This window comes from Rhizobium mayense (genome assembly GCF_030272705.1).
GTDB classification, from domain to species: Bacteria; Pseudomonadota; Alphaproteobacteria; order Rhizobiales; family Rhizobiaceae; genus Rhizobium; species Rhizobium mayense.
This window is the reverse complement of sequence record NZ_JARFYM010000042.1, coordinates 1-44,464: the sequence shown is the minus strand read 5'-3', so window position 1 is coordinate 44,464 and position 44,464 is coordinate 1. Positions and strand designations below refer to the sequence as shown.

Below are 44,464 nucleotides of genomic sequence, written 5' to 3'. Positions count from 1 at the left end.
CAATCCAGGAAACCTTAGAGCGAGAGACTTCGTCGCCAGCAGCGCCGCCGCCCTCGTCAGTGATCGGGCTTATAGACCCCCTCCCTCAGCATAGTCAACTGCCGATTTTGAAAAAAATCAAAAAACATATAAGTTATTGATTCTTATGATATATTTGTGAAGCTCTCCAAAATCGGACGGATCGGGCGCCAAAATCTGCCGATATCTCCATTCCCGCGTGCCGCCGGCTCCACCCTACACGCGGAAGGTCGCAAAATATGACAGGGACAAGCTATTGACCCCTCGTCCGCCGACACCAGATATCGCCGACCTCCGCTGGAAAAAGGGCACTTATAGCATTCAGACACCCCACAAGCGAAATGCGCAGGATTTGACTCCCCCGTCATAAATATGCACATCTTCGGCCCCAGCTACACGGCTCGCATGAAGGAACCGGATCTCGATTGGCATGATGACGGACAAAATGATGCTCCGATCGCTCGGCAACGAGCCGCCAATCCTGGCCGACGGCAGGCGAGCGCCGGACCGGCGCGAAGTTTCCTTGCGCTGGCTTTCGGGCACGTTCCTCACCGGTATCACCTCCAGCATATTGATGGGCGTCGCTCTGTTTGCCGCCCTCGACGGACGCCAACAGCTCGCTATTCCGGCCGAAGCCTATGCAACGGCCGACAGCGGCAGCCATGACAGCACGGAAAATCAGGTGACCCGCGGCGGCCGCCTCGTGCCCACGGCGATCGCATCCAAGCCATCCGACCGGAATATCCTGGAAGTCTCGACCGTGGTGCATGACGGCGACAAGGAAGTGGTGCGCCGCCAGCCCTTTGCACATGTAAAGATCGCGCTCGCCACCAACCGCGTCGCGACCGAGAGTTATCCCGCCTTCGATCCGCTTGCGATCTTTTCCGCCGACGACAACATCGCGCCGGCGGCCAACCGCACCGGCGCGATCTATGGTTCCGACGTGGAATCCGAGGTCAGTTTGAAGACCGTTCCCTTTCCGGCCAAGGATATGCCCTTCCCTCTCGCAGGCTCGATGTCCCTCGATGAGGTCGAGGCGAATGTGCGTTCCAACGGCTCTGTGCTGGTTGATGACAATACCCAGCTTTCCGCGCTCTATTACGTTGATCCCCGCCGTTTCGCGACCGACGATACCGATGTCGACCTGACGGCAGGGCTTGCCGCTCGCGTCGTCGAAGAGAACATGTCGGTGTCCTCTTCCGAAGCGGTCACGTCGCAGACCGAGGAATTCGCCGACGACATCATTCCTGTGCGCGAGGATACACCGATCGGGACGGCACTCGCCAATGCCGGCTACCTCAAAGCGGATGCTGACAACATTACGGCGAAAATCGAGCCGCTGTATGGCTCGTCCGAGCTTTCCGCCGGCGACGTGCTGCGCATCGGAATTCTACAGAAGGGTGAGCAGGCGAAGATCATACGCGCCAGCATCTATCGCGGCACCAAGCATGTCCTGACCGTCGCCGAAAATGATCACGGCGATTTCGTCGCCGGCAGCGAGCCGCCGATGCTCGACGCGATCGCGACGGCATTCGACAATGACGCGCCCGCGGTCGCCGCGGGCCGAGACTTGCCGAGCGTCTATGACGGCGTTTATCGTGCCGCCCTTTCCTATGGCATGACCAAGGAGATGGTGGCGCAGATCATCAAACTGCTCGCCAGCAACGTCGATTTCCAGGCGCAGTTGAAGCCGGCGGATTCGCTCGAAGCCTTCTTCTCCGTCGCCGACGAAAACGGCCAGGCAACCTCCGATTCCGAACTGCTCTACGTCAACGCCAAATTCGGCGACACAGTCACCCGATTCTATCGTTTCGAAGATCCGGACGATCGCTCGATCGATTATTTCGACGAAAACGGCAAGAGCATCCGCCAATTCCTGCTGCGCAACCCCGTCCCGACCGGTATCTTCAAATCCGGCTTCGGCATGCGCCGCCACCCGATCCTCGGATTTGCGCGCATGCATACCGGCGCCGATTGGGCCGCACCCCGCGGCACGCCGATCATCGCTGCCGGTAATGGCATCGTCGAAAAGGCCGGCTGGGATTCCGGCGGATTCGGCAACCAGACATTGATCCGCCACGCCAACGGATATGTCTCCTCCTACAACCACCAGAGCGCCATCGCCAAGGGTATCGTACCAGGCGCGAAGGTGGTGCAGGGCCAGGTCATTGGCTTCATCGGTTCGACCGGTCTCGCAACCGGGCCGCACCTGCATTACGAGCTGATCGTCAACGGCACCAAGGTCGATCCCCTGCGCGTCCGCCTGCCCGGCGGCAAGTCCTTGGACGGCGAAGCGCTCGCCAAATTCGAGGAGGAGCGCAAGCGTATTGACGCGCTCCTGAGCGACGAAAAATCAAATCAGGTCGCAAGCAAGGATTGAAGCCGCCCGGCCCTCCCACGGCTGCCGCCATGGCAACCGGGAATTTTAAGTGACGTCGCGCCCAGCAGAACATTCAGCTCGGCAACGCAGTCGTCCGCCGTATCACAGAAGCGGATCGCCGCGGCAAGGCCACTGCCACACAGGTCTCGGAAACGAAATGGCGGCCGGAGGGCCGCCGTCTCATGAGTTCATGCTCCGAAGTAGTCGCTTACGCCGCTTCGCTGACAGGCTGGCGCGCGCGGAACAGCAACCTGTCGGATCCGCTGGTGACCTTGACCACTGATCCATCCGGCACTTGACCGGAGAGGATCTGTTCGGCGAGAGGATCCTGAACATATTTCTGGATCACACGCTTCAGCGGCCTAGCACCATAGACCGGATCGTAACCCTTGTTGGCAAGCCAGTTGCGGGCATCGTCGTCAAGCTCGAGGGTGATCTTGCGCTCCGACAACAGCTTCAACAGCCGCTCCAGCTGGATCGTGACGATCGCCCCCATCTCCTCGCGCTTCAGGCGATGGAACAGGATGATCTCGTCGACGCGGTTCAGGAATTCCGGCCGGAAATGCGCACGCACCACATCCATCACCTGCTCGCGCACCAGATCGCTGTCATCCCCTTCCTTGAGTTGGGTCAGGTATTCGGCGCCGAGGTTCGAAGTCATGATGATCATGGTATTGCGGAAATCGACCGTGCGGCCCTGCCCGTCCGTCAAGCGCCCGTCGTCCAGAACCTGGAGCAGGACGTTGAAGACGTCGGGATGCGCCTTCTCGATCTCGTCGAACAGCACGACCTGATAGGGCCGGCGGCGGACGGATTCGGTCAGCGCGCCGCCTTCCTCATAGCCGACATAGCCGGGAGGAGCGCCGATCAGCCGGGCAACGGAGTGCTTCTCCATGTATTCCGACATGTCCATGCGCACCATGGCCGTCTCGTCATCGAAGAGGAAGCGGGCAAGCGCCTTGGTGAGCTCCGTCTTGCCGACGCCGGTCGGGCCGAGGAAGATAAACGAGCCGATCGGGCGGTTCGGATCCTGCAGGCCTGCGCGCGAGCGGCGAACGGCACGCGACACAGCCTGGACGGCATCGCCCTGACCGACCACCCACTTTGCCAGTTCGTCTTCCATCCTGAGCAGCTTGTCGCGTTCGCCTTCCAGCATCTTGTCCACCGGAATTCCGGTCCAACGGGAAACGACATGGGCGATGTTGTCTGCGGTGACGACTTCCTGCACCATGGAATCACGACCGCCGTCCTGCTCTTCGGCAGCCTGGAGATCCTTCTCCAGGTTCGGGATCACGCCATAGGCAAGTTCGCCGGCGCGCTGGAATTCACCTTTGCGCTGAGCGATCGCCAGTTCGTTGCGGGCTTCGTCGAGCTTTTTCTTCAGATCGGCAGCAAGGCCCAGCTTCTGCTTTTCGGCCTGCCAGCGTGCGGTCAGCGCATCGGCTTCCTCTTCCAGAGCGGTAAGATCGGTCTCCAACCGCTTCAGCCGGTCGGCCGAGGACTGGTCAGTTTCCTTCTTCAGCGCTTCGCGTTCGATCTTGAGCTGGATGATGCGGCGATCGAGTTCGTCGAGTTCTTCCGGCTTGGAGTCCACCTGCATGCGCAGACGCGCGGCGGCTTCGTCCATCAGATCGATGGCCTTATCCGGCAGGAAACGGTCGGTGATGTAGCGGTTCGACAAGGTCGCTGCAGCCACCAGGGCGGCATCGGCGATGCGGACCTTATGGTGCTGTTCGTATTTTTCCTTCAGGCCGCGCAGGATCGAGATCGTGTCCTCGACCGTCGGCTCGTCGACCATGACAGGCTGAAAACGACGGGCAAGCGCCGGATCCTTCTCGACATGCTTGCGGTATTCGTCGAGCGTGGTCGCGCCGACGCAATGCAGCTCGCCGCGGGCAAGCGCAGGCTTCAAGAGGTTCGAGGCATCCATCGCGCCATCGGCCTTGCCGGCGCCGACCAGAGTATGCATCTCGTCGATGAAGAGGATGATCTCGCCGTTTTCCGACTGCACTTCGTTGAGCACGGCCTTCAGCCGCTCTTCGAATTCGCCGCGGAATTTCGCGCCGGCAATCAAGGCGCCCATGTCGAGTGCCATGAGCTTCTTGTCCTTCAGCGATTCCGGCACGTCGCCATTGACGATACGCAGCGCCAGACCTTCGACGATCGCCGTCTTGCCGACGCCGGGCTCACCGATGAGGACGGGATTGTTCTTCGTGCGGCGGGACAGCACCTGGATGGTGCGGCGGATTTCGTCGTCGCGGCCGATCACCGGATCGAGCTTGCCTTCGCGGGCCTCGGCGGTGAGGTCGCGGGCATATTTCTTCAAGGAATCGAAGCCCTGTTCCGCATTGGCGGAATCAGCGGTACGGCCCTTGCGGATGTCGTTGATGACCTGATTGAGCCCGCCGGGCGTCACGCCGGCTTTCTTCAGCGTTGCTGATGTCGATGCCGAAGGCTCGATCGCGAGGGCCTGCAACAGGCGCTCGACGGTGACGAAGCTATCGCCGGCCTTCTTGGCGGCCTCTTCGGCCGTGGTAAATACCTTGGCGAGCGGCTGCGCGAGATAGACCTGGCCATCGCCGCCGGATACTTTCGGCAGTTTGGCAAGGGCGGCGTCATTGGCAAGACGCGCTGCCTTGGCATCGCCGCCCGTGCGCTCGATCAGCGACGCGGCCATGCCCTGGTCGTCGTCCAGAAGCACCTTCAGCACATGTTCGGGAGTGAATTGCTGGTGACCCTGCGCCAGCGCGTTGGTTTGCGCGGATTGCAAAAAGCCACGCACCCGCTCGGAGTATTTTTCAATATTCATTATCGGACCTCCATGAATCGCCCTGCCCTGACCGGCGCAGACCGATGACTGAGATTGAGCCCCCTGAAAAGGCAGGCCCCGCCCACCGCCTATTGAGATTTGCGGCGAAGCAACTGGGGAGAATATGGGAGGATATCTGAAGAGTTTAAAGGGCGGCGGAAACGAAAAACCCCGGCTCATACCGGGGTTTTTTGAAACATGCTGATGTTCCGCGTTTGCTGCGGCCACTTATTCAGCCAGGCAGCTCTTATTCCGAGCTAGCTTCGGCAAGCGCAGGAGCCGAGACGTCGGTCGGAGCCGCAGCTTCGTCCTGCGCTTCGCCATTGGCGCTGCGGCGTGGCTGGCGGCGGGGGCGGTTGCCGGCGTTGCGGCGGCGCGGCTGGCGCTCGGTCGCAGCAGCAGGCGTTTCTTCCTCAATCGCCACCTCGGCCGGGATACCTTCGATTACCGGCTGCGGGCCAGTACCATCGATGACCTCCGGCTCGGAAGTTGGAGCCGCGGCAACGGCCGGAGCTGGCTGCTGACGCGCCTGAGGCGGAGCCATCTGCGGCTGATCGTCCATATCGTTGGCATCGATGTCATCGATGTCACGATCGGCGTTGTCGCGATCATTGTAGTTATGATGCTCGTCGCGCTGATAGCGCTCCTGCATCTGCGCCTGAGCGCTGGCGATGATCCGATTGTAGTGTTCAGCGTGCTGCAGATAGTTTTCCGCCATCACGCGGTCGCCGGAGCTCTGTGCATCACGGGCGAGAGCCGAATATTTCTCGGCGATATGCTGTGCGGTTCCGCGGATTTTCACATCGGGACCGGAGCTGTCGTAAGTCCTGGTCAGCGGGTTAGAGCCCTTGCGGTTGAAATTGTTATTGTTATTTCCGCCGCCGCCGCCGTTGTTGTTACCACGCCCCCGACCGCGCTTGTTCTGCTGTCCTGGCCTCATAGATCCTTCACCTGAATTCTCTTAGTTGGGATGAAATTATGCGCGGCACCTGCCGCCATGGCCGGATAGCTCCGAGCCAGGGCCTGCGTGCCGCAAGCAAACCGCGCCTTAAGCGCCCGTCTGCCGCTCGACTACGTCAGATTAACTGATCACGCATTGGGTTATCTTCAACCTTTGACACTCTTACCAGAGCGGATCCCCGAGGCTGTCCAAGATAGGCGAATCTTCTCGCCTATTCCCAGCCGCCCAACGCGTGAGCGCAACCTATATCGCTTCCTCAGGAAATCCAAGCCTTTTCTTTGCGATAACAACGGGTCCCATGACCCTGCTGCAAATTGTCGCGTCAATCATGATGTTTAAACACGAGAACCCGGTCGTTGTAGCCGTAATCTCGAATTGCCTCGATTAGGAAAAATCCTGCTCCTTCAAAAACCGAAGTCACCGTTTTGCGCTGATTATAACCGATCTCCACCCCGACAATACCATCTCGGTGTAGAAACCGCGCCGCATCCTTTGCGATCGCCCTGTATGCATCCAGCCCATCAAGGCCGCCGTCGAGAGCTGCCGGAGGATCGAAATTCTTTACTTCTGGAGCGAGAGTGGAAATGACATTGGACTCAATATAGGGCGGATTTGAGACAATCACGTGAAATCGTCCGTGGATGGCTTCAAACCAACTTCCCTGCACGGTATCGAACCGCGCCGCCAAGCCATTGCGCGCTGCATTTGCCCGCGCCGTTTCCAAAGCTTCGCTGGAAATATCCGAACCGATACCCGTCGCCTGCGGGCATTCATTGAGTAACGCGAGACATATGGCCCCGGTTCCCGTTCCGATGTCGAGTATATGGATATTCCCAAACTCTAACGCAAGACGTCGCGCATGCGGAAGCACGGTATCGACCAGGATTTCCGTATCAGGCCGGGGCTCCAGCGTTGCCGGCGACAGCTTCAGCGGCAGGCCGTAGAACTCGCGTTCGCCCAGGATGCGATGCACCGGCTCGTGATTGAGCCGCCGCACCACCGCCGCGCGGGCCGCTCCCACGCGGTCCGATGCCACCATATCGGAGCCGCGTGTGACCAGCTCCGTCGAAGAGAGATCGAGAAGACCGCCGACGAGAATGCGCGCCTCGGTGGCGGGATCGTCCAGATCAGCCTCGATAAAGCGGGCACGCACCTCCTGGAAAAGTTCGGCGACGGTCGGCCCCTGCCCGTTGGTCATGCCTGTTCGCCAAGCTGTGCGAGCTGGCTCGCCTGATAGTCCGCCAAAAGCGCATCGACCACTTCGTCGATCTCGCCTTCCATCATCCGGTCGAGCTTATAGAGCGTCAGGTTGATGCGGTGGTCGGTGATCCGGCCCTGTGGGAAATTATAGGTGCGGATGCGCTCGGAGCGATCTCCGGAGCCGACCTGGCTCTTGCGGTCGGCAGACCGTTCGCTATCGGCGCGCTGGCGCTCCATGTCGAAGAGGCGCGATCGCAACACCTGCATCGCCTTGGCGCGGTTTTGATGCTGCGACTTTTCCGAACTCGTCACCACGATGCCCGAGGGAAGATGGGTAATGCGTACTGCCGAGTCGGTGGTGTTGACGTGCTGGCCGCCCGCGCCCGAAGAGCGCATGGTATCGATGCGGATATCCTCGGGGCGGATTTCGATATCGATTTCCTCGGCTTCCGGCAGCACGGCGACGGTCGCCGCCGAGGTGTGGATGCGCCCGCCTGCTTCGGTTTCCGGCACGCGCTGCACGCGATGCACGCCCGATTCGAATTTCAGCCGCGAGAACACGCCCTTGCCGCTGATCGTCGCGATGATTTCCTTGTAGCCGCCGGCTTCGCCTTCGCTGGCCGAGAGGATTTCGACTTTCCAACCGTTGTTTGCCGCGAAGCGCTCATACATGCGAAAGAGATCGCCCGCGAAAAGCGCGGCTTCGGAACCGCCGGTGCCGGCGCGAATTTCCAGGATCGCGCTCTTTTCGTCGGCAGCGTCCTTCGGCAGCAGCAGGATCTGGATGTCCTTTTCCAGCGTCTCGATCCGCTCCTTGACCTCCGGCAGTTCCATCTCGGCGAGATCGCGCATCTCGCGATCGACCGACTTGTCGGCGAGCATGGCTTCCAGGTCCGCAGCCTCGGCGATGGCCTTCTCATAGTCGCGAATCTTGGTGACGACCGGCTGCAATTCGGAATATTCGGAAGCAAGCTTCACATAGACGTCCGCCGACGGACCGGCCGACATACGCGCTTCGATCTCGCCGAAACGGCGCTCCAGTTCGCGCATTTTTTCAATGGGAAGATTCGCCACCCCACACTCCGATTCTTCTTATTCGTTCTGTTCTACAATGGAATATTGTGGCTCTCGGCGAAGCGGGCAAGGATGTCGCGCATCGAGGATTTCGGATGCGTGTCATTCAGCGCTTCTTCCATGACCTCGGACAATGCCCTGAGATCAAGCCCCAACAGCATCGCCTTGACCGGACCGATGGCGGCTGGCGACATCGAAACCGAGCGGAAGCCGACACCCATCAGCGCCATGGCCGAAATCGTCTTGCCGGCGAGTTCGCCGCAAAGCGTCACCGGCGTCTTGTTGCGTTCTCCGGCCCGGACGATATCCCGCAGGATGCGCAGGAATGGGCGCCCGAGCGGATCGAAACGGTCCGACACACGTGCATTGCCGCGATCCACCGCCATCGAAAACTGGAAGAGATCGTTGGAGCCGACCGAGACGAAATCGACCGCGGCCATCAACTCGTCCAACTGCCACAGCAGCGCCGGCACTTCCAGCATTGCGCCGAACTGCAGCTTGCGTGGCAGGCTATGGCCGAAGCGCGAAAGATGCTGCACTTCCTTCTGCACGAGTTCGCGCACCGCTTCGATCTCGGAGACCTCCGTGACCATCGGCACCATCATCTTCAATTCGCCATCCGCCGCTGCCTTCAGCATGGCGCGTAATTGGGTGCGCAGCAGGCCCGGCCGGTCGAGCGACAGGCGAATGGCGCGCCAACCGAGCGCCGGGTTCTCTTCCTCATGGGCGCGGAAATAGGGTACGACCTTGTCGCCGCCGATATCGAGCGTCCTGAAGGTGACGACGCGGCCGCCCGCCTGCTTCATGACATTGCGGTAGAAGGCTTCCTGCTCCTCCGCCTTCGGCATGTTCGACGCGATCATGAATTGCAGCTCGGTGCGGAACAGGCCAATGCCTTCCGCGCCGGATTCGGCAAGCTGCGGCAGATCGACCAACAGGCCGGCATTCATCAGCAGCGAAATCCGCTGCCCGTCCTTCGTGACCGGTTCGACCGAACGCAGTGCCCGGAACTGCTCCTGCCGGCGAGCGCGGAAGCGCACCTTTTCCTCGTAGGAACGCTGGTGATCGGCCATCGGCCGCAGGTGCACATGGCCACCATCGCCGTCGATGATCACGGGATCGCCGTTTTCGGCAAGTGCCACGACTCCGGCGGCCTGGCCGACCACCGGAATGCCCATGGCTCTGGCGACGATGACGACGTGGCTGGTGACCGCACCCTCTTCCAACACCAGGCCGCGAATATTGGTGCGGGGGTAATCGAGCAATTCGGCGGCGCCCATGGCGCGCGCAAAAATGATCGCATCGTTCGGGAAACCTTCGGCGGTCGTGCGTCCGGAATAGCCGATCAACTGCCTTAGCAGCCGGTTCGCCAGATCCTCGAAATCATGCATGCGCTCGCGCAGATATGGATCGGTCAGGCGCATCATCCGCGCCTTGGTGTCGCTCTGCACCTTCTCGACCGCAGCTTCCGCGGTCAGGCCGTTGCGGACAGCTTCTTCGAGCTTGCGCACCCAGCCCTGGTCGTGGGCGAACATGCGGTAGGTTTCAAGCACCTCGCGATGCTCGCCTTCCATGGAAACATCGCGGCGCGACAGCATATCGTCGATGGAGATGCGCAAAGAACCGAGCGCATCGGCCAGCCGGCGGATTTCCTTCTCGGTATCCTCGTTCAGGAGATTGGTGACCACGATGCGCGGCTCGTGCAGCACCACATAACCAAGGCCGATGCCTTCATTATAACTGTCGCCGTCGATGGTGACCGAGCGGGTGAGATCGAGTTCGAGGCCCGGCTTGGTGATCTTCTTCAGCTCGCCGGTAGCGATCATCTCGGCCAGCACCATCGCCGTCGTCTCGAGCGCCTCGAGCTCTTCCTCGCGATAGTTGCGGCTGGCCTTGTTCTGCACGACGAGAACGCCGAGCGAGCGGCCGGTGCGCAGGATCGGCACGCCGAGGAAGGAGTGGTAGACCTCTTCACCGGTTTCCGGCAGGTAGCGGAAAGCAGGGTGCGACTGCGCGTCGGAGAGATTGAGCGGCTGCGCGGAAGCGGCGATCGTACCGACGAGGCCCTGGCCCATCTTCAGTTGTGAGAGGTGGACGGCTTCTTTTTTCAGACCTTCGGTAGCGTAGAGCTCGAGGACGCCATCGGCGCGCAACACGTAGACCGAGCAGACTTCGGCGACCATATTACTGGCGATCTGGCGAACGATCCGGTCAAGACGCTCTTGCGGCTCCAGCGGCTCCGCCATGAGTTCGCGCAGCCGCTTGAGCAGAACGCGTGGACCGCCGGATAGGTCTCTCATTGCGTCTCTAGCTCCCGAAATCAAGATATTGTGCCAGTGTCGCCCAGTTCAGGGCCGGCCGAAACGCACCTCCGTCACGGTTCGTCGTCAGCAGTCCTGAATCAACTCTTATCCAGACCGTAGCAGGAATGCAAAGTCCTGACTGCCAGTTCTGCATAAGGACCGTCAATCAGGATGGAAATCTTGATTTCTGACGTCGTAATGGCCTTGATGTTGATGCCTTTTTCGGCAAGTGCCCGGAAAGCGGTCGCAGCAACGCCCGCGTGCGAACGCATGCCAATGCCGATGACCGAGACTTTGACGAGACCTGATTCGTTTTGGATGACGTCGTAGCCGATCTTTTCCTTGTTCTCGCCGAGAACGCGCAGCGCCTTTTCGACATCGCCCGAAGGAACCGTGAAGGTCATATCGGTCTTGGAACCGTCCTCGGAGATGTTCTGGACGATCATGTCGACGTTGATGTGGCTTTCGGCGAGCGGTCCGAAGATCGCGGCGGAGACGCCCGGCCGGTCGGCAAGACGGCGCAGCGAGATCTGGGCTTCATCCTTGGCATAGGCAATGCCGGTGACTACTTCCTGTTCCACGATTTCTTCCTCGTCACAAATCAGCGTTCCGGGCGGGTTCAACAGATCGCCCATGCCCGGAGCATCGGGATCTTCGAAAGAGGAGCGCACGAAAGTGCGGACCTTAAAGACCATGGCCAGTTCGACCGAGCGCACCTGCAACACCTTGGCGCCGAGCGAGGCCATTTCCAGCATTTCTTCGAAAGCGATCTTCTTCAAGCGCCGCGCCTTCGGCTCGATGCGCGGATCGGTCGTGTAGACACCGTCGACATCGGTATAGATATCGCAGCGATCGGCCTTCACCGCCGCGGCGATCGCCACTGCCGAGGTATCGGAACCGCCGCGACCGAGCGTCGACACCCGGTTGTCGGGGCCAAGGCCCTGGAAGCCGGCGATGACGGCGACCTGACCCTCTTGCATGCGGCGGATCATCTCGCTGCCGTCGATTTCGAGAATGCGCGCAGCGCCATGAGCATTGTCGGTTCTGATCGGGATCTGCCAGCCCTGCCATGAGCGGGCGTTGATGCCCATCGCCTGTAGCGCGATCGCCAACAGCCCCGAGGTCACCTGCTCGCCGGACGCGACGACGGCGTCATATTCGCGAGCATCATAAATCGAATGATCAGCGCCGGCGACCTTGGGCGTATTCTGCACCCAGCCGACCAGTTCGTTGGTCTTGCCGGACATGGCGGAAACGACGACTGCGACCTCATGGCCCGCGTCGACCTCGCGTTTCACATGGCGGGCGACATTCTTGATCCGGTCCAGATCCGCGACGGAGGTCCCGCCGAATTTCATCACGATGCGTGCCATGTGCCTCTACCAGTACCAGCGCCGGGCGGCCGAAACGCTATGAGCCCGGCATGCAAAATCGCCCTTCCGGCACAATACCCGGAAAAGCCTGATGTCAATGGGGGCGTCTCTTAGCGAGTTTGACTGGCAGGCGCAATAGCACTGAACCGGCTAAGCGTCAGGTGCGGAAGCCCCGAGCCGGTGGCGGCCGCAGGAGGACGGCCAGGTCCGTCCTAGTAATCCACCTTCAGGCTCGACCAGAGTTTGTCGAGGATCGCGCCTTCCTTGGCAACGTTTTCCTTGTTGATGAAAGTGGCGACGAGAACACCGCCGTCAGGACGGCCGATCGCGGCGATTTCATAATCCATGACATCGTTGGCCGTCGCTGTCTCCGCCCTGACGCCCCTAAGGACGTTGCCGCCAGCGAGCATCCGCTGCGTGGTTTCCTTCGTTATCTTCGCGCCGCCGTCGATGCTTTCCTGGACCATCTGCTGCAGGACGAAATCGGTGATGCTGGAGGGATTGAGACCCTTGTATTGCTGCACAATGACACCGGTGCCGATCGGCGTGATCAGGGCAAATTGCGTGACGCCGCTGTTCAGGTCGCTTTTTGCGACCGTGAACTGGCCGTCATGGTCGAAGGAAAATTTGTCGCCGGCGAAGGTGACCGTGTCGCTGCGCTGAAGTTCCACCGAAAACTTGCGTCCGTCCTTTGTGGTCACATCCAGCATGTCGCCAGGATTGATACCCACTTCGACGCCGTCGATCGTCAGACGGAATCCCTTGCCGTCGCCAGCAAGTGCGCCGCTGGCCGCGAGGCAAGATATGACAACGACAGCCGAACGAAACAATGATCGCATGGAGGCTCTCCCCGTGACTGGATGCGCCACAATAACCTTGGAGTTAAAAGCATATTTGACAACCATGATGATTTGATCGGCCGGGAACCGCCTTAATGCGCGCTTGCCATTTTAGAGCGCGTGCTCTATATCTCATTTTGGAGCACGCGCTCTACAATTGGCGCACATTCGACTTTGGGCAGGCTGAGCGAGACTTCCATGGCAAGACCCCGGCAATTCGATGAGGACAGCGTTTTGGAAGCGGCTGGCGAGATATTCTGGTCGAGAGGCTATGAAGCAACCTCTACCCGCGACCTGACCGACCGCATGGGGCTGACGCATGCGAGCCTCTACAATGCTTTCGGTGACAAGCGCGGCCTCTATCTGAAGGCGCTGAAGCACTATCTCGATCGGAACCTGCATTCCCGCATCGCGCGGATGGAGGCAACCTATTCGCCGGGCCTTACCATTGTCGGCTATTTCCACGAGGTCGTCGAACGTTCTCTCGCAGATGCGGAACATCGCGGCTGCTTGCTGGTCAACACCGCCTTGGAGGCGCGTTCCGAAGATCCGGAGATCCAGCGCGTCGTCGCGGATGAAACGGTCGAGATCGAAGCCTTTTTCCTTCGATCAGTCGCCGCCGCCCAGGCCAGCGGTGAAATTCCTGCAAACCAGCCGCCGGAAGACATCGCCAAATTGCTGCTCTCCGTACAATTCGGTTTGCGCGTCCTTGTCCGCGTCCGCCCGGAGCGCGAACTGATGAACGGCATCCTGCGGCCGGCAATGGCCATGCTGAACTTGCCTTGGCCCCTGCCTGAAAGCAGCCCGGACGGATAAGCCTCCGTCAGAAAACTTCTTTTCTTCCCGAAACACAGAACCGGAGGCGGCAAGCCCGCTCCGAACAGAGAAGCTTTGCGCCATGTCCGCCCCCTTACGCCATTCGAACTCCTCTCACGCCATTGCCGAGCCCGTGCCCCTCAGCGCTGCCGCCTGGTACGCCACCATCGCCGGTCTCTGCGGCAGCCTCGTCGCCATCGGCCTCGCCCGCTTTGCCTATACGCCATTGATCCCGCCGCTCATTGGCGCGCACTGGTTTTCGGCCGGCGATACGGTGACCTTGGGTGCTGCCAATTTTGCCGGATATCTCGCCGGTGCACTGCTCGGGCGGCCGCTGGCTGCCGGTCTCGGCAACCGTCAGGCGCTGCGCCTGCTGATGGTTGCCGCCACCGCCGCCTTCTTCGCCTGCGGCTTCCCGGTCTCGGTCACGTGGTTCTTTGTCTGGCGCTTCCTTTCCGGCCTTGCCGGCGGCGCCATCATGGTCTTGGTCGCCACCAGTATACTGCCGCACATCCCCGTCGCCCGCCGCGGCTTCGTTAGCGGCATGATTTTCCTCGGCCTCGGTCTCGGCATTGCGGCCTCCGGAACCCTGGTGCCGGCGCTTTTGCGCCTCGGTCTTCGTGAAACCTGGATCGGCCTTGGCATCCTGTCGCTCATCCTGACCGGCGTCAGCTGGTTTGGATGGCCGGCGACCAATCCGCCGCAGCCGGCGACGCACGCTGCGACCCAACACCATCCAGCCGCCAAGAGCGGATGGTCGCTGCGCATCCTCTATGGCCAATATGCCGCCAATGCCCTTGGCCTCGTCCCTGCCATGGTGCTGTTGGTCGACTACGTGGCCCGCGGTCTCGGCCGTGGTGCCGACATCGGTGCAGCCTTTTGGGTCGTTTATGGCGTTGCCGCCATCTCCGGTCCGGTTCTTACCGGCTACGCCGCCGATCGCATCGGTTTCGCATCCGCCTATCGCGGTGCGCTGCTGCTGCAGGCGGTCGCCGGCGCTATTCTGGCGGCATCCGGCAATCCCTGGATGGTCGGCTTTGCCACAGTGCTGCTCGGTATCTTTACGCCGGGCATCGTGCCGTTGGTCCTCGGCCGCATCCACGAAATCCTGCCGCACAGCCACGTCGACCAACGCGCAGCCTGGAGTCGGGCAACGACGGCTTTCGCCCTGTTCCAAGCGCTCGGTGGCTACGGCTACTCCTATCTCTTCATCCATACCGGCGAAAACTACAGCATCATCTTCCTTTGCGGTGCGGTGGCGCTTGTGCTTGCTCTGCTGGCCGATGTTTTGAACGGCGTAAAGCGCGGTCGCAAACATCGCGCGCAATGAAAAGCTGCGCCGGATGTTGGTTCCGGCGCACTGAGAACAACCGCCGCAGGCCATAGAGACAGCGAACCCTTGACATCGGCTTCCGATCGTCCGACTTCACATCTACCACGGCGTCACCTACACAATTGCCAGGCGGGTGACCCGGTGCAGACCAAGGAGCGAGACCATGACAGAAGCGGCGAAAAGCACGATCGACCAGAGCGAAGTGGATCGCTTTTCCGCAATGGCGGCGGAATGGTGGAGCCCGACCGGCAAGTTCAAACCACTGCACAAGTTCAATCCGGTACGCCTGACCTATATCCGAGACCATGCCTGCGAGAATTTCGGTCGCGACCCGAAGAGCGCCCGGCCACTGGAAGGCCTGCGCGTGCTCGATATCGGCTGCGGTGGCGGATTGCTGTCAGAGCCGGTGGCGCGCATGGGCGCCTCGGTCGTCGGCGCCGATCCTTCCGAAAAGAACATCGGCATCGCCTCGACGCACGCAAAGGCCTCCGGCGTTCCCGTCGACTATCGCGCCGCCACCGCCGAACAACTGGCCGAGGCCGGTGAGACTTTCGATATCGTGCTGAATATGGAGGTGGTCGAGCATGTTGCCGATGTCGAATTTTTCCTCTCGACCTGCGCCAAGATGGTGCGCCCCGGCGGCCTGATGTTCGTCGCCACCATCAATCGGACCATGAAGGCGGCCGCACTCGCCATCTTCGCCGCCGAAAACGTCTTGCGCTGGCTGCCGCGCGGCACGCATCAATATGAGAAGCTTGTGCGCCCGGAAGAGATCGAAAAGCCGCTCGCCGCAAACGGCCTGGCCATCATCGCCCGCACCGGCGTCTTCTATTCGCCGCTACAGGACCGATGGAATCTGTCGAAGGATATGGATGTGAACTACATGCTGCTGGCGAAGCGCGCAGGATGAAGTCGTCTTGTCGTCGGGGCTGCGGGTTCCGTTAAGCTTTCAGCGTCAAGACATGCGCCATCAAATCACCCTGGCGCTCGGCATTTTTCGCCGCGATCTCCTTCACCCTGTCGCGATTGATCGTCGCCGGCTGACCATCGGCAATATAGGGCCGTTTGAACGAAAAGGCGGCCGCACTCGGCCCTTCGTCGTGAAGCCTCTCCAGCCGCTCGACCCCATCCTTCCATTCCGGAATAACGTCAGCATCCACCCACCACAGAACCAGTGCCGGCCAACGCTGTTTCACGTTCCAACGCCGCGCATGCTTCAAGGAATCAGTATGGACACCGCTGTAAGTGAAAGCCATCAGGGATTCGATATCGGCCCAGAGCGATAGCGAAGATGGCGCCGTCGCAAAGCCGCTGCCTTCGATGAAGCGCGGGAAAACCTGCTTGCCCCAGCATGGCGGTCCTGGTTCGCCGTCGTAGCCGGAGCGCCCAACGAAGCCATGGGCGCGGGCGGCGGCCTCGAAATTTGCCGCCTCCCGCAGGCGAAATCCTTCGACCTCGGGGCTGTCATAGGGCGCAACATGCAGCCCGAAATTATACATTGCGAGATGTTTGCCGCGCGGCGGCATCAGTTGATGTCGTCCGGCAAAACCGGGATAGCAGCGATCTCGATGCCCTCTTCGACCAGCGCCTGAGCTTCGTCCGGCGTCGCCTTGCCGATGATGCCTCTTGCATCCGCCTCGCCATAGTGGATCTTGCGGGCCTCTTCCGGGAATTTCGTACCCACGTCCTCGGCATTCGCCTTGATAGCGTCGATCGCCTCCTTGAGCTTGTTCAGCGCCTCCTTGCGCGCAGTGTCCATGGCGAGCGTCTGCAGCTCCTCCTTCTTGCGCGCGGTGGAAACCGACGGCGCCATCAGGAGTTTGGAGATCGCACTCGAATTGCAGGCGGGACAGGTCAGGAAACCGCTCGCGACCTGCCGGTCGAAATCGGCGCTCTCCGAAAACCAGCCCTCGAACTCATGGGCGTTGTCACATCTCAGCGAATAACGGATCAAGCAGCGACGCCTCCAGCCGCCGGCGTCGCGATCTTCTCCAGCGAAAACTCGCGCGCATTCTTAAGATTGGGAATTTTGTCGTGAGCGGATTTGACTGCGGCAGTGTCGATCTCGGCGATCACAACCGCTTCGCCCGTGCCGCCAGCCGATGCCAGCACCTTGCCCCAGGGATCGATGATCATCGAATGGCCGAAGGTCTCGCGGCCATCCTCATGCAGCCCGGCCTGAGCGGCGGCAATGACGAACATGCCGTTTTCGATGGCCCGCGCCCTGAGCAGGATTTCCCAATGGGCCTCGCCCGTCTGCCTGGTGAAGGCGGCAGGCACCGTCATCACCTCGGCGCCGGCGACGGCCTGCGCGCGGAAGAGCTGCGGAAAGCGCACGTCGTAGCAAATGGAGAAACCGAACTCGGCGAAGGGCAGCGACACGATGCGTGCTTCCGACCCGGGCCGATAGACGGCGCTTTCGCGCCAGCTCTCGCCATTGTCGAGATCGACGTCGAACATATGGATCTTGTCGTAGCGGTTGATGAGCTTGCCGTCGGGACCAAAGAGGAAACCGCGATTGGCGATCTTGCCGTCGTCAAGCGCGATCGCCGTCGAGCCGACATGCACATGAATGCCAAGCTCCTGAGCGAGCTCCGCGGCCGTCTTGACGATGACGTCATTGGGCTCGTCGCGCAGCACGGCGCGCAGACCCGCGCGATCCTTCTGCACCGCGCCGGTCATTTCCGGCGTCTGCACATAGACGGCGCCTTTTGCCGCCGCCTCGCGGACCAGCCGCACCATATCGGCGGCATTCTTCACCGGATCGACACCGGAGCACATCTGAATGGCGGCGGCTTTAAAGGTCATTGTTCTCTCCCGTTTGATGCGGTTCAGGCAGCAAGCAGCGTATCCAGCTTGCCGGCCCGGTCGAGCGCATGAATGTCGTCACATCCGCCGACATGCTCGCCGTTGATGAAAATCTGCGGGAAGGTCGAACGACCCTTGGCCTTGGAAATCATCTCCTGGCGCAGCTCGGGCGAATAGGTGGCATTATGCTCGACATACTCGACGCCCTTGGAGTCGAGCAGCGATTTCGCCCGAGCGCAATAGCCACAGAATTCACGCGTATAGATAACAACGGATGCCATGATCCACTCCGAAAAAGACAGCTTTGCTGTCATATAAGATCATCGACAGCCCTTGCAAAGGTCAAAACCGTCACATCCGTCGCACCGGCTTTTTTCAAGACCCGAGTCGCTGCGACAACCGTCGCACCGGTCGTGTAGACGTCATCGATCAGCACGAAGCGACGGCCAAAGACATCGCCGGCGCGACCCTCGGCTACCGAAAATGCACCGCGCACATTGTCCTGGCGCGCCCTTGCGCCGAGACCGACCTGCTGGCTCGTCCGCTTCGTGCGCAAGAGGGTCGCGGCAAGCAGCTGCTTGCCGGAAAGTCGCGCCAGATGACGAGCAAGCTCTGCCGCCTGGTTATATTTGCGTGAGAACAGCCGCGCCCGATGCAGCGGCACCGGAATGATGGCATCGCAGCCCGCGATCGTGCCGTCGCTGGCGCGCAGCATCCAGCCTGCCATCATCGGCGCCAGATCAGTGCGGTCGCGATATTTCAATCCGAGCACGAGATCGCGGACGACGCCGTCATGAATGGCAGCCGAGCGCAGCCGGTCGAACACCGGCGGATCGGCGATCGCCTCCGCGCTCAAAATTCCCGTGCCGAGATCATGGGAAAATGGACTGCCCAGCACCTCGCAATAGGGCCGCTCGATGAAGCGGATGCCGGACCAGCAGGCGGGGCAAAGGCTGCGATGCGCGCCCGTCGAAACGCCGCAGCCGGCGCAAGCCGGCGGATAGATGAGATCGGCCAGCGCAGACCACGGCTTTATCAAGCCGGTCCGTAGCAGCGATAGCGTGATTTCGCGTCCCATCATCCCCATATCCTTGACACTAGCTTTTTCCTGGCGCCTTTGCGAAGGGAAAAACAGGCGCGCTACGGCACCGCCAAAGACAGTCATGATCGCAGGAAACCGCCATGGAAATCGTGTTCGACCAATCGCTGCTCGCCGCCCGCAGGCGCCGCGCCCTCGCACAAGGAGATCAGAAGGCTGCCTTCCTGCTGGAGATCGCCGGCCGCGAATTGGCCGAACGGCTTACCGTCATCGAGCGGCATTTCGACGAGGCGGTGGAACTGCATGGCGCAACCGGGATTGCCGCGCGTGAGGCCTTCGCGACCGGCAAGATCGGCCATATCAGGCGCATCGAAAGCGAGACCGGTTTTGCCGCCGTCGGCGAGGATCTGACCAAAGCTCCGTTAGAGGAGCTGCCGCTGGAACCGGAGTCGGTCAATCTCATCCTGTCGCCGCTCAGCCTGCATGTCACCAACGACACGCCAGGCGTCTTCATCCAGGTGCGCCGAGCGCTGAAGGCCGATGGCCTGTTTCTGGCCGCCATCCCCGGCTCCGGCACCCTGCAGGAACTGCGCGACGTGCTGCTCGCAACGGAGATCGAGCTCACCGGCGGCGCCAGCCCGCGCGTCATTCCCTTCGCCGATGTTCGCGACGTCGGCGGCCTGCTGCAGCGTGCCGGATTCACCCTGCCGGTAATCGACGCCGAGACCTATACGGTGCGCTACGACAATCTTTTTGCGCTGATGCGCGACCTGCGCGCCATGGGTATGACCAATCCGCTGGCCGACCGCAGCCGCAAGCCGCTGACCCGCGCCTTCTTCTTGCGCGCGGCCGAACTCTATGCCGAACGCTATTCCGATCCCGACGGGAGAATAAGGGCGACCTTCTCGATCATCTACGCATCCGGCTGGACTCCGCATCAAAGCCAGCAGCAACCGCTACGGCCAGGCTCGGCCAAGGCGCGGCTCGCCGATGCGCTGAAAGTCGAGGAATACAAGCTGAAGCAGTGAACGGCTGGGACCCGGCTGGCTCACCTGGGCGAGCCAAGTTATTTGGATGCCGGCGATTCAGTGACCGTGTTGGAGATGTGATTGAACATCGCCGACAGGCTGCCGCCGAAGGCACCGACCCCGCTGATGATCGCTACCGACATTAGCGCGGCGATCAGACCATATTCGATGACCGTGGCGCCGGTCTTGTCACGAAAAAAACGCCGTGCGGAACGCATACGCTTCAAGCTCCTAGAGCAAGTCCCGGAAAAAGGGCGAAGCGGTTTTCCGGGACTTGCGAAAACAAACAGAAAGAACGGTTCCGCAATTCCGTGGAAAGGTGAACCGCTGTAGCATTTGATGAGCGAATCCGGCGCGTATATGGCACCCGACAGGCTGTAGTCGTATGGCGGTCAGCAGCCGCTGTCGGCGCCGTAACCCTGGACGATGCAAACCGAGCCCGGCTCCTGCTGCAGCACGCTGCGGCGTATTGTGTAACGCTTGCCGTTTTCGATCTGTGGGATAGTGCCGGTGGTGATGTTGTCGAGATCGGGCGCGCTCGCAAGCACGCTGGACTTGGATTTGTCGGAAAGCATTGGCGTAAGGATAAGCGAAAGCGCAACCGCCGCTGTTCCAAACAGCAAGGCGATATTCAGCGCGCCCGTCTTGCGCGACGAGGAATAGGACTGCTCTTTTTCCTGAACAGCTTTCCAGAAATCGTCGTCCATAATGTCAAGCCTTCTTAAACGCACACACCAATCGCTTGATTGAGATTATTCAATGCCAGAAGGTCATAAACGATCCCTTAATATCCACATGTAAATTAGAGATGTGTCGATTCGTAGAACAGGACTTGACCAGCACTAACCGATTGATATCAGCCAATTAATTCAATTAACCATGTTCGATTGACGGAACCTCCGAAAGCGGAGGTTGCGGTAACGATGCCGTGACACGTGAGATAATGCACCGCTTGCCGCATAGCCGCACCTTCGGGCGCCTGCGCAGCGCTTTCGGTGCCTTAATTTGAGACAGAATTTTGCATCCGGTTTGCTACCGCCGAAACGCTTGGTGACATCGGTCGGGATGCTTAGAGCAGGTCCTGCAGGAACGGGATGAGCGGCTCGTCGGCCGGCGGCATGGGGTAGTCGCGCAGCGCCTGCGGCCGCACCCATTTGATCGCCTGGCCCTCGCGGCCATGGGCAATCCCCTCGTAGCGGCGGCATACATAGAGCGGCATCAACAAATGGAACGTCTCGTAGGTATGGCTGGCAAAAGTCAGCGGCGCGAGGCAGGGAATCTTTGTCTGGATTCCGAGCTCTTCCTGAAGCTCGCGCACCAAAGTCTCTTCCGGCGTCTCGCCGGGCTCGACCTTGCCGCCGGGAAACTCCCAGAGGCCGGCCAGCGATTTGCCTTCCGGCCGCTGCGCCAGAAGAATGCGGCCATCGGTATCGATGAGCGCACAGGCGGCGACGAGAATGATCTTACGGCCGCCTTCGCTCATGCCTCACCCGGGGAACGCCAGTAGCAGTAACGATAAGCTTCATGGAAACCGAAGCGGGCATAAAGCGCCAGCGCTGGTTCATTGAACGCGCCGACCTGAAGCCAGGCCGTTCTTGCGCTACGCATGCGCGCCCAGCGCAATGCCGAAGTCAGAATCTCTATCGCCAGCCCCTTGCGGCGGTGCTGCGCCGCAACCGAGACCGACATGATGCCGGCCAGATCGTTGTCCTGCACGCAGAGCGTCGTCGCCACCGGCCCGGCTTCGTCGTTTTCGATGACGAAAAGACCCGATGGCGGTTTGATGCCGCTCACGACTTCGGCGAGCGCCGGCTTCAGGATCGGATCGGCCCCGTCCACCAGTAAGCTGGCGTCGACATAGCGGCCGACATCGTGGCTCGGCAGGTGATCCAGCGCATCCGGCAATTCGAGATCGACGAGATCAGCGGTCATGACTATATTTTCGTCGAACCGTTCCCAGCCCTGACGTTGCAAAATATCGACCAGCATCGGCGAGGCCAGCGGCGTTTCGCGCACCACCATCGGCCGACCGTAGGCTTCGAACTTGCGCTGAGCCTTCTCCAACCGGATTTCCAGGTCGCGATGGTCGGAGGGGTCGAGCGGCACGACACAGTTCAACCGCTTCGACGGATGACCCGCCGTCAACCGCACCTGCCAACTGCCGTCATACTGCACGGACGAGGCAGGCCATGCTCGGAAGCCGACCGCTTCCAGCCTGCGGACCAAAGGCAGCTTATTCATCGTGGACTGCGCATGCATCGGAAGGATATCAGCTCCGGTAGTCGCCATTGATGGCAACATATTCCTTGGTGAGGTCGCAGGTCCAGACCGTTGCCCGGCCACTACCGAGCCCAAGGTCGACCTTCACAGGAATATCCTGCTGCTTCATCACGTTGGAGGCTGCTTCCTCGGAATAGGAGGCATCGCGTTCGCCATTGACGGCGACGCGGACATCGCCGAACCAGATGGCAAGCTTGTCGCGGTCGGCCAGTTCGCCGGCCTTGCCGACAGCCATGACGACGCGGCCCCAATTGGCGTCCTCGCCGGCAGCAGCGGTCTTGACCAGCGGCGAATTGGCGATCGAAAGCGCGATGCGCTTGGCGGCGGCGTCATTCTCGGCACCGGTGACGGTGATCTCAAGCATCTTGGTGGCGCCTTCGCCGTCGCGGGCCACCTGGATGGCGAGATCCTTCAGGAGCTCGTTCAAAGCCGTGCGGAAAGCGGCGAGCTTGGGGTCGTCTGCTTGCTCGATGCGAGCCTGGCCATCGGCAGCCGCGGCGCCAGTCGCAAACAGCATCAGCGTATCAGACGTCGACGTGTCGCTGTCGACCGTCATCGAATTGAAGCTCGGGCCGACACCTTCGGAGAGCAGCGCCTGCAGGGCAGCAGAAGAAATGTCCGCGTCGGTGACGACGAAAGAAAGCATGGTCGCCATGTCAGGCGCGATCATGCCGGCGCCCTTGGCAATGCCGTTGATCGTGACCTTGACCCCGCCGATCTCGGCGCTGCGGGTTGCGACCTTCGGATAGGTGTCCGTGGTCATGATCGCCTTGGCTGCTTCGAACCAGAAATCGCTGGTCGCATCCTTCGCCATGGTGTCGAGCACGCCGGCGAACTTGGTCGCGTCCAACGGCTCGCCGATAACGCCGGTCGAGGCGAGATAGACTTCATTCTCGCCGCAGCCGACGGCAACGGCGGCCGACTTGGCGGTGAGCTCGGTCGCCTGACGACCCTTGAGGCCGGTGAAGGCATTGGCATTGCCGGAATTGACGACGACGGCACGGGCGCTGCCATGCGGCAGGTTGGACCGGCAGAAATCAACGGGAGCCGATGGGCACTTCGAGCGGGTGAAGACACCTGCGACCGCAGCCGGCTTGTCGAAGACCATCAGCAGGACGTCCGTCCGGTTCATGTACTTGATACCGGCGGATGCCGTGGTCATGCGCACGCCGCGCAAAGCCGGCATGGAAACGAAGGATTTGGGAGCGAGCGGAGAGACGGAACCGGACATGAGGCCACCTGAACGAGCATGATGCCGAAAAGTGTAAGCGGTTTTCGGATCACATCATGCTCTGCTTCTTTGATTCTGGAGCGGATTCAGATTTTAGGTCGGATCGACCTAAAATCATCCGGCTCCAGTGAAAGGCCCGGAAAACCGGGCCCTGATGGTTTTGGCTGCTATGGCTTACTGCTGCGGCTGAGTCTCAGGCGCGATGGCGTCGTCGGCCGGTGCCTGATCCTGCTGCTTCTGCGCATCCTCATAGGCCTTGCTCAGCGCCGGGTCGTTGATGACGACCTTCGATTCCTGCTTGGCCTTGTTCAGGAGATCAAGATACTTGTCGCGCATGACGAGCTGACGAACCTGATCCTTCACCTGGTCGAACGGCGGCGGCGGAGCGTCGCGCTTGTCTTCAACCTTGATGACGTGCCAGCCGAAATCCGACTTCACAGGGGTCTTGGTGTAGGTACCGACCGGCAGCGCGAAAGCTGCGTCTTCGAATTCCTTGACCATGCGGCCGCGGGCGAAATAGCCGAGATCGCCACCGTCGGCCTTGTTCGGGTCGGTCGACTTTTCCTTGGCGAGTTCGGCAAAATCCTTGCCGGCGTCGAGTTGCTTGATGATGTCCTTGGCTTCATCCTCGGTCTTCACCAGGATGTGGCGGGCATGGACTTCTTCCTGCTTCGGCAGTGCTGCGACTTCCTTGTCGTAGCGCGCCTTGACTTCAGCATCGGTGATCGTATCCGCAACATGTGCCTTGAAATAGGCGTTGTGCAGCTCACGGTCGCGCAGATAGGCCATGTGCGACTGGAAGTCGGGCGTCTGGTCGAGCTTTTCGGCAGCCGCGCTCTTGGCGAGAAGCTTGACGTCGATCGAAGCCGAAAGTGCTGCCACCTTCTTCTGTTCGTCCGGGAGCTGGCCGAGCTGCGGGTCGAGGTTGGCGATCGCGAGATCAAGCTCGGACTGATGGATTTCGACATCGCCGACCTTGGCGACGACGGGGTCTTTGGCGTCAGCGGCAAAGACCGGCGCCTGCAAGGTGACGAATGTTGCGACCGCAATCGCAGCAAGTTTGTTGTAGCTCAACATAGAATAACCTTTCGGTGGTCTCGACCGGCTCAACAGCTGTGAATCCGGCAGGAAAAGCCTTCAGCAAGAGAATGTGGCCTTTGTGTATCGGCCAATTCCCGTTGACATCAATCGACCCCCCTCTTATCTGTCACGCAACCTCGCGTCTAGAACAGTTTCCGGGCGTTTTGTGCTAAACTCCCGATTTTTTCGGAGATGGATAAAGCAGAGACGACAGGATGAAATCTCAGAAAGGACCAGTCATATGGTCAGCCTAGGTGGAATTGCCCGAAAGTTGTTTGGCTCGTCCAACGACCGCCGCGTCAAGTCATTCCAGCCGAATGTCGTTGCGATCAACGCTCTCGAAGAGCAGATGCGCGCTTTGTCTGACGAAGCATTGGCCGCCAAGACGGTCGAATTCCGCCAGCAGCTCGCCGATGGCAAGACGCTAGACGATCTCCTTGTCCCCGCTTTCGCCGTGGTGCGCGAGGCCTCGCGGCGTGTACTCGGCATGCGACCTTTTGACGTACAGCTCATTGGCGGCATGATCCTGCATTCGAATGCCATCTCCGAAATGAAGACCGGCGAAGGCAAGACGCTGGTTGCAACCTTGCCCGTCTATCTGAACGCCCTTGCCGGCAAGGGCGTTCACGTCGTCACCGTCAACGACTACCTGGCGCAGCGCGACAGCGGCCATATGGGCCGCATCTACGGCTTCCTCGGCATGACCACCGGCGTCATCATCCACGGCCTGTCGGATGAAGAACGCCGCGAAGCCTACGCCTGCGACGTCACGTATGGCACCAATAACGAACTCGGCTTCGACTACCTACGCGACAATATGAAATACGACCACGGCCAGATGGTACAGCGCGGTCACAATTTCGCGATTGTCGACGAAGTGGACTCGATTCTTATCGACGAAGCGCGGACGCCGCTAATCATTTCCGGGCCGCTCGACGACCGCTCCGATCTTTATACCACGATCGATGCCTTCATTCCGCGCCTGTCGAAGGACGACTACGAGATCGACGAGAAGCAGCGCTCGGCCAACTTCTCCGAAGACGGCACCGAAAAGCTCGAAAAAATGCTGCGCGATGCCGGTCTGCTGAAGGGTGAATCGCTCTATGACATAGAAAACGTCGCGATCGTCCACCACATCAACAACGCTCTGAAGGCCCACAAGCTTTTCCAGCGCGACAAGGACTATATCGTCCGCAATGGCGAAGTCGTCATCATCGATGAGTTCACCGGCCGCATGATGCCGGGCCGCCGCTATTCGGACGGCCAGCATCAGGCTCTGGAAGCCAAGGAACACGTGCAGATCCAGCCGGAAAACCAGACGCTGGCGCAAATCACCTTCCAGAACTACTTCCGCATGTACGGCAAGCTCGCCGGCATGACCGGCACGGCGTCGACGGAAGCGGAAGAATTCGGCAATATCTACGGCCTCGACGTGGTTGAAGTGCCGACCAACCTGCCGATCCAGCGTATCGACGAGGACGACGAGGTCTACCGCACCCACGACGAGAAGTATAAGGCGATCATCGCCGAGATTCTGGACGCCCATAAGCGCGGCCAGCCGGTGCTTGTCGGCACGACCTCGATCGAAAAGTCGGAGTTTCTCGCCGACCGCATGCGCAAGCAGGGCTTCAGCAACTTCCAGGTTCTGAACGCACGCTATCACGAACAGGAAGCCTATATCGTCGCCCAGGCCGGTGTTCCCGGCGCCGTGACGATCGCCACCAACATGGCCGGCCGCGGCACGGACATCCAGCTCGGCGGCAACCTCGAAATGCGCGTCGAACGCGACCTGAACGAGATGGAGCCCGGCTCCGAGCGCGACGCGGCGATCGCGGGGATTGCCGAGGAGATCCAGAAGCTCAAGCAGCAGGCGCTTACCGCCGGCGGCCTCTACGTCATCGCCACGGAGCGGCATGAAAGCCGCCGCATCGACAACCAGCTGCGCGGCCGTTCGGGCCGTCAGGGCGACCCCGGGCGCTCGAAATTCTACCTGTCGCTCCAGGACGACCTGATGCGCATCTTCGGCTCCGATCGTATGGACGGCATGCTGCAGAAGCTCGGGCTCAAGGAAGGCGAAGCGATCGTCCATCCCTGGATCAACAAGGCGCTGGAACGCGCCCAGAAGAAGGTCGAAGCCCGCAACTTCGATATCCGCAAGAACGTTCTGAAGTACGACGACGTGCTGAACGATCAGCGCAAGGTCATTTTCGAACAGCGCGTCGAACTGATGGATGCAACGGATCTTTCCGAAACCGTCGGCGACATGCGCCACGAGGTCATCGAAGATCTGGTTTCCAAGCATATCCCCGAACGAGCTTATGCCGAGCAGTGGGATGCCGACGGCTTGAAGGCTGCCATCGCCAACTTCTTCGATTTGGACATGCCCGTGCATGACTGGGTCAAGGAAGAAGGTATCGCCGAAGACGATATCCGCTCCCGCCTGACGGAAGCCGCCGACAAGGCAGCCGCGGAAAAGGCCGAGCGCTTCGGCCCTGAAATCATGACCTATGTCGAGCGCTCCATCGTGCTGCAGACGCTGGATAATCTGTGGCGCGAGCATATCGTCAACCTCGACCATCTGCGCTCCGTCATCGGTTTCCGCGGTTATGCCCAGCGTGATCCGCTGCAGGAATACAAGGCCGAGGCCTTCGAGCTCTTCCAGTCGCTGTTGAACAATCTGCGCCAGGCCGTCACCGGTCAGTTGTCGCGCGTGGAACTGGTGCAGCAGCCAGCCGAGCCGCAGGCGCTGCCGATGCAGGCACGCCATATCGACGCCACCACTGGTGAAGACGAATTCGCACCGCTCAGCCTCGTCAACGAAAACGTCGTTGCCCCGGAAAACCGCGATCCGCAAAACCCGGCAACCTGGGGCCGCATCGGTCGCAACGAAGCCTGCCCCTGCGGTTCCGGCAAGAAATACAAGCATTGCCATGGGGCCTTCGAGAGCAGCGAAGTCGTTTGAGGCTTCGCCTCCATCAGCCATGAAATGCCGCCTTCGGGCGGCATTTTTGCGTTCGTATGCAGCACGACGGCTTTCCGCCCGAAGAGGACATCAAGGTCGGATCAATCAAAGGCCGCTGTGCGCCTCCATAATGGTCATCGAGCCACATGTCGCTGTTGCTGCAAAGCGGACATGACGCAGTGACAACGCGGGTCTCAGTTGCGCCAAAAGCCGCCATTCCGCCCCATGCGGGTGATTAGATCACGAATTCCTCCTCGTACGTCTGCGGCTCGGGAACGACCGTAACCTCTACCGGAACGATCCAATTGGCCGCGTAGCTCTCGCAGTCGGAACGCGGGAGGTCGGGCTGCACGCACCCCGCCCCATCGATCGCGCGACATCGCAGTATATATCGCCCCACTTCCTCAGGGGTCCACATGTACTCCCACAAGCGCCATGCAAAGGGACGTTCTGTTTCGAGGAGCCTTCCCTCGCGCCAGCCCCTGCCATCTCCGGTGCAGACCTGCACCTGCCGGATAACAGCCTCTCCGCTCCAGGCGGCTCCGAAAATCCGATACGGTTGGCCGGCGATGAGATGCGCCCCCTGCACGGGACGCGCGATCTGCGCTTTGACCTCCATCTCCGCAAGGGGGACCAGCCTGGGTTCTCCGAGGCTGCGCTCCCAACGGAAATAGTCGCGCGCCTGCCAGTAGCCAAGGAACGGCTGCTCCACAACCGTGATATGCGTAATCCACTTGACCCAAGCCATGCCGAACCAGCCACCCACGACCGCGCGTAGCGGGTAGCCGTGATCGCGCGTCAACGGCTCCTCATTCATCGAATAGGCAAGGATCGTGCTGTGAGCGATGGCCTTCTCAAGCGGTAAACTGCGCGCAAAAGCGATGGGGCCGGGAGAAGCCGTTTTCTTGTTCGTGTCGACGACGCCGCTGTCGGCGCCTGCAAGCAGAACCTCACGTGCGGTTCGCTTAACGCCCGCCATTTCCAAAATCTCGCGCAGAAGAACACCTGTCCACGCGGCATTGCCGACGGCTCCATTCTGCCACTGCAACCCCTCCTTCGGCGGCACATAGTAGACGCGCCCGTTCCCTGCGCACTCGACGACGGCGGTCAAAGTCGTGCTCCGCATCGCCTTGATGCTGTCGAGGTCAAGTTCGATCGGCCGCTCCACCGCCCCGCCAACGCGCAGTCTCCAGTCTCGTGCATCGAGGTCCGGCGACGGGAAATGGTTTCGCACGAAGAACAGCTCGGTTGGGATCAGCCAATCGGAGAGCGACGCAAACGGAAACTCGATGTTCGGTGGGGATTTCTGTCGAACTATTAGACTGGGTTGCTCTGGTGTCGGCATCGTCCTCGTCTCCCCTTCCAAGAGCACAACGTTGGCACACGGTCTCGCGAATTCCGGTTCGATCACACCGCCCCTCGCAGTGCGTCTGTCGCGTTCCGCCTTCGGCGGCATTCTAGCACACATCGCACGTTCCTCGGATCGACCTCGAACGGCAGCAAAGGGCCGATCTCAGACCTTGACGGCAAGAACTCTCATGTCCGCTTTTCGTTTTGGGTGTCTAGCAGCGGACAGTCGGCCCTCGGCCCCAAGCCGGTCATCCGTCGCAGCGGAGCCGAAGTCCGCTATCAGCGCAAAAGCGTCATAAAGGGGCGGCGGCGATTGGCGCCAAGTTGCTACCGAATTCGGCATTTTTGTCTGCACGACTATCGGACGGCGGAATGTGGGTCGTCGCTGTATGGGTAGATGGGATAGCCGGAACCGATCACCTCCCGCACACGATCGAACCAGGCCACGAGCGCTGGGTAATCGGTCAGAACGAAGCCGCAATCCTCTGCCCGGTGGCTATAGGCGTAGACCGCGATATCTGCGATCGAAAACTCTTCGCCGGCAAGAAACGGCGTATCGCTGAGGCTACGCTCCAGCGCCGCGAAAGCCCGGACCGCGGCCGCGCGCTTGCCTGCAACCATGGCCTGATTAAGCTCGAGCCGTCCTGTCAACGTCCAGAAACGCAGCGAACCGATCACCGGTTCAACATGGTATTGCTCGAAGAACAGCCACTGCATGACCTTTGCACGTTGATAGCGATCCGCCGGGAGGAACGGCGTGCCCTCGGCGAGATAGGTAAGAATCGCATTTGATTCAGCAATCGTCCGCCCATCTTCCAATTCGAGAACAGGAATGCTGCCCGCCGGATTGAGATCGAGAAACGCGTCCGTGCGGCTCTCTCCCTCGAAAATCGACACCAAGTGGCTTTCGTATGGAATATCCAGCAGTCCGAAAAGGACCCTGGCCTTCCAGCCGTTCTGCGATGGCAAATAGTCATGAAGCGTCAGCATTAACAGCCCTCCCGAATTGACCAGACAATTCTGCACGCTGGCCTGCCCCGCGCCACCCGATTCCCGCGGAGGACATCGACGCACCAGCTCTTATCTATGAGGCTTTCCCACGTCCGCGGGAACTGATTCTTAACCCGCCTCTGCCAAGACTAACGTAAGGTTACGATCATGTTTTAAGTATTGCGTATCGATCATGGCAGTTTTTCAAACAGCAGAGAAAATGCTGCCTTCCGGGCTGCGGACTGTGCTGTCGCCATACCTGCGCAAATTTCGCCCTCTTTTGACCGACAATGATGAGAAAGCTGTCTCGCAGCGCATGGCTCTGGTCGCTTTCGCCATCCGCATTGCCGGCGCAGGCCTTGCCTTCGTCTCTCAGATCGTTCTCGCCCGCATGATGGGCAGGTTCGAATATGGCGTCTTCGTCTTTGTATGGGTGCTGATGATCCTGTTCGGCAACCTCGCCTGCCTCGGCTTCCCGACCGCCATTATCCGTTTCCTGCCGCAATATGCCGCAAGCGGCAATCATGATGCCATCCGCGGTGTGACGACCACTGCCCGCCGCTTCGTTCTGGCGGTCGCCGGCGGGTTGGCGCTGATCGGCATGGCGGCGCTCTATGCCTTCAGCGGCATGGTCGAAAACTATTACGTCATGCCGATCTTTCTCGGCCTGATCGCCGTACCCATGATCGCGCTCGGCGACGTATTGGACGGCACGGCGCGCGCCAATCACTGGCCGGTCATGGCGCTGAGCCCCACCTTCCTCATCCGCCCGACGCTGATCCTGCTGTTCATGCTGGCCGCGATCCTTTTCGGCGCCGCCCACAGCGCGGTGACGGCAATGGCGGCCGCACTTGCAGCCGCCTTCGTCACGGTGCTTTGCCAATATCTCGCGGTAACCTTCCGCCTGCGCCGTCACTATCCCAACGGTTCGAAAACGATCGAGTTCAACGCCTGGTTTGCCGTCGCTTTCCCGGTTTTTCTGGCCGAGGGCGTCGGTTATCTCCTGACCAATTCCGATGTCGTCGTGGTTGGCATTTTCCTCGATCCCACCGAGGTCGCCGTCTATTTCGCCGCTGCCAAGATCATGGCACTGGTGCATTTCGTCTATTTCGCCGTCAAGGCGGCCATCGGACCGCGCTTTGCCGCCATCATCGCCGAGAACGATCGGGAAAAACTCGCGGCCTTCGCCACGGAAGCTGCGCGCTGGACCTTCTTCCCGGCCCTCGCCGTCGGTCTGACAGTGGCCGCGGCGGGGCAATTCCTGCTTTCGCTGTTCGGCACCGCCTTTACCGAAGGCGAGGCCGTCATCGCCATCCTGCTTGCCGGCATTCTCGCCAAGGCGCTCGTCGGTCCGGCCGAGGTACTGTTGATGATGGCGGACCGGCAGATGCTCTGCGTCTACCTCTATGCCGCCGCGCTGGTCGCCAATGTCGGTCTCAACATCATGCTCATACCGCATTTTGGTATCGAGGGCGCGGCCATTGCCGTCGCCAGCGCCATGGTGATCGAGGCCGTGCTGCTGCATATCGCGGTCCGCCGCGCATTCGGCATCATACTCTTCGCCCTTATCCGCCGACCGATGACACCAGCAACGAATGGGGCACTCTGATCATGGCGCGCCCTCCTTTTACCGAAAGCACCGACAGCCAAGTGAACGCCCTGACGCATACGCTCGCCGCGCTGCATTTCGAACCGCCCAAGGCCGAGGCGCGTGTCGAGGTCGGTCGGAGAGGCCGCGAGCTCAGCCTCTATCCCGGCAAATTCGGCTACGAATTGCAGGACGAATTGGACTTCCTTTCCAATCGCGCCATGGAGCCGAATGTCTTCTTCTCCGGTCGTTTCCTGGCGCCCGCCATGCCACGGCTGGAAGATCGGCAGATCCGCCTCGCGCTGATGCGCGACGACAATGGCACTCGCAGCCGCATGCGCCTGCTGATGCCGTTTACCGTCGACAAGCCCGGCTTTGCGCTCGGTCCCTCGATCATCCGCGTCTGGTCGAATTCCTTCGGTCCGCTCGGCACGCCCCTTGTCGATGCCGAGGAGGCCGGCGAGACGCTCGACAATCTCTTCGAGGCACTGACCCGGCGTGAACTGCAGCTGCCGACGACACTGGTTCTGCCGGATATTAGGTTGAACGGCCGTTTCGCCCAGATGGCAAAGGCTGTCGCTATTGGCCGCAACCTACCTCTCACCGTTGCCAATCCCTACCAGCGGCCGATGCTCCACAGCAGCGAGGATGCGCTCGCCTATCTCAGGCGGACGATCTCGAACGCGCATCTGCGCGAAATGCGCCGCCAATGGCGCCTGTTGGAGAGCCATGGCGACGTCGTCTATACCGTCGCCCGCCAGCCGCGCGACATTCACCTGCGCATGGAAGAATTCCTGGCTCTGGAGGCGAGCGGCTGGAAGGGCAAGAAGCGCAGCGCGCTGGTCACCGATCGCCACCATGCGGCCTTCGCCCGCGAAGCTGTCTCCAACCTCGCCGCCGTCGATGCCGTGCGCATTCACACCATCGACCTGAACGGCAAGGCAATCGCCTCGATGATCGTGCTGATGATGGGTGGCGAGGCCTATACCTGGAAGACTGCTTATAACGAGGATTACGCCCGCTATTCGCCGGGCAAGCTGCTGATGGGCGAGCTGACTGAGTGGCATCTCGACGACGCCAATATCGTCCGCTCCGATTCCTGCGCCATGCCGGATCATCCGATCATGAGCCGCTTCTGGCAGGAGCGCGAAGACATGGGCACGCTGGTGATCGGCCTGACTCAAAATGGCGACCGCGACGCCCGACAGGTGGCAACGCAACTGCATATGTACCGCAGCACCCGCAACATGGCGAAGCTGCTGCGCCAGAAAATACTGTCGCTTACGAAGCGCTAAAGCATTTCACGGAATTGCTTTGCTTTTTCGCGATTCCGGACGGAAAACCGCTTCGCACTTTTCCTGGAATTGCTTTAAAGCGCAGCGTGATCGTCACCCGTTGCACCAACAGTCAAGCTGGCAAACGCGATCTCACCATCGGTAATGTAGTGGTTAACCTTCCCCGTCATCAACCGTGAACCAGCCGGGTGCCACGCGACGTCCCTGATTACGCACTTTGCTTTTAGCTCATTGACTATGTAGTCGCGCTCGGCGTTCGTATCCGAATCGGTAGCATGTGTAACTTGGAACGTTAGCCAAGTCAGAGAAAGCCCGGTATCTCTCGTGCCCGCCCCAACCCATAATGCGCGCTCGCCGGGCGAGGGCCTGTCTGTGTTCAACCAGAAGCTCGCCGCGCTCATGTCGTCTTCGGAATGGGCGAGACCAAGGGCCCAGAAACGGATGTGATGGCGCTTGCGGGGGCTATCGTCAATGGGTTCTTGAAATCCTATGTCTTGCCGTCGCCCAAAAAGATAGAAAGTGCTGAAAGGCGCGGTGGGATAGGCAGAGTTCATCAGAAATGCTCGTATCATTCGCAACGAGCTTGCGATCCCCAAACGGTCAGACGTAGACCAGCCCGCCGTTGCAAAGGCCTCGCGGAGTTGTTGAAGAGTGCCGACGAGGACGAAATTTACAGGATCGCCGGGCAAACCATCGGCCGCGATCGTGTATCTAGGGATAAGCCCCCGATGAAGAACCTTAAGGGACAGTCGAACCACGTTCGGCAGAATGACGTAAGCAGCCAAGCCATATGTAAGGCACGCCGCAAGAATCCATGGAAGTCTGTGATCCGCAGTATCGAAAATAACGAAGACTATCAGCCAAACGCTAAGTATACCCAGACAAAAAACTAGGAACCTCTGGAAAAGGCGCGTCAGCAATCTCACAACACTTCCCCCGTCTAGCGTCTGATGAACTCGCCCTCGCTCTTCGTCACGGGGAATTTTACACCGAGAATATCCAAATGGCAGCGCCGTCGTCTTAGTTGTGGGCAATTTTTGCCGCGCAGTCGCGTAATGACTCACGAGACCTGCGGAGTCATGTGGCGCTTGCCCCATAATGCCGCACTTTCGCACGACATGCTTTGAGCCGCGCGTTCAAACGCCTATACAAGGCAAACCCTAGTCGTTCCGCCCCTGAGCCTCGGCGATCGCACGCTCGCGTAGCAGGCGGCGGATCACTTTGCCTGAAGTGGTCAGCGGCAGCTCGTCGACGAACTCGATCTCGCGCGGATATTCATGCATGGAAAGCCGCGTCTTCACCCAGTCGCGGATCTCGGCCTCCAGCGCATCGCTCGGCTCACGGTCGGGAACGAGAACCACATAGGCCTTGACGATTTCGGTGCGCACCGCATCCGGCTTGCCGACGGCCGCCGCCAGCTGCACGGCCGGATGGCCGCCGAGGCAGTCCTCGATCTCGCTCGGGCCGATGCGATAGCCTGAGGAGGTGATGACATCATCGTCACGGCCGATAAAGGAAATGTAGCCATCCGCATCCTGCCGCCCGAGATCGCCGGTCAGCAGCCAGTCGCCGGCAAATTTGGCCTCTGTCGCCTCCTCATTGCGCCAATAGCCGAGGAACATCACCGGATCGGGCCGCTGGATGGCGATTTGCCCGCTCTCGCCCACCGGCATCTCCCTGCCATCCGCATCGACGATCGCGACGCGATGGCCGGGTACCGGCTTGCCGGTCGCGCCGCCGCGGCTGACGCCGAAGGCTGCGCTGGAGGACAAAACGAAATTGCACTCGGTCTGCCCGAAAAACTCGTTGACGGTGATCCCTAGGGCGGAACGCGCCCATTCATAGGTCTCGCGCCCGAGCGCCTCACCCGCCGATCCGATGGTGCGCAGTTTGAGATCATAGAGCGATCGAGGATTGTCCACCGACTTCAACAGCCGGAGCGCCGTCGGCGGAATGAAGGCATTGCGCACGCCCATCTCGGCCATGATGCGGAAAGCCATATGCGCATCGAATTTTTGCGCCGGCGAGGAGACAACGGGCACGCCAAGCATCAGGCTCGGTAGCAAGGCGTTCAGAAGCCCGCCGGCCCAGGCCCAGTCCGATGGCGTCCAGAGCTTGTCGCTCGCCTGCGGAAAGCCCTCATGGGCGAACTGCATGCCCGGAATATGGCCAGGAAGTACGCGATGGCCATGCAGCGCGCCCTTCGGCGGCCCGGTCGTGCCCGAGGTGAAAATCATCAGCGCCGGATCGTCCGGCCCGGTATCGAGCGCTTCGAACAGCGGTGGATGGGCTGCCACGAGCTCGGCAAAGCCAGCCACGCCCTGCTCGCTGCCATCGATGCTGATCACATGCGCCAGTTCCTGCAGGCGATCGCGGATCGGGCGCAGCCGCCTGAGGCCGAATTGATTGGTGACGATCGCCGAGCTTCCCGAATTCGCCAGCCGGTACTCCAGTGCTTCAGCACCGAACAGCAGCGCCAGCGGCAGGGCGATCGCTCCCATCTTGTAGATGGCCACATGCGCGATGACGGTCTCGAAACTCTGCGGCAGAAGCAGCGCAACCCGATCGCCCGACCGCACACCAAGAGCCGTCAACGCGGTGGCGAAGGCTGCGGACCGATCGCGAAGCTCTCCATAGGTCATCCGCAGATGATCGCCGTCAGGACTGAAATGCTCGAGGCAGACCCGATCCGGCTCCCGTTCGGCCCAGTCATCGCATACAGCGCGCCCGATGTTGAATTTCGCCGGAATCTCCCAGCGAAAATCGCGGTAGAGGGCCTCATAAGTGTCGCGCGGGGGCAGTTTCATACCAAATTCCAGGAAAAATGCTGCGGCGCAGCTAACACCGGTGGCGCCACTGGTTCAAGGAAACAATAGCAGTATTCGCCTCCGCGCTGGCGGAAATCGCCATCTTTGTTTAGCGCCGCTTCAAAGCCTATTGCGAATTATTGAGCTAATCGGTGAAGCTGCGCTCCGCTACTCTATATTTGATCATGTACCTACTCTGCCTCCGATCCGGCGGCGGAGCGCTGCCGTGTCGGACCCCTAGAACAAGATGGAGACTATCGATGGAATACACCAAGCTTGGCAAAACCGGCCTTGAAGTGTCCCGCATCTGCCTGGGCTGCATGACCTATGGCGACCCCAACAAGGGCACGCATGCCTGGTCGCTGACGGAAGAAAACAGCCGCCCGCTGCTCAAGCAGGCGATCGAAGCCGGGATCAACTTCCTCGATACGGCGAACACCTATTCCAACGGCTCGTCTGAGGAAATCGTCGGCCGGGCCATCAAGGATTTCGCCCGCCGCGAGGACATCGTGCTCGCCACCAAGGTGTTCAACCGGATGCGTCCCGGCCCCAACGGCGCCGGCCTGTCGCGCAAGGCTATCTTCGATGAGATCGACAATAGCCTGCGCCGTCTCGGCACGGATTACGTCGATCTCTATCAGATCCACCGCTGGGACTACACGACGCCGATCGAGGAAACGCTGGAAGCGCTGCATGACATCGTCAAGGCCGGCAAGGCCCGCTACATCGGCGCCTCCTCGATGTATTCATGGCAATTCGCGAAGGCGATCTATATCTCGCGCCTCAACGGCTGGACCGAGTTCGTCAGCATGCAGAACCACCTGAACCTGCTCTATCGCGAAGAAGAACGCGAAATGCTGCCCTTCTGCGAAGACCAGAAGATCGCCGTCATTCCCTGGAGCCCACTTGCCCGCGGCCGCCTCACCCGCGACTGGGACGAGGCCACGGCGCGTTCGGAAACCGACGAGTTCGGCAAGACGCTATACACCCAGGCGATCGAAGCCGACCGCAAGGTCGTCGAAGCCGTCGGCACCATCGCCAAGGCTCGCGGTGTCGCCCGCGCCCAGGTTGCCACCGCCTGGATCCTGCAGAAGAGCGCCGTCACCGCACCGATCATTGGCGCCTCCAAGTCCGGCCACATCAAAGACGCCGTTGCCGCCCTGTCGGTCAAGCTGACGCCGGAAGAGATCGATGCATTGGAATCGCCCTATATCCCGCACGGGGTTGCCGGGTTTAAGTAAGTATCCCGGACGGATCGGGCGCGCATGCCGTTGCGCGCCTGACCCAGATAACCAGACTGGGAATGAGGTCGGCTCTATTGCGGCATCAAGCTTTCCAGTTCGTTGAGCCGCTTCATGGCTGCCTCCTGCCGTAGCATTCCGTAGTTGATCCCTCCCGCATTGAGGGAGCTGCCGGCTTGAGAGGGGAACTGATCGAAATCGGCGAAGAACTCCTTGATCTTCCCTTGAATCGGCACGAGCAACCAGATGTTTCGCGCCAGAAATTCGATCGCTCCGCCTCCCTCGTCGAGCCCTCGTTCGTAAGGGTCCATCCGCAGATTGGCGATAAGCGCCCAGGCAGGCGTCTCGCGTACGCCGGTTGCGATATTCCCGTGCGCCACCGCGAAACTCAGCTTCCAGTCATTCCACCTGATGGCGTTGAGATTTCCGCCCTGATCGAAATAGTAGACCGTATCCCTCGGCGTCTTCTCCGCATCGCCTTTCAGGAGGGACGTCAGATCGTAGCCGTCGAGATGAACCTTGAAGTTCTTCGCCCCGGCGGAGAAGCCGGTCTTCATCTTTTCCTTGATGTCGGGAACGCCCGCTGCCGCTGTCAAAGTAGGCATCCAGTCCATGAGCGTCACGATGTCGTTGATCTGCGTCCCGGGCTTCACGACGCCTGGCCAGCGCACCATCATCGGAATGCGAAAACCGCCCTCCCATGTCGTGCCCTTCTCGCCGTGGAACGGGGTCATGGCACCATCCGGCCACAAGGCGATCTCGGCGCCGTTGTCGGTGGTGTAAAGCACGATGGTATTGTCGGCAATGCCGAGATCGTCGAGTTGCTTGAGCAGTTCGCCGACCATGCCGTCATGCTCAACCATGCCGTCCGCATGGATGCCCTTGCCGGTCTTACCCAGCGATTCCTTCTTGAGGTGAGTGAAAACGTGCATGCGGGTTGAGTTGAACCACACGAAAAACGGCGTATCGGCCTTGTGCTGGCGATCGATGAAGTCCTTCGCTGCGGAAAGGAATTCCTCGTCGATTGTTTCCATGCGCTTTATGGTGAGCGGGCCGGTGTCCTCGATCTTGCCGTCGGCCTTGGAGTGGATCACACCGCGGGGACCGAACCTCTTCCGAAACTCCGGATCCTTCGGATAGAAATAACCCTCGGGTTCTTCCTCCGCATTGAGGTGATAAAGGTTTCCGAAGAACTCGTCGAAACCGTGATTGGTCGGCAAGTGTTCGTCATGGTCGCCAAGATGGTTCTTGCCGAACTGACCCGTCGCGTAGCCCTGGGTTTTCAAGACGTCGGCGATCGTCGGCATCCAGTCCTGAATGCCATGCGGATCGCCGGGCATGCCGATCGTCAGCAGGCCGGTGCGGAAAGGTTCCTGGCCGAGAATGAACGACGCGCGCCCGGCCGTACAGCTCTGTTGACCGTATGAATCCGTGAATATCGCCCCTTCGGCGGCGATCCGATCGATATTGGGCGTGCGGTAGCCCATGAGCCCCATGGTATAGGCGCTGATCTGCGGAACGCCGATATCATCGCCAAAGATGACTAGGATGTTCGGCTTCTTGCCCGACGGTGCAGCCGTCTGGTTGTTTGCGGGTGCTGCTGCCTGCGCGTTGGCCGTTGTGGAGCCGACCATGTTCGCAACCGTGACTACACCGGCGGCAAGAGCTGTCGATCCGACGAGCAGATTGCGTCGCGTGATGCTGCTGAGGTCGATGGATGATGCTTTATTGCGGTCGTCGTCGTAAGCCATTTGGGGTGTCTCCCGTCGAACGTTGAGCTAAGGCAATATCGCGCCGTGCCGAGCGCACCGCGGCAACTCCATCGGGACACAATGACCGCAAGCGTGTAAGTACGTTACGGTAAAGTTGGCCGTAAAATCGTAGGATGTAATTTATGAGCGCCGGCTCTGGCCGCAGCGCGACACTTTGGGCAGCAGCCTGTATTCCATTACGCAGATCCGTATGCACCAACCCTGGCTTTTGCTGTGGCGTTGCGTCGCAGAGAATGTCGAAGCCTTTGAATCCATTGGGAATGGCGCAAGAGATATTTCACGAACAGGTCACAGTTGAGTCTTAACTGATTGAGGCCCCTACCCCCAAGGATAACACCCATGATCACAGTCCCCTTCGAAGCGCGGCGTTTCCAGTCCACCGCGGCTTACTACCTGCGTTACCGCATTCCTTATCCGGATACGCTCATCGCCCGCGTTGCCGAGCGAAGCGGCCTGAAGGCCGGCGATCATGTGCTTGACCTCGGCTGCGGCCCCGGCCAGCTCGGCATCGCATTTGCGCGCCTTGAAGGCGCCGCCGTTACCGCCATGGACCCGGAGCCGGAAATGCTGACCGCCGCCGAGGCCGGCGCCAAGGAAGCCGGTGTCGAGATCACCGTCCGCCAGGGTTCGTCCTACGATCTCGGGCCGGATATCGGCAAGCTGCATCTCTGCATCATGGGCCGCTCCTTCCACTGGATGGATCGCCCGGCCACACTCGCCGCCCTCGACACGCTGATCGAGCCGGGCGGGGCAGTCGTGCTGTTCCATGACAAACAGGTGCTGACGAGCCCGGATTGGCGCAGCATCGTCGAAAAGCTGGCGGAGACCTTTTCGCCCGAGCGCCATGAGGAGCGCCTGCTGCGCAAGAGCAAGGCGTGGGCGCCGCATGAGGCCATGCTGCTCGCCTCGCCCTTCCGCAATCTCGAGCGCATCGGCATCGTCAGCGAATATCAAAGGGATATCGAGGATATCGTCGGCCGGGTTTTCTCGATGTCCTCCACCTCGCCGCAGGCGCTCGGAGACAAGCTGGCCGATTTCGAGGCGGCGTTGCGCGCCGAGCTGCTGGAAGTCGCCCCCGACGGCAAGTTCACCGAAATCGTGGAATCGGCCGGCCTGCTTGCCTTCCGCAGCTGATCGAACCGGCCTTTAACGCGACGCAAGCTCCTGCCGGGTTGCCGCCAGGAGCTCCTCGGAAAGCGCTGGAGTATCCAGGGCGCGGGCGAGAATGACCGCGCCGACCATGGTGGAGAGATCGGCAAGCGCCTTGCGCCGCCGCTCCTCCCGCGTTTCACCGGGCGTGATCTCTTCGAGGATTGCCGCCATTCCCATCAGGCCATTGGTGAAGGTGGACTGCATTTCAGGGCCATAGCGGCTGACCTCCTGTGTCAGCGCCGCGAAGACGCAGCCGGTGCCGTGCTCGACGACATTGCGGTGCGAGAGATAATGCGCGAGCAATGCGTCGCGCGGTGCCTCCGGCGCCCCCTCGACCACCCCCTGCCAACGCTCCTGCGCGTGCGCGACCAGCGCCTTGCTGGCTTCGCAAGCCAGCTCGTCCTTCGATTCGAAATGGCCGTAGAAGCCGCCATGCGTCAGCCCGGCCGCCTTCATGATGTCGGCGACACCAATGCCGTCGAAACCCCTTTCGCGGAAGAGCTCCCCCGCTACGGCGAGGATCTTCTCTCGATTCTCGGCGAATTTTTCCCGGCTCACTCTCATCAAAAAACTCCATCAGAGCTTCAAGAAAACTGTATTGACAATTTATATGATAGCCATCATCAATAAGCAACAAATATGATGACGATCATCTAAATTCATATACAGCTACTTTGCACAATCGTTCAAGCCGGGAGAGAAGCGTTGCGATACAGCTATTCTGACAACAGTCCCGCCCCAATCCGGCCCCAGCGCTGAAACACGAACCCTCATCGGAACGCACCTCATGGTTTCCACAGTCCTTGCTTCGACGCTTGCCCGGCGCAACATCCACTATGGATGGGTCGTCGTCGGCGCCACCTTTCTGACCATGCTGGTCACCGCCGGCGCCATGGGCGCCCCCGGCGTGCTCATCAAGCCGCTGGAAGACGAGTTCGGCTGGAGCACCTCATCCATCTCCTCCGCACTTGCCGTTCGCCTGCTGCTGTTCGGCCTGATGGGTCCCTTCGCCGCCGCGTTCATGAATCATTTCGGGGTCCGCAAGGTCATCGTCTTCGCGCTGATCACCATCAGCGTCGGGTTCATCGGCTCACTGTTCATGACGCAAGTCTGGCAGCTGCTGCTCTGCTGGGGCATCATTATCGGCTTCGGCACCGGCCTCACCGCCATGGTGTTGGCCGCCACGGTGTCGACGCGCTGGTTCACCAAGCATCGCGGCCTCGTCGTTGGCATGCTCTCGGCAAGCTCGGCCACCGGCCAGCTCGTCTTCCTGCCGCTGATGGCGGAGCTGACGGAACGCTACGGCTGGCGCACGACCGTTCTCTTCGTCTGCGGCATGATCGTCGTCGCAGCCCTTGTCGTGCTGCTGCTGATGCGCGACCGTCCGGCCGACGTCAATCTGCCGCTCGTCGGTGAAATCCATGTCGCGCCAACGCCGCCCGCCACCAAGAACCTCAAGGCAGCCCTAGCCTCGCCCCTCGTCATCCTGAGAGAAGCGTCCGCAAGTTCCACCTTCTGGATCCTGGCCGCCACCTTCTTCATCTGCGGCCTTTCGACCAACGGCCTGATCCAGACGCATTTCGTCACGCTCTGCGGCGATTTCGGCATCGTTCCGGTGGCCGCCGCCAGCGTGCTCGCCGTCATGGGCATCTTCGATTTCTTCGGCACGATCGGCTCCGGCTGGCTATCCGACCGCTTCGACAATCGCTGGCTGCTCTTCTGGTATTACGGTCTGCGCGGCCTGTCGCTCGTCTACCTGCCCTTCAGCAATTTCACCTTCTACGGCCTGTCGATCTTCGCCGTCTTCTATGGCCTCGACTGGATTGCCACCGTACCGCCGACCGTCAAGATCGCCGCCGACCGCTTTGGCCGCGAAAAAGCCGGCCTCGTCTTCGGCTGGGTCTTCGCCGCCCACCAGCTCGGCGCCGCCACAGCAGCCTATGGCGCCGGCCTGTCGCGCACTGAACTCAGCACCTACTTACCCGCCTTCTTCATCGCCGGTGCTTTCTGCGTGCTCGCCGCAGTCCTGGCGTTGACGATCAGCCGGTCCGGCTCGACGGATAAGGCGCCGGCAATGGCGCACTGAGGCCAATCAAAAGGCCCATGGGGTCAATCTGTCGCCATGGGCCAAACCACAACCCTGCGGAAACACTCGCAATAACTCATCCACCGACTTGCGCGCGCGGGCGATCACATGTTAGACACCCGCCTCGTCAGGATCCGTTGCCCCATTGGCGGAATTGGTAGACGCGCTCGACTCAAAATCGAGTTTCGAAAGAAGTGCTGGTTCGACTCCGGCATGGGGCACCATCGACATCAAGCACCATTGATATTATTGAGTTTTTTAAGGGCAATTGTCCCACGCCACTGAAGGCGTAAACTTGTGGGACAAAACGAGCCCTTCATTTGGCTTAAATGACGCAGGGGACATTGCTTTTTTAACGTTTCTTTTGCATGGATAAAGTCGGCAAAAATGGTATGCGTTAAATGGCTATCTGGCGATCTCAATCAGTGCAGTTTGTGTGGTTCTTGACTTCGGTAGAGAATATCCACGCCGCAACAATATTTCAAAAGGTGGCCGGGCAAAGCCCTGACAGCTCTCAGCAGAATCGCGTTCCAAGCCCATCCAATCCCTTTTTGAGCCTCGCCAGCGGGGTCGCTTATAACAGGGAGCTTCGCGTCCAGGTGCAGCCGGGTCGCGTCGACATCTTCGTCATGCCAGTTGATACATCTGACCCAGCTCCTGAGATTCCTTTCATTGACACGGCACTCGAAGTCAACACCTTAGTAGAGGCCATCACGACCAACGACATCGTCTGGCCTACAGCGATCCGCCAGGCGATCGTTGCAAACCTGTTTGAACCCGCCGAGAGCCAAGCCGAAGCAAGTAAGCTCTTTTTTGAGCGCGCCGGTCTGTCTTCTTTCGTTCCGGAAACGTCGGACGAGGTATTTCAAATAAACCGAAGAAAAAAGCTAACATCCGCGCCAGAAACACTGAATCGTCTTTTGCGTTTTGGCATCGCGACTTTTCAGGAATACATCGTCCAAGTTCAACCTAACGCCGGTCCCGCTGGTCCCGCAGTGCCCATGTCGGAGACGAAATTTGCCACGTCGTTGATTCTCGATCTCAATACCGTTGTAACTGGAAGACCTATTGCAACCGAGCACCAAATTCCCATTTTTAAGGAAATGGCGTTTGAGCTACTGCGCATCGCGAACATTGCTTCACCCCAAGCATTGACGGACGAAGAAAATGAACTACCGAATCGCTAAGAACAGATATCAGGTTCTGAATGGCCTACTCTCCGACGAAAGCTCGTCGCGCGAATTTTGGTCCCCATTGTTGAACGTGGTAGGATGGACCGAAAGCTCCACCGATAGCTCTTCAGAGCCCGCATCAAAATCATATGTAGTTTGGAACGGTAGAAATTCGTGGGATAGCGTCGATGAGGATGTTAGGGCGGTCAGATTCGCAGCGGTTCAAGAGGCGATCAAGCACATGGCTGATCTCCCCGCTGATAGTGATTTCCATGTTGATGAAGAAGCTGCGGTTCGCGCATCAAATCTCTTGGCAGTAATGTCTCACAATTTCGCAATTATTCCTCCGCGAGTAATGCCTCAGGATGCAGATTCGGTTGTATTTACATGGGATCATGGCAACTTAAAGCGTTACCTGACTGTTGATTCGAGTGATTTTGGTGTGATGGATTTGAATAAGTCCCAGCGAGTTCGTTGCGTCCATGACTTGGGCGGAACCGCAGATGCTTATACGAAACTCATTGAAATAATTGGTGCAGAACCCCTTTCCTCCACAAATACGGGCGGCAATGCTTGATATCTTTACGGTGTGCAGGGCGGCGCACTATCCAAAATTTTTGAGGTCGGGAGTATTCGACGAAGAAGCCCTTTTGCAGTTCGATAAAATGCAAGACGGAAGAACATATGCTATGTCCGTCGCATCTCGATTGATCTGCCGAACTGACGGGAATATTCACAAATATGGCCGCGATGCTGCGGACAAGAAGAACCAGAGGTTTGCCGCGGCCAAGGGGCGAGCGCCAACTCCGACGACTGAAGAGACTTACTATGTCGGATTTTATGAGTTCTCATACAACGAACTCATTTCGATCAAGATGGACTACTACTTCGTTGAGTGTCATTGGGAACCTGAGCACGGGCAAGTCTGTCACTATCAGGTCGAATTTCGGCGGACTCGGGATTCAGATGTTACTACGACTACCAAGATCGGTCTGCAGCAAGATCGCCAAGCGGCAACTAACGCAATTTTCAGTCTATTGCATGGGCCCGTCCGGTATATTGATGAACGGTACGAAGAGCTCAAAGACTGGCTTGAACAAATTGAGCTCAAGTCGGCATTGCCGATCGCGAGGGCAGCTTAGCTTCATCGGCCAGGGATGAGCTTATAGATTGCGCCTGCCGCAATTTTCTTGCGCCGGGCTTTCTTTGTATACCGAGTAGTCTGGTTCTTTGTCGTCCAGCCGAAAATTGCCATCAGCTCTTCGTCAGTCGCACCGTTCTCCGCCGCAATCGTCGCGCCGGCTTTGCGCAGGCCGTGAGTTGAGCAGTGGAACAGCTCCGCAGCGTTGCACCAATCCCGCATCTTGTTTCCCAAACCTGACCTTGCCCCGTTGAAATAATCCATTTTGAAGTAAGCTCTGGCCCATTGAGAGGACCAGGGAATGAAGCGCAACCGTTTCACGGACGAACAAATTAT

At 60.0% G+C, this 44,464-nt stretch carries 39 protein-coding genes and 1 tRNA gene; 15 read left to right on the top strand and 25 right to left on the bottom strand.

The features are described from left to right. The first annotated feature begins 448 nt into the window (after positions 1–448). Positions 449–2,398, top strand: a complete 1,950-nt coding sequence (locus tag PY649_RS30825; protein WP_285872706.1) for a M23 family metallopeptidase — start codon at positions 449–451, stop codon at positions 2,396–2,398. 208 nt (positions 2,399–2,606) lie between these two features. Here the strand turns inward: PY649_RS30825 and clpB are convergent, their stop codons facing one another. The 7 genes from clpB to PY649_RS30790 form a co-directional block, all read right to left on the bottom strand. Next, positions 2,607–5,207, bottom strand: a complete 2,601-nt coding sequence (gene clpB, locus PY649_RS30820) for an ATP-dependent chaperone ClpB (protein WP_285872704.1) — start codon at positions 5,205–5,207, stop codon at positions 2,607–2,609. 247 nt (positions 5,208–5,454) lie between these two features. After that, a complete protein-coding gene (locus tag PY649_RS30815) occupies positions 5,455–6,147 on the bottom strand; it encodes a DUF4167 domain-containing protein (protein WP_285872703.1) in 693 nt (230 codons plus the stop codon). 343 nt (positions 6,148–6,490) lie between these two features. Further along, positions 6,491–7,366, bottom strand: a complete 876-nt coding sequence (gene prmC / locus PY649_RS30810; protein WP_285872701.1) for a peptide chain release factor N(5)-glutamine methyltransferase — start codon at positions 7,364–7,366, stop codon at positions 6,491–6,493. Then, complete coding sequence (prfA, locus tag PY649_RS30805; RefSeq protein WP_285872700.1) at positions 7,363–8,442, bottom strand: peptide chain release factor 1; 1,080 nt, start codon at positions 8,440–8,442, stop codon at positions 7,363–7,365. Before prfA ends, prmC begins: the two co-directional genes overlap by 4 nt. Positions 8,443–8,474: 32 nt before the next feature. Beyond that, positions 8,475–10,742 (bottom strand): phosphoenolpyruvate--protein phosphotransferase, encoded by a 2,268-nt coding sequence (ptsP, locus tag PY649_RS30800; RefSeq protein ID WP_285872699.1) that lies wholly within the window; start codon positions 10,740–10,742, stop codon positions 8,475–8,477. A gap of 101 nt (positions 10,743–10,843) precedes the next feature. Beyond that, positions 10,844–12,118, bottom strand: a complete 1,275-nt coding sequence (locus tag PY649_RS30795; RefSeq protein WP_120705646.1) for an aspartate kinase — start codon at positions 12,116–12,118, stop codon at positions 10,844–10,846. 212 nt (positions 12,119–12,330) lie between these two features. Further along, positions 12,331–12,957, bottom strand: a complete 627-nt coding sequence (locus PY649_RS30790; RefSeq protein WP_285872698.1) for a hypothetical protein — start codon at positions 12,955–12,957, stop codon at positions 12,331–12,333. 198 nt (positions 12,958–13,155) lie between these two features. Here PY649_RS30790 and PY649_RS30785 point away from each other — a divergent pair, with 198 nt between their 5' ends. From PY649_RS30785 to ubiG, 3 genes are all read left to right on the top strand, one after another. Next, a complete protein-coding gene (locus PY649_RS30785; RefSeq protein ID WP_285872696.1) occupies positions 13,156–13,773 on the top strand; it encodes a TetR/AcrR family transcriptional regulator in 618 nt (205 codons plus the stop codon). Between the two features lie 82 nt (positions 13,774–13,855). Then, entirely contained in the window at positions 13,856–15,103 is a 1,248-nt protein-coding gene (locus tag PY649_RS30780; protein ID WP_285872695.1) for a YbfB/YjiJ family MFS transporter, read from the top strand. A 166-nt stretch (positions 15,104–15,269) separates the two neighbouring features. Further along, the gene (gene ubiG, locus PY649_RS30775; RefSeq protein ID WP_285872694.1) at positions 15,270–16,016 is read left to right on the top strand and encodes a bifunctional 2-polyprenyl-6-hydroxyphenol methylase/3-demethylubiquinol 3-O-methyltransferase UbiG; all 747 of its coding nucleotides are present in this window, start codon (positions 15,270–15,272) and stop codon (positions 16,014–16,016) included. A gap of 31 nt (positions 16,017–16,047) precedes the next feature. Here ubiG and PY649_RS30770 read toward each other — a convergent pair whose 3' ends face one another. Genes PY649_RS30770 through PY649_RS30750 form a run of 5 tightly spaced genes read right to left on the bottom strand, consistent with a single transcriptional unit; the run spans position 16,048 to position 19,001 of the window. After that, complete coding sequence (locus PY649_RS30770) at positions 16,048–16,632, bottom strand: DUF3291 domain-containing protein (RefSeq protein ID WP_285872693.1); 585 nt, start codon at positions 16,630–16,632, stop codon at positions 16,048–16,050. Continuing rightward, positions 16,632–17,060, bottom strand: coding sequence for a DUF1178 family protein (locus PY649_RS30765; protein WP_285872692.1), 429 nt, complete (start codon positions 17,058–17,060; stop codon positions 16,632–16,634). The genes PY649_RS30770 and PY649_RS30765 overlap by 1 nt, the downstream gene beginning before the upstream one ends. Continuing rightward, positions 17,057–17,914 (bottom strand): carbon-nitrogen hydrolase family protein, encoded by an 858-nt coding sequence (locus PY649_RS30760; protein ID WP_285872691.1) that lies wholly within the window; start codon positions 17,912–17,914, stop codon positions 17,057–17,059. Before PY649_RS30760 ends, PY649_RS30765 begins: the two co-directional genes overlap by 4 nt. Positions 17,915–17,937: 23 nt before the next feature. Further along, entirely contained in the window at positions 17,938–18,195 is a 258-nt protein-coding gene (gene grxC, locus PY649_RS30755) for a glutaredoxin 3 (RefSeq protein WP_285872690.1), read from the bottom strand. Between the two features lie 29 nt (positions 18,196–18,224). Further along, complete coding sequence (locus PY649_RS30750) at positions 18,225–19,001, bottom strand: ComF family protein (RefSeq protein WP_285872708.1); 777 nt, start codon at positions 18,999–19,001, stop codon at positions 18,225–18,227. A 95-nt stretch (positions 19,002–19,096) separates the two neighbouring features. Between PY649_RS30750 and PY649_RS30745 the strand changes: the two genes are divergently transcribed. Further along, entirely contained in the window at positions 19,097–19,981 is an 885-nt protein-coding gene (locus PY649_RS30745; protein WP_285872689.1) for a methyltransferase domain-containing protein, read from the top strand. A gap of 38 nt (positions 19,982–20,019) precedes the next feature. Here PY649_RS30745 and PY649_RS30740 read toward each other — a convergent pair whose 3' ends face one another. From PY649_RS30740 to PY649_RS30715, 6 genes are all read right to left on the bottom strand, one after another. Further along, on the bottom strand, positions 20,020–20,199 hold the full coding sequence (locus tag PY649_RS30740) for a Flp family type IVb pilin (RefSeq protein ID WP_285872688.1): 180 nt from the start codon (positions 20,197–20,199) through the stop codon (positions 20,020–20,022). 174 nt (positions 20,200–20,373) lie between these two features. Continuing rightward, entirely contained in the window at positions 20,374–20,688 is a 315-nt protein-coding gene (locus tag PY649_RS30735; protein ID WP_285872687.1) for a hypothetical protein, read from the bottom strand. A 362-nt stretch (positions 20,689–21,050) separates the two neighbouring features. Beyond that, a complete protein-coding gene (gene mutT / locus PY649_RS30730) occupies positions 21,051–21,464 on the bottom strand; it encodes an 8-oxo-dGTP diphosphatase MutT (RefSeq protein WP_285872685.1) in 414 nt (137 codons plus the stop codon). Then, positions 21,461–22,270 carry a GNAT family N-acetyltransferase gene (locus PY649_RS30725; RefSeq protein ID WP_285872684.1) on the bottom strand — a complete coding sequence of 270 codons (810 nt, stop codon included), beginning with the start codon at positions 22,268–22,270 and terminating at the stop codon, positions 21,461–21,463. The genes mutT and PY649_RS30725 overlap by 4 nt, the downstream gene beginning before the upstream one ends. After that, positions 22,251–23,492, bottom strand: a complete 1,242-nt coding sequence (gene argJ / locus PY649_RS30720; protein ID WP_285872683.1) for a bifunctional glutamate N-acetyltransferase/amino-acid acetyltransferase ArgJ — start codon at positions 23,490–23,492, stop codon at positions 22,251–22,253. The genes PY649_RS30725 and argJ overlap by 20 nt, the downstream gene beginning before the upstream one ends. 174 nt (positions 23,493–23,666) lie before the next feature. Next, positions 23,667–24,569, bottom strand: coding sequence for a peptidylprolyl isomerase (locus PY649_RS30715; protein WP_285872682.1), 903 nt, complete (start codon positions 24,567–24,569; stop codon positions 23,667–23,669). A 244-nt stretch (positions 24,570–24,813) separates the two neighbouring features. Here PY649_RS30715 and secA point away from each other — a divergent pair, with 244 nt between their 5' ends. Next, entirely contained in the window at positions 24,814–27,534 is a 2,721-nt protein-coding gene (gene secA, locus PY649_RS30710) for a preprotein translocase subunit SecA (protein ID WP_285872681.1), read from the top strand. A gap of 235 nt (positions 27,535–27,769) precedes the next feature. Here the strand turns inward: secA and PY649_RS30705 are convergent, their stop codons facing one another. Continuing rightward, a complete protein-coding gene (locus PY649_RS30705; protein WP_285872680.1) occupies positions 27,770–28,879 on the bottom strand; it encodes a sulfite oxidase in 1,110 nt (369 codons plus the stop codon). Positions 28,880–29,241: 362 nt separating this feature from the next. Beyond that, positions 29,242–29,874, bottom strand: a complete 633-nt coding sequence (locus PY649_RS30700) for a glutathione S-transferase family protein (RefSeq protein WP_285872679.1) — start codon at positions 29,872–29,874, stop codon at positions 29,242–29,244. A gap of 193 nt (positions 29,875–30,067) precedes the next feature. Between PY649_RS30700 and PY649_RS30695 the strand changes: the two genes are divergently transcribed. Both PY649_RS30695 and PY649_RS30690 read left to right on the top strand, forming a co-directional pair. After that, positions 30,068–31,483: an oligosaccharide flippase family protein gene (locus PY649_RS30695; protein WP_285872678.1), complete on the top strand. Its 1,416-nt coding sequence runs from the start codon at positions 30,068–30,070 to the stop codon at positions 31,481–31,483. Positions 31,484–31,485: 2 nt separating this feature from the next. Then, positions 31,486–32,757 (top strand): GNAT family N-acetyltransferase, encoded by a 1,272-nt coding sequence (locus tag PY649_RS30690; protein WP_285872677.1) that lies wholly within the window; start codon positions 31,486–31,488, stop codon positions 32,755–32,757. Between the two features lie 74 nt (positions 32,758–32,831). Here the strand turns inward: PY649_RS30690 and PY649_RS30685 are convergent, their stop codons facing one another. Both PY649_RS30685 and PY649_RS30680 read right to left on the bottom strand, forming a co-directional pair. Beyond that, positions 32,832–33,683 (bottom strand): LssY C-terminal domain-containing protein, encoded by an 852-nt coding sequence (locus PY649_RS30685; RefSeq protein WP_285872676.1) that lies wholly within the window; start codon positions 33,681–33,683, stop codon positions 32,832–32,834. Between the two features lie 234 nt (positions 33,684–33,917). Beyond that, positions 33,918–35,564, bottom strand: coding sequence for an AMP-binding protein (locus tag PY649_RS30680; protein ID WP_285872675.1), 1,647 nt, complete (start codon positions 35,562–35,564; stop codon positions 33,918–33,920). 260 nt (positions 35,565–35,824) lie between these two features. On the opposite strand from PY649_RS30680, the gene PY649_RS30675 reads away from it, so the two are divergent. Then, positions 35,825–36,805, top strand: a complete 981-nt coding sequence (locus PY649_RS30675) for an aldo/keto reductase (protein WP_285872674.1) — start codon at positions 35,825–35,827, stop codon at positions 36,803–36,805. Positions 36,806–36,879: 74 nt separating this feature from the next. On the opposite strand, the gene PY649_RS30670 is transcribed toward PY649_RS30675, so the two are convergent. Beyond that, complete coding sequence (locus PY649_RS30670; RefSeq protein WP_285872673.1) at positions 36,880–38,556, bottom strand: arylsulfatase; 1,677 nt, start codon at positions 38,554–38,556, stop codon at positions 36,880–36,882. A 360-nt stretch (positions 38,557–38,916) separates the two neighbouring features. Here PY649_RS30670 and PY649_RS30665 point away from each other — a divergent pair, with 360 nt between their 5' ends. Beyond that, complete coding sequence (locus tag PY649_RS30665) at positions 38,917–39,711, top strand: class I SAM-dependent methyltransferase (protein ID WP_285872672.1); 795 nt, start codon at positions 38,917–38,919, stop codon at positions 39,709–39,711. Positions 39,712–39,723: 12 nt separating this feature from the next. Here PY649_RS30665 and PY649_RS30660 read toward each other — a convergent pair whose 3' ends face one another. Beyond that, entirely contained in the window at positions 39,724–40,293 is a 570-nt protein-coding gene (locus tag PY649_RS30660) for a TetR/AcrR family transcriptional regulator (RefSeq protein WP_285872671.1), read from the bottom strand. Between the two features lie 223 nt (positions 40,294–40,516). Here PY649_RS30660 and PY649_RS30655 point away from each other — a divergent pair, with 223 nt between their 5' ends. From PY649_RS30655 to PY649_RS30635, 5 genes are all read left to right on the top strand, one after another. Then, the gene (locus tag PY649_RS30655; RefSeq protein ID WP_285872670.1) at positions 40,517–41,815 is read left to right on the top strand and encodes an MFS transporter; all 1,299 of its coding nucleotides are present in this window, start codon (positions 40,517–40,519) and stop codon (positions 41,813–41,815) included. A gap of 139 nt (positions 41,816–41,954) precedes the next feature. Then, positions 41,955–42,039, top strand: a tRNA-Leu gene (locus tag PY649_RS30650). A gap of 177 nt (positions 42,040–42,216) precedes the next feature. Continuing rightward, a complete protein-coding gene (locus PY649_RS30645; RefSeq protein WP_285872669.1) occupies positions 42,217–43,002 on the top strand; it encodes a hypothetical protein in 786 nt (261 codons plus the stop codon). 226 nt (positions 43,003–43,228) lie between these two features. Beyond that, positions 43,229–43,564 (top strand): hypothetical protein, encoded by a 336-nt coding sequence (locus PY649_RS30640; protein WP_285872667.1) that lies wholly within the window; start codon positions 43,229–43,231, stop codon positions 43,562–43,564. Beyond that, positions 43,557–44,129, top strand: coding sequence for a hypothetical protein (locus PY649_RS30635; RefSeq protein ID WP_285872666.1), 573 nt, complete (start codon positions 43,557–43,559; stop codon positions 44,127–44,129). Before PY649_RS30640 ends, PY649_RS30635 begins: the two co-directional genes overlap by 8 nt. Before the next feature lie 2 nt (positions 44,130–44,131). Here PY649_RS30635 and PY649_RS30630 read toward each other — a convergent pair. Continuing rightward, positions 44,132–44,464, bottom strand: a 333-nt coding sequence (locus tag PY649_RS30630; protein ID WP_285872665.1) for a tyrosine-type recombinase/integrase, incomplete at its 5' end; no start/stop codon positions are given.

Coding starts and splice junctions, on each gene's coding strand:
- PY649_RS30750 (WP_285872708.1), bottom strand. CDS start 19,001: ATGGGGATGATGGGACGCGAAATCACGCTATCGCTGCTACGGACCGGC.
- PY649_RS30660 (WP_285872671.1), bottom strand. CDS start 40,293: ATGAGAGTGAGCCGGGAAAAATTCGCCGAGAATCGAGAGAAGATCCTC.
- PY649_RS30815 (WP_285872703.1), bottom strand. CDS start 6,147: ATGAGGCCAGGACAGCAGAACAAGCGCGGTCGGGGGCGTGGTAACAAC.
- PY649_RS30705 (WP_285872680.1), bottom strand. CDS start 28,879: ATGCCGACACCAGAGCAACCCAGTCTAATAGTTCGACAGAAATCCCCA.
- PY649_RS30725 (WP_285872684.1), bottom strand. CDS start 22,270: ATGGCGACTACCGGAGCTGATATCCTTCCGATGCATGCGCAGTCCACG.
- PY649_RS30735 (WP_285872687.1), bottom strand. CDS start 20,688: ATGGACGACGATTTCTGGAAAGCTGTTCAGGAAAAAGAGCAGTCCTAT.
- PY649_RS30780 (WP_285872695.1), top strand. CDS start 13,856: ATGTCCGCCCCCTTACGCCATTCGAACTCCTCTCACGCCATTGCCGAG.
- PY649_RS30715 (WP_285872682.1), bottom strand. CDS start 24,569: ATGTTGAGCTACAACAAACTTGCTGCGATTGCGGTCGCAACATTCGTC.
- prmC (WP_285872701.1), bottom strand. CDS start 7,366: ATGACCAACGGGCAGGGGCCGACCGTCGCCGAACTTTTCCAGGAGGTG.
- PY649_RS30740 (WP_285872688.1), bottom strand. CDS start 20,199: ATGCGTTCCGCACGGCGTTTTTTTCGTGACAAGACCGGCGCCACGGTC.
- PY649_RS30675 (WP_285872674.1), top strand. CDS start 35,825: ATGGAATACACCAAGCTTGGCAAAACCGGCCTTGAAGTGTCCCGCATC.
- PY649_RS30690 (WP_285872677.1), top strand. CDS start 31,486: ATGGCGCGCCCTCCTTTTACCGAAAGCACCGACAGCCAAGTGAACGCC.
- PY649_RS30635 (WP_285872666.1), top strand. CDS start 43,557: ATGCTTGATATCTTTACGGTGTGCAGGGCGGCGCACTATCCAAAATTT.
- argJ (WP_285872683.1), bottom strand. CDS start 23,492: ATGTCCGGTTCCGTCTCTCCGCTCGCTCCCAAATCCTTCGTTTCCATG.
- grxC (WP_285872690.1), bottom strand. CDS start 18,195: ATGGCATCCGTTGTTATCTATACGCGTGAATTCTGTGGCTATTGCGCT.
- mutT (WP_285872685.1), bottom strand. CDS start 21,464: ATGAGCGAAGGCGGCCGTAAGATCATTCTCGTCGCCGCCTGTGCGCTC.
- PY649_RS30770 (WP_285872693.1), bottom strand. CDS start 16,632: ATGCCGCCGCGCGGCAAACATCTCGCAATGTATAATTTCGGGCTGCAT.
- PY649_RS30680 (WP_285872675.1), bottom strand. CDS start 35,564: ATGAAACTGCCCCCGCGCGACACTTATGAGGCCCTCTACCGCGATTTT.
- PY649_RS30695 (WP_285872678.1), top strand. CDS start 30,068: ATGGCAGTTTTTCAAACAGCAGAGAAAATGCTGCCTTCCGGGCTGCGG.
- PY649_RS30670 (WP_285872673.1), bottom strand. CDS start 38,556: ATGGCTTACGACGACGACCGCAATAAAGCATCATCCATCGACCTCAGC.
- PY649_RS30640 (WP_285872667.1), top strand. CDS start 43,229: ATGGCTGATCTCCCCGCTGATAGTGATTTCCATGTTGATGAAGAAGCT.
- PY649_RS30665 (WP_285872672.1), top strand. CDS start 38,917: ATGATCACAGTCCCCTTCGAAGCGCGGCGTTTCCAGTCCACCGCGGCT.
- secA (WP_285872681.1), top strand. CDS start 24,814: ATGGTCAGCCTAGGTGGAATTGCCCGAAAGTTGTTTGGCTCGTCCAAC.
- PY649_RS30825 (WP_285872706.1), top strand. CDS start 449: ATGATGACGGACAAAATGATGCTCCGATCGCTCGGCAACGAGCCGCCA.
- PY649_RS30790 (WP_285872698.1), bottom strand. CDS start 12,957: ATGCGATCATTGTTTCGTTCGGCTGTCGTTGTCATATCTTGCCTCGCG.
- PY649_RS30700 (WP_285872679.1), bottom strand. CDS start 29,874: ATGCTGACGCTTCATGACTATTTGCCATCGCAGAACGGCTGGAAGGCC.
- PY649_RS30785 (WP_285872696.1), top strand. CDS start 13,156: ATGGCAAGACCCCGGCAATTCGATGAGGACAGCGTTTTGGAAGCGGCT.
- clpB (WP_285872704.1), bottom strand. CDS start 5,207: ATGAATATTGAAAAATACTCCGAGCGGGTGCGTGGCTTTTTGCAATCC.
- ptsP (WP_285872699.1), bottom strand. CDS start 10,742: ATGAGAGACCTATCCGGCGGTCCACGCGTTCTGCTCAAGCGGCTGCGC.
- PY649_RS30760 (WP_285872691.1), bottom strand. CDS start 17,914: ATGACCTTTAAAGCCGCCGCCATTCAGATGTGCTCCGGTGTCGATCCG.
- PY649_RS30795 (WP_120705646.1), bottom strand. CDS start 12,118: ATGGCACGCATCGTGATGAAATTCGGCGGGACCTCCGTCGCGGATCTG.
- PY649_RS30655 (WP_285872670.1), top strand. CDS start 40,517: ATGGTTTCCACAGTCCTTGCTTCGACGCTTGCCCGGCGCAACATCCAC.
- PY649_RS30745 (WP_285872689.1), top strand. CDS start 19,097: ATGGAAATCGTGTTCGACCAATCGCTGCTCGCCGCCCGCAGGCGCCGC.
- PY649_RS30645 (WP_285872669.1), top strand. CDS start 42,217: ATGGCTATCTGGCGATCTCAATCAGTGCAGTTTGTGTGGTTCTTGACT.
- ubiG (WP_285872694.1), top strand. CDS start 15,270: ATGACAGAAGCGGCGAAAAGCACGATCGACCAGAGCGAAGTGGATCGC.